Genomic DNA, 57,671 nt, shown 5'->3' on the forward strand with positions numbered 1-57,671 from the left:
TGAAATGATATCGTTACCAGACCGCCAGCCTGATTCCACGCAATCGCACTATTAACCACCTTTTGTCTTTGATCTGCTAATTGACTTTCGGATTGATCCATAATGGCACCGAATTCATAACCATGAAGACCCGGATATTTACCAGTCCAGCCTTTGACTTGATTCGTCCATTCATCTGGGCTTTCTAGGTAATCATGCTGCCCGCTAATGATGCTTACACCCGAAATGGCATACAATTGCTGCAGTACTGCCTTGGCCTCGACCGTTGCCTGTGAATTGATAGGAACAATTGACGCATTCGTTACGCTTGGGTGAAGCAAAAAATTCGGTGCTAGCAAAGAGAGTAGAAATAATAAAGAAACCACCTTCTTACGCACACCCGCCTTTCCAAAAAATTCGATCATCATCTTTCCTCCAGTATGGTAGATTGACACAATGAACCCTGATTTACGCTCCTTATACGCGTGTTCATTCTGCTTAATCTACCATACAGGGCATATATTAGATTTGTATAAGCATTATATTAATGTTTTGAAAGTTTTTCCAATTTCAGTTATGCTTTCAAACAAGGAATCGCCTTCCATTCGCTTTAAGTCGAATAGAAGGCGGTTCGTTGTTTCAAAACAAATCTTAAATAAATTGGTGAAGGGGGATATCCTTCCATGCCATACATATACGAACCGTGTCTTCTTCAACTAATTCGGATCCGCTTTGTACCTCTATAAATTCAACATCCGTTATAGCTCGAATGCTGTGACGGGTTCCATCTGGAATTCGAACGACATCACCTGGCTTCACTTGATAGAGCTTGTCATTAATGACAATATCCGCAACGCCGCTTACGATCGTCCACACTTCACTGCGTTTATAATGCAGCTGATAGCTTATATTTTTACCTGCATGGACGAGAATCCGTTTGGTAAGCACCTCATTATCTTCTGCATATTTGACGTAGTCAATCACGCGATAACGTCCCCACCTGCGCTCCTCATACATCGGACGATGTTCAATTTTATTCATGACTTCCTTAATGCGAGGACTTTCCGACTTGCTCGTAACAAGAATCCCGTCAGGGCTGACAGCAATCACAGCGTCCTTAATCCCAATCACCGTAACCGGAATGTCTAGCTCATTAATCAAATGGGTATTCTCGGAATCTTCGGTCACGATGCCCGTTCCGATTTGGGATCGACTCATTTCCTCTGTCAGTGTATTCCAAGTGCCAAGGTCTTTCCAATAGCCGTCGTAAGGAACGACAACACAGCTAGCTTCCTTCTCTACAACTTCGTAGTCAAAGCTAATTTTCGTTAATCTATGATAGTTTTTAAGCATTTCTTCATACTGAATCGGGATGCCCTTCTCCACCATGACTTCAATGAGATAGCCTAGTCGGAAAGCGAAGACACCGCAGTTCCAAAGCGCCTTCTGTTCAATCAAGGCTGCTGCCTGTTCACGATTCGGCTTTTCAGCAAAATGGTTAACGTGAAGTGCTTCTGACCCTTCTCTGCGTTTGTCAGAGGGAACGATATACCCGTATTTCTCAGACGGAACCGTTGGAACAACGCCCATTAGTGCCAAATTCGCATCCGTTTCGTGCAGAACATACTCTAGTTGCTTGATTTTTTGAAAGAACGCCTCATCGACATACGGATCTACCGGTAATACCGTAATCACTGTGTTCAGGGGTAAACTTTCGACATCATACATATAGGCAGCAGCAAGCGCGATTGCAGGGAAAGTATCTCTTCTCTCAGGCTCAACAATAAGCGGGGCATCGCCACCCAATTGACTTATGATCATTTCGACCTGGGAGCGGTTCGTCGCTAAGTAAGCATCATCACCGAGGCCTGTATTCTGCAGTTGTCTCCATACACGTTGAACCATGGATTCGCTTCTGCCTTCAGCATCTTCAAGTACCCTTAAAAATTGCTTGGATCTGGAATCATTGGACAATGGCCACAGTCGTTTACCCGACCCGCCGGAAAGAAGAACCAATTTCATGAATACCACGCTCCACTCGATTTATTTGTCTATTATCTAGCCAACGCTTTTGGACGGGACGCCCCAATCAAATCTGGTCTTCCTACGGAATAATATTTGAGCCCAGTTCCCTGAACCTGCTCTTTGCTAAACACATTACGACCATCGATAAGAATCGGCTGCTCCATGACGAAAATGAGCTGTGACAACGGGACCGTTTTGAATTCTTCCCAATCCGTAAGTAAACAAATGGCGTCTGACCCCGTGGCTGCTTCCAGGGCATTCTCACACCACTGAATCGCCGGATGATCGATACGTTCCCTGAATTTCTCCATCGCAATGGGATCGTACAGCTTCAGCCGAGCTCCCGCACGAAGCAGGGTTTCAACGATTTCGATGGAAGGCGCGTAACGAATGTCATCCGTGTTCGGTTTGAAAGACAATCCCCAGATGCCAACGGATTTGCCGCTAAGCGGACCGAGCGACGCCTCCAGCTTGGAAATCACCTTATAACGCTGCGATTTATTCACCTCGACAACCGACTTTAACAATTGAAACTCATAGTCGACGTTACCAGCAATTTGAATCAACGCGTCTGTATCCTTGGGAAAGCATGAACCCCCGTATCCGATACCCGCACTCAGGAAGGAAGAGCCAATTCGCTTATCTTGCCCCATTCCTTTAGCAACCTCGGTGACATCAGCGCCAACTTTCTCGCAAATGTTGGATATTTCATTAATAAAGGAGATTTTAGTCGCCAGAAAGGCATTCGAAGCGTATTTGATCATCTCCGCGCTGCGAATACTTGTAACGAAGATTTGATCGGTAAATGCACGGTGCAGCTCCGTGAGAGGTGCGGCTAAGCTTGGATTTTCAATCCCGAGAACAATCCGATCCGGATGAAGGGTATCGTCGATCGCCGAACCTTCCCGCAGAAACTCTGGAATCGATACGACGTCGAATGACTGCATCGTATTCATGGCAATAATCATTTGAATATGCTCGTTCGTACCCACAGGAACGGTGCTTTTCGTTGCAATGATTTTATAGCTATTCATCGCCTTCCCGATTTCCATAGCCGCCTGCTCGATATATGCCAGATTAGCCTCACCATTTGGTAAGGAAGGTGTGCCCACCGCAATGATAATGAGTTCGGATTGGCTGATGGCTTGTGCCAAATCAGAGGTAAAGGCCAACCGACCGGCATTCATATTCTTCTCCATCAGTTGTTCAATACCAGGTTCATAGATCGGAGATATCAGGTTTTGCAGCTTTTCAATTTTCTGTTCATCATAATCCACACAGATTACGTTATTGCCCACTTCAGCGAAGCATACCCCAGAAACTAATCCCACATACCCCGTCCCGATTACTGCAATATCCATACGATTAATGCCCCTCTCTGAATTGTTGGTAGGCCTTACCCATGTAGTCTTTTAGTTTATCCATAAATGTTTTCTCATCAAACTTCTGCGCATGCTGCACGATTTGCCTTACATCCCATGCATGGTTTTCTACTTCCTGAATCGCAAGCAGCAGATCCTCTACCTCTTGCCGTTTGAAGAACACACCATTCACATGAGGCACAATCGTGTCTAATGCACCTCCTGCCTGATAGGCAACAACGGGTCTTCCGGCAGCATTCGCTTCCAGCGGTGTAATGCCGAAATCCTCCTCACCAGGAAAGATTAACGCTCGGCACTGCGCCATCATTTGAGTGACCGAACCGTCATCCAGTCTTCCCAGGAAACGGATATTCCCTTTGGCCATTGCCTTAAGCCTCACCATGTCGGGTCCTTCTCCAACGATGTATAAAGGCAATCCATTTCGATTAAATGCTTCAACCGCCAGATCAATTCGCTTATACGAAACAAGTCTCGATACAATCAAATAATAATCATCAATGGAAGATGAGCTATGGAATCGCGATGTATTAATCGGCGGAAAAATAACATCGGAATCGCGTTGGTAATAATTACGAATGCGATTTTTGACCACGGAGGAATTAGCGATAAATTGATTCACGTTGGCCGACGTTTTTTGATCCCATTGCTTAAGCCTATCGATATAAATTTTCAAAAGCCGCTTCATCACACTTGAATTGGATTGCCGCTCCATATAAGTGTCATAATCCCAAGCGAATCGCATCGGTGTATGGCAGTAACAGAGGTGAAACGTTTCCTTCGGAACTTGAATACTTTTCATAAAAGCGCTGCTTGAGCTAAGCACGATATCGAATTCTCGGAAATCAAAATCCTTAATCGCAAACGGGTACAGGGGGAGCATTTCTTTAAAATGGCTTTTCCCTCCAGGCATTTTTTGCATCCAGGAGGCCCGAATATCCGCATCTCTTAGCTCATCTAGCAGCCGATTATTGCTAAACATGGTCGTATAGATGGGAGCACTCGGGTACATTTGATGAAAGACCTCAACCACTCTTTCGGCCCCGCCCATTTGAACCAAATAATCATGCGCGATTGCTATTTTCATTTGATCCATCCTTTATTTACTAGCGGATAATTACGAGTTAGCAATTAAACCTGCATAGTAATGAGTGATTTGGGTAACGGTTCGTTCGATGACAAAGTGTTGTTCCACGCGTTTTATGCCATTCTCACTCATTCTGCGCCGCTCCTCTGGATGCTCCAGCAGGTAGCGTATGGAATCGGCAAGCAAAGCGGGGTCACCGGGCGTAATGAGAAGTCCCGTCTCGCCATCAACAACCGTTTCTGTCGGACCGCCTTCATTAGAAGCAATTACGGGTAATCCAGCCGCCATACCTTCTACGATGACCTGACCAAATGGCTCAGGAGTTATGGAAGTATGCACTAGAAGATCCGCTTGCTGCATTAATGTTTGTATATCATCCACATGCCCCAATAAGGTGACATTGTACAGCTTGTTGTCTGCCATTTGCTGAATCAGCTGCTGCTTATACGCGTCTTCCCCGAACAAGGCATCTCCGGCTAACCAGAACTGAACCTGCTGATCGGGTAGAAACGACTTGGCAGCTTCAAGTAAAATATGTTGGCCTTTCCACTCCGCTAGCCTGCCAACTAGCAAAACAACGTAGGGCTTCATCCATTTTTTCTCTACAGCAATCCCTGAATTCTTCGTTTTTGCGAAAGCCGAGTAAACAACTAACGTTTTTTTCGATTTCGGCAAATGCAGAGCATTCAAGGTTGAATTCGAATTCGCTATGACGCCGTTGGGCAGCAAGCGGGACATCCATCGTATCGCCTGAGCGACGATCGGTTTCAAGTAAGGAACTCCGATATGATCCCGAATATGCCAGATGAGAGGAATACCGGCCAATTTAGCAGCTACAGCTCCATAAAAAGCAGATTTCAACGAATTCGTATGTACACAGACGACTTGTTCTGCTTTCAATAATTTGGAGAGCCTCTTCCCATAGGTGAGAAGCTCAAAAGCGGCCGATACAGCTTGCAAATTCACTGCATTCCGGTTGCGATTGCGTACCTTATCACTTAAAGGCAAGACGCGAACGTCGATACCTTTGTCTCTTAAACGATTAACGAGATCACCCTCCTCGGCTACGATAACTAGTGGGTCAACTTCGTTTCCGAGATGGGTAATAATGTTATAAAGTGCGACTTCTCCCCCGCTCCATCTAGCGGTATGATCCAAATAAGCTACCCTCATCCTGTTCACGTCCTCCATTCTTTCCAGCGGTTACCTGACGATTGCCGCCGTAAGCAATCATATGCTGATCGATTACGCGATTAAATACACTATCTACCTGTTTGGATACACGATCCCAGGTGTAATTCTCCAATACATGGCTTCTGCATTGCTCTGCAGTAGGCCACATTTCATTGTGCCGCAATAGGCGAATTAGACCAGAAGCCATATCGTGGCTGCTTTTACCTGCAAACAGCATATCTGGCCGGTATTTTTGAAGAATTTCGCGGTTGCCTCCAATCGGTGTCGCCATGACTGGCACCCCGGCGGCCATTGCTTCTACGGTAATTAATCCGAAGCCTTCCAACGCTTGGGACGGTACAACGAACAGATCAGCAGCCTGATAATAGTCAGCAAGCTCATTATCAGGAATATAGCCAAGCATTCGGACGCGGGACTGGAGTCCATATTCAGCAATTCGGCTCTCCAACTCTCCTTGCAGCGGCCCTTTGCCTCCAATGAACAGCACAACATCCGGAATCGTTCTCGCAACCTCTTTCCAAGCTTCCAGTAATTGAAGAAGACCCATTCGGTTGACTAATCTTCTTAAGGTCAACACCGCTGTCGTCCCTTCCTCCAGCTGCAATTTCTTTCTTATCGCTGTGCGATCCGCAGCCGGCTTGAACCGGGCAACATCAGCACCGCCTGGTATGATGTGAATCTTTGAAAGCGGGACACCGTACTGGTGATGAAGAATATCACGGAACGTTTCACTTAATACAATGAATGCATCCGCCAGCCGATAAGCCTTCATTTCCCAGCTCTTAGCAATCATGGTTTTGATTCGATGTTTTAATCCCTTGCCTTCGAGCCTGATTTCCTCGCTCCAAGGACCATGAAACGTCATCACCACCGGAATTTTTCGCGCTTTGGCCTCAATGGCAACTCCTATACTATAGGGAGCAAAATGGGAATACACGACATCAATATCCTGCCCATTCATCAGTTCAGCAGCGCGCTTCCGAAAGGCATCTCGTCTTTTACTTAACTTCAAATCAGTGACGGCTACGTTCGTGACACGGAGGTCGTCTTGAACGACCGGCTTGTTCGCGCTGCAAACCAGCGCCTCCAGCTCATGACGGGTAGCTAAGCTTTCGCAAATATGTTTGAAATAAGTGTTTAGTCCTCCAGGCTGTGCAGATGGCCAACCCATTCCGGTACACAGGATCCGCAAACTATTGCAGTGTAGCATAAGCTTTCCCCTCCTTAATTGGCTCTTCCTGGGAATGTTTCACTCTTTTCCGAGCAAGCCCCAGTTCATACTGTTTCATACACACGAGGAATTCATATATTCCCCAGAACAGGGACACCGCAAGTCCAGGAATCCCTTTTTTATACAAACCATGAACGATATACTTCTGGACAAATCGCAAGGGAGGACGAACGATCATTCGCAGCAGGCTAAATCGTTTCCCCGCAGCAACAGCGCCTTCGGCTTCCAAGTCGGTATACTTATTAAACCGCTGAATGTGATCATGAATGCTGCGGAAACCATAATGCCACAGAACACCTGGCACATACACAATATTCTCACTTGCGACATCCGGCGTTTCATGCACAAGACTTTCCCGGTACTGAATTTCGGTGCGGTTATATAGCCGGACAAGCTTCTCGCCCTTTCCCATCCAACGTCCCAGAAAGTCACCAATACGCAAGACAGCATAAGCTTTGCTCGGATCAGACAAGTTACTTTTCAACTTCTGAATCGAAGCTGCAAGAGGTTCACTAACAACCTCATCGGTATCAATAACGAAAATCCAATCATACGCAGCTTGATCACTGCCATAAATACGCTGCTTTGCATAACCAGGCCAAGCGTTCACATATACCTTGCATCCCAACTGCTCAGATACACGGACTGTTCCGTCTTTACTCCCGCCATCAATGACAACAATTTCGTCTGCAAAAGGCTTGCAGGAGGCAATCGCACCTGCTATTCTCGTTTCATCGTCTTGTGCAATGATGACAACAGAAATCCGATTTTCTCCCACAGCGTCACTATAGTGACTCATTTCGTTCGCCCCTCCCCCAGTTTCAAACAAATTATTTGGCTTTATATGCTGATATTGCTGAAAGTAACCAACGTACATCATCTTTATTAATCAATAATTTAGGAAGTTTCGTCTTCAAGGTGAATTTGACATTAAGTAGAATAAAGACGAATCTCAGTAAACCTGATGATAATATGGCCATTCCCGCACCGAACAATCCGAACTTCGGAATCAGAACCGTTAGTAACGGGATGACGATTAGCAGCCCTATCCCTTGCAGAATCGTAACAATCTTGGGCTTGCCTAAAGCCATGAACGCTTGAGCCAAAACCATGGTTCCACCGGATATGGAAACTTCGAGCAGCAGCATTCGAAAAACACTGATCGCTTCCTTAAAATCAGGGCCATATAGTAGTGGCATTACGAAAGGTGCAACTAGCATAATCATCATGGAACAAAGTAAAGCGACACAAGTGCTGATCCTGTATACACGGAAGGTCATCTCAACGACTTTCTCCTTAGGTAAACCCGATGCTTTCGGGAACAACACCACAATAATGGAAGTGGAGAAAATATTGACTACACGGGAGAGGCTTACTGCCACCGCATATAGTCCAAGCTCCGTTGGATTTAGGAGACCGATAATAACAATTTGATCGATATAATAGGAGACATTGCCCATTAAATCGTTACCGTATGATCCAATACCGTATCGGATTAATGTCTGGAAGGACTGATAAGCATCCTTTATCACGAATTTGTACTGCTTAAGTAAGCGCACTGTCGTCCATATGTAAAAGGGAACCGCCGGAGCGAGATAGGCTACGGCTGACGTGTAAGGATTCATTGTTCTTGTTAGGATGAGCAGCCCTAAACCGATGAGCGTACTAAGCGGAACAAGAAAGCGCAGTCGGTTGAACAGCTTATATTCGCCTCTCACCTGCATCATCGCATTATTAATCTGAGACAATACGATGAGAGGTACGAGCACCATGGACCATTGGGAGAAAAGGACCACGCTGTCTGAATACGTGCGGAGCCAATAGGGTAACACCAGTATCCCCAGGCTCATTGCAAGCATGCCTGCTGTCAAACCCATGAGAACAGCGGTCGAATAAAGCTTGGCGGAATCCTTCATGTTCTTTTTCACGTTGTAAATAATGGCGGAAGGCAAACCGAAAGTAAAACTAAAGGCTAAGAACTGTGACCATAAGACCATAGCCGCTTGCTCTCCTCGGCCGGAGGGTCCTAGAAAACGTGCTGTTAAAATACCTGTAAGCATATTAATCACTAAGATTAGAACACTGAAAAACATCGTTCTAATGGAAGCTGAGATATGACTCTTGCTTGAAAAGAATGCTTTAATGAAGCCGAATAGAGGCTTTATGCGGACTATTTTCAAGTTGACTGGTTGCTGCATCCGGAATTTGCCTCCTTTCTTGAACGATCGTTTGATGCGCCATGATTCCAATTCCTACAACCATCCATAGTAGAAAGCCTTTCAAACCCGTATAACCATTTTCAAACACGAGACAAACGATACTTCCTTGTAAAGCTGAGAGCCCCAGTTTCCCGTAGGCTGTTATTCCGCCTGGTTGTTTTTTTTGGGATAGTAGATATCGGGTGACAAGCCATAGGGCCCATAGAAACAGTAAGCCTCCGAGAATACCAAAGGTAAGGAAAATGGCAACGAATCCATTATCGAAAATGCCATATTCACCAAGTGCTCCTCCGTTACTTAGCTTCGTACCAACACCAATACTGCCAAGACCTAACCCTTGCGGTTTAGCAAACAACATCGGGAAAACGGTATGGAAGAAGTCCAATCTTTCATTGTAGGAATGATCGTCCTGAATGGCTGTCATTGTATCCAATCGGGCGATCAGCCCCTGTGCACCGGGCAGCTTTGGAATAATCAGATACATAGCTGCAATAACCGCTGTTAATTGAGCAATCAATTTCCATTTCTGTCTACCCGCTGATACAGCCGTATAAATGGCGATATCAATGAATAACATTACCCAAGCCGAACGGACTAATGTGATGAGAAGTCCCACCGTTACCAGAATAATACCGATCCAGCCGAGCGGTCCCCGCCACCTTTTTTCCAGAATCATCGGTGCAAGCGCAGTTCCCATATACATCCCTGCCGGTCCTGGGGAATTCAACGTAGAGAATACTCGGATCTCCAAGGGAAGCGGGTGACCAATTGAGGTCATCTCCACGTGGTTCATCCAGAATGCATCCCAGGGAGGTACCATCACATATTGGATAATGCCATAAACAGCAACCAAGATAGCGGTGTTAGAGAATGCGACAACTAAGCGATCCAGCGCTTTATTATCGAAATGAGATAAGGCAGCATAAGGGATTAATAATAATGGAATCACATAGTTAGCCAAGTCATAGAAGGCTCCGCTTCCATTCTTAGCTGCTCCAATCAGACTTCCATACAGCAGCACAATACCTACATAAATGAGCAGTTTGTATATTCGGGATTCCATCTGATGAAACTTGGCAAGGATTGGAATGATAAGAACCGCACTCGTTAATAGTGGCGCAATGCTCAATAAGGAGACAGAATGGTACGTACCTTCCATCCAATCCTGAATTCTCCGGATCTCCGGGCAAATGACCCAAACGAGCAGGATATAAGGTATCAATCGACGCGAATCCAGCAAGGCCATCACAAAAGCAGGAAACAGCAGCATCGAAAGGATCGTGATTTGGATACTAAGTTCAGGACTCAGAGTCGCACTAGAATAACCAATGAGTAAAGAGACGAGCAAAGCCATTCCAACCAACAGGATTGTCATCCGGCTAGCCTGCGTCATGATAAAAGGGGGCTTAATCAATTTGCTTATTTCATCCACTGTTGATTCCCGTCCCCTCCCGTTTCATCTTGAATTGCTTAATAATTTCCCGCCATAGCAGGACCACAAACATTGCATCGTGAACCAAGTAACGCTTCCACAACCTTCTCGGTTCTTGGGCAAGACGCCAAAACCATTCGAATCCTGTTTTCTGCATAATGTTCGGAGCTCTCTTCACCGTGCCCGAAATGAAATCGAACGTTGCGCCAACGCCAATAGAAATCGGGACTTTATATTGAAGGTAGTTCTGGTAAATCCACTTCTCCTGCTTTGGAGCGCCAACGCCGACAAACACAATGTCAGGCTGCGTATCAATTAGCATCTGAACAATTTGTTCATTCTCCTCTTTTTTCTTCTCGAATCCATAGGAGGGGGAATAACAGCCAACGATATTCAGATTTGGAAATATGAGCTTCAGATTCTTTACCGCTTGCTCCGGAATACCGACTGCTGATCCTAAGAAGAAAAGCTTGTATTGCCTGCTTGCGAAAGCTTCTCCTAACTTTGTGAACAAATCAGATCCGGATACTTTCTGCTTAAGCGGTTTACGGAGCATCCGCGATGCCCATATGATCGGCATACCATCCGCAACAATGGCGCCTGCACCTGAATACACCTTCTGAAACTCAGCATCCTTTCTGAGCTTGATTAAATGATCGACATTACAGGTCAAAATGTAAGAATGATTTTTCTGACGTATGACCTCATCCATATAGGCAAGCAAGTCCAGAAAATCATAATTATCAAAATTAACATCGAACATAGTCACTCTACTCATCAGATCACTTCTTCTTTTTTCGAATTTGTCGTTGACAGAATATACAAGCAATTCAAATACCAGCAAAAAGGAATGATGAATTGAACAGTCGATAAGGTGTTATCCGACAAGGAATATAGAAAGAATGCCAGGATGAACGCCACGTAGTAAATCTTAATTCTCTGTGGGATTACTCGATAGATCATTCCAAATAAGACTAGTAAAGATAGAAACAACAGACTGCATCCGATATAACCAGCATCGTAATAAAAGCGGATATACTCGTTATGAGGAACCACAAAACCTTCGTATAAACTTCCGTCATTCGCAACGGTAACCGCACCTAGCCCTCTGCCTGTCAGGGGGGAATCTTTCACCCCTTTCAAGAAATAGCTCCAAGCTTCGGTTCTTCCTGACAAGTCAATACCCGTACCTGTCTGGCGTTCGAACGAACGCTTTGTCATATTGTCCCACTGTACATAGACAGCCCCGCCGATCAAGGCCAAGGAACAAAGCAGCGGGATAATTAAGATCAGCTTCCCTTTGATATACTGCTTAACCATATCGAAGAAATAGTAAGCAGCCATGGCCAGCATGGCGAGGATAGGCCCTCTAGTTCCCGTAGCGATCAGAATCGCAAAGTTAGCAGCCAATGTACAATAGTAAAACTTGGCTTGCAGCGGATTGCGTTTGGTCTCTATTAAGGCAACGGTAATGCCTAGAAAAGCTAGCATCGCCAAGTGGGGTGCGATATTCGCCCCTTGTACCCGAATCGCTCCCGTGAACTCCACATTGAGAAACGAATACAGATGAGCCAATTGAAGCATCACCCCAGTTCCAACACTTACCAATGGCAGCAGACAAATAATCCGGATGTGCCTTTGAGCTGTCCCTTTTTTCCATTTAATCATGAGAAAAAAGAAGGGAAGCGTCAGTCCGATAAATGCTTTCAAGGTGAGTGATAGCGTCAGCCTTGGATGCCAATCTGAGAAGAAGATGGTAAGGAATAACATGCTGGCGATAGCTGCTATGGGATAGATGAACTTCCATCGAAGTCCGTTTTGCAGCATGCTGGGAACTAACAGAATCAAAATCCCAAGTTTATAAAGAGAAATAATCTCTAGCCCAGGCATATTCGCTTCGACAATGTAGTTAATCGATATGGCGGTTGAGAGCAGGACTAGATAACTCATTTTCTTCGGCTGGTAGATGGCATAAACGAATGTGAAAAGCACACCTAGCCCCAAGATACTGAACATAGGCTGATAAGCAGCCGCTACGCCCACCATGACAGCAAGGAGTACGTAGATCGCACCATAATACATTGGCTTTTTATGAATTGGAAGATCCGGCGTCATCAGTATCCTCACCCTATTAAGCGCATTTTTCCACGTCTACTGAGCGTGTCTAGCGTGCCTCTTATGCTTTGCATTCGGCATGTAATCAACAGCTTTCTTCCTTCGGTTCGCGCGAACAAGGCATCTACGGCAATGTAGAGCACCTTGCTGGCAACCTTACCGAGAAGAACAAGCTTGCTGATACGACTCTTATGCATCGAGCCATTCGTAACACCTTGATAATAATAGCGCTGCTTGATCCAATCCTTCGTCAACCGGCTATCCGGGATGAAGTGATCAACCACCATGGAAGGCTGATAAAGAATAGCCTTCCCTTCTTTCTTCATCTGATCAAATATCCAGGATTCCTCTCCAGACAATAGCAGTGTCCCCTTCCTACCTAGGTCGGTTGGGAACAAGTATTTATCATGAAAGGATTTGCGAATCGCCATATTTGCGCCAAATGGATGTCTGTTCATCGGATACTCATCCACAGTTGCACCCATATCTACAATCGTATAGGGCAGTTCTAGCGCCTCGATCAACCATTTCGGCCGTTCACTTTCGAAACGAGGTCGAATCACACCTCCCATTGCATACACATCTTGCCGAGTATCCAAGGTGTCTATGATGGTGCGTATCCATTCCATGCAAGGAACTGCATCATCATCGAGAAAGGCGACAATATCACCCTTAGCTTCTTGAATACCTCTATTTCGCGCAGCCGAAAGCCCTTGGGTTTGTTCAAATAGATAATGAACGTCCGTGATCCCTGCTTGACGCTGAATAAACGAGTGTGAGATCTCACGCGTATGATCTGTGGAATTGTTATCTACGATGAGAATCTCAGCTTTGTCTATAGCTTTTAAAGCAGGTAATGAGTTCAAGGTGATTTGAAGCAAATCCGCACGATTATAGGTACAGATGACAATAGATACCCTTGGTTTTGGCTGAATAAGCACGATGGTGTAACTCCTTTCCCTTCTGTTCTCTAAAACGCGTCTTTGGAGCCAAGAAGGACCGAAACTGTTTTCAAGATAATTTTCAAATCATAGAAAATGCTTCGTTCTCTGATATAAGTCAAATCGAGTTCAACCATTTGCTCGAAGCTTAAATTACTTCGCCCGCTTACTTGCCATAGCCCCGTGCAACCAGGAGTAACGGCTAAGCGCTTCTTCTCGTATGGTGTATACTCACTAACTTCACTAGGCAAAGCTGGTCTTGGTCCGACCAAGCTCATATCACCTACAAGTACGTTCCATAATTGTGGTAACTCATCTATACTTGTTTTGCGCAGTAATCGCCCGACGCGTGTAACGCGAGGATCATTCTTCATTTTAAACATCGCGCCTTCAACTTCATTCTGACTCATCAACTGCTGCTTCAACTCTTCCGCATTGGACACCATCGAGCGAAACTTATACATAGGAAAAAGTATTTCGTCTTTACCGACTCGATTTTGTTTGAAGAAAACAGAGCCTTTAGGATCTTCCACCTTAATCCAGATAGCAATGATGATAAATAACGGTGTCAGGAAGAGAAGGCCCATGATGGATAGCATAATATCGAGCATCCGTTTTACAAATAAATAGGAAGCAGCGCTTTTCCCTTCTTGCGGTCTAGGGGTAGCAGCCGTGTAGTAGCTCTTCTGGGGAATTTTCTGAGGTCCCAGGTACTCATAATCCTCCTGCAGTTCGCGCAAGCTCATGGTCTCCACCTCCCAGATGCTCTAGAATTGGTGCATATTGCTCCTTGATTAGGATGGCAGCCATCGCCTCAAGAACATCTAGCCGAAGATCTTTACTCTCCAAGGCGAACGCCATTGTCGTGAGAATGTAACCGAGACGTTCACCCACATCATAACGGATACCGTCAAAATGATACGCTAGCACTCGTTCTATTTGATTAAGCTTCTGAATCGCATCTGTCAGTTGAATTTCACCGCCAGCGCCTTTCTCCTGAAGCTCCAAAAATTCAAAAATTTTAGGGGAGAACACATATCTACCCATAATGGCAAGATTGGAAGGGGCTGTGCCTAATTTTGGTTTTTCAACCAAGTCTTTCACTTGATAAAGGCGGTTATTTTGCTCACCTGGATCAATGACGCCGTAACGATTGGTAAGCTCTGGCGGTACGGTTTGTACTCCGATAACTGAATTTTCTGATAATTCATATTGTTGAATGAGCTGTTTTAGGCAGGGAACCTTCCCTGTGACAATATCATCGCCTAGCAGCACTGCGAATGGTTCATTCCCGATGAACCTTCTTGCACACCAGACCGCATGTCCAAGACCTTTGGGTTCCTTTTGACGAATGTAATGAATCTCTACCTTGGATGAACGCTGTACTTCCTTGAGAAGCTCCAGCTTCCCTGTTTCCAACAGCTTGTTTTCTAACTCGAAAGCATTATCGAAGTGATCTTCGATTGCCCTCTTCCCTTTGCCGGTAACAATAATGATATCTTCGATTCCGGATTCGATGGCTTCTTCCACGATGTATTGAATAGTCGGCTTGTTGATGATCGGGAGCATCTCTTTGGGCATCGCTTTCGTAGCAGGCAGGAATCTCGTTCCTAATCCTGCGGCCGGAATAATTGCTTTCTTCACCTTTTTCATCTCTCTCATCCTCCTCAGAGTTTTGCTTTAGCAAAACTGGCTTCGTAAGCATCCGCTATCGATTATGGAAAGTCTATCCGCTAATGGTTTCAATTATTGGTTGAAAACAATGCCAAGCATTCTGGCTCCAGACTGCTCTAACTGTGTTCTCGCTTGCTTCGCCCATTCTCGCTTCGTCTTGCCATTTTTGGCAACTAGCATCACGCCGTCACTATACTCAGTGAGTAAACAAGCATCTGTATAGTCAAGTGTTGATGGCGAATCGATGAGAATGACTTCATACCGCTGCTTGAGCTCGTTCATCAAGGCATCCATTTGGGCGGAGCCTAACAGCTCGGATGGATTCAGCGGTTGACCACCGCTGGCGATGAGATCAAGCCCGACAATTCCTGTCGGTGTAATGACTTCTTGGGCGGTTAGCCCCTTATTTAAAAAGTGAATCAGGCCTTTCGAATTCTTAGCACCAAACATCTCATGCAGGGCTGGTTGCCGTAAATTACAATCAAGGACCACGACAGACTTACCTTCCTGTGCATAGGTGATAGCCAAATTAGCAAGGGTCGTCGTTTTGCCTTCTTGCGCCTTAGGAGATGCAACCATGAGCACCATTCCTTGACCTGCTGGTACAACCTTTTTATAGCGTACCGCTGTACGCAAGGAACGATATGCTTCGGAGACCGGCGAAATCGGATCCAATTCAGCCACAAGAACATTACTTAGCTGTGACATATGCCTTTTCCCCTACCTCTCTGCTTCTTGCACGCGATGGTTTAGCTGCTTTACCCTTTTTAATCGTTCCGATGGAAGAGAGTACTGGTAAACCAACGATATGCTCAGCTTCTTTTTCAGAACGAATCGTGTCATTGATATTTTCAAAGAAGAAGAAAACACCAATGGCTGCCATCGCCGATAAAATGAAGCTCAAAGCAAGATTGATGATTACGCTGGAATTGACTGGCAATGGCTTCACAGCAGCATCAGAATTAGAAAGAATCTTGACATTATTCATATTCATCAAGCTTGGCACTTCACTAATGAACGTATCAGCAAGTGTCTTGGTAATCACAACTGCTTTTTCATAGCTAGGATCCTCAAGCTCAATTTTGATAATTTGTGTTTTATCCGTGGAGCTCACTTTCAGATTCTTAAGCAGCTCTTTCTGTGTCATTCCGAATTCGGGGTGACTCTGCAGCATCAATTGAATGATATGATCTGACTTCATGATTTCCTTGTAGCTCTCAATTAAATTCAAGTTCATCGACACATCGCTAAGATCTATCGCTTCTTCACTCTTGAACGTGCTGCTAACCAGCACTTGTGTGTTCGCCTTGTAAACAGGCTCAACGAATGTCTTACTGACATAGAACGTTGTCAGACACGAAAGAAGAACGAAAAGTGCAATCATCCACAGCTTTTTGCGAATGAGTACAAAGTAATCCAAGATCGATTTCTCCATGGTACCCTCCCGAAAAAAAATAGTTTGAAACTCGATGAATTCAGTATTGCTTTTCTAAAAAAATTGAGCTATGATATTTGCAATGAAAGCGTTTTATTTGCCTGAACCCCCACTATCGAACCGACATTCAATCACTCCTTTAGCCAGAGCATTCAACAATCTCTTTTCGACAGAGTTAGCTAGTTAGTAGCTTAGGTGAAGCACTCTACGATCAAAAGGAATGAAGAATGCCGCTTTTTGTCAGTTAGTTGGTTATACACAAATACTATATGAATTCCCAGAATTATGATATTACCCGATATTATAATTTTTAGGGTCTATTTTGTGTATCTACCAATGGCTATATGTAATAAAGCGATGGTATACTTTCGGACCATGAATGCTTAAATGGCTTACTGAAAACTGCTGACTAGTCCTTTGGATTGCGCTAACAAAGCCGCTTGCGTACGATCGTTGACACATAGCTTGTTTAGAATTTGGCTAACATGCTTCTTGACAGTGAACTCGGTAACCATCAGTTTCTTGGCCATTCCTTGATTGGATAAACCCTCTCCAAGACCAATTAACACTTCCCGCTCCTTCGGCGTAAGCTTACTGAAGCTGTCTTCTTCCTCTTTCTTGAACAACATTTCCATCAAACCTGGATCGTAATACTTTTTACCTTTGAAAATCAATTTAATGGCAAGCAGCAATTCTTCTGGCAGCGCTTCTTTGAGTACATAACCATCCGCTCCCACAGCCTCTGCCCTTCTTACATCCTGCTCCATAGTCGATGAAGTCAGAATGATACTTCGGCATGGCGAATCTTTAATCATCTCAACCACTTCGAGTCCAGAACGATTCCCCAGCTTAAGATCCACGATAGCCAGATCCGGTTTCGTTTCCTTGATTAACTGGAGTGCGTGCTCCACCGTTTCCGATTCGCCAGAAATTTCGATGTTAGCTTCAAGCTTTAGCACAGCTGACAATCCTTTTCGCACCAACGGATGATCATCTACGATAACAACTTTCAAAGTACCACCAGCTTTCGTTAGAATGGGAATAGCCTCATAACCTTGTTTTAGCCCATCATTTGAAGTTCATTTAGTTCCTTTTTATCCTGATGCCCGGAAGGGAGTGTCACTTGAATATGTGTACCTTTTCCTTTCGTGCTCTGAATGTTAATCGTTCCGCCAAAAGACTGAACAAGCAGCTCCATGTTATTCACACCAAGTCCGGATACCTTAGGGTCAGATAGCCGTTCTGTAACACTGAATCCACTCCCGTTATCCAAGACAGAGAGCTTTACCTCATCTGACTTCATACTTAGATCTACCTGAATGTGGCTGCTTCGGCCATGACGAATGGCGTTTCCAGTTGCTTCCGATATGATCCTGAACAAAGCCTTTTGATAATTGACCTGCAGACCATGATCATCACCAGTCACATTTAAGGTTACTTTCACAGCGTGCAGCTTGGACAAGCTGTCTAGATGAGATTTAACGGTTGTGATCCAAAAAGCACCGCCATTTTTCCTAGAACTAAGACTATAAATGGTTGAACGAAGTTCTTGAGATGCCGCTACAGATGACTCTTGGATAATTTGCAGCTGCTCCTTGATCTGATCTGTTGAAATGTCTTTCCATTTGCGACTGAGCGAATGTACGGCATACACAATTCCGAAAATGTACTGCGAAACGCTGTCGTGCATCTCGTCGGCAATCCGATTCTGCTCCTCGATAATCATCAACTGGTTCTCAATACGCTCGAGCTGATGCCTCTCCAAAATGACGGCGCACAGCTCAGATAGAAAATATAGCTGTTTGACAAACCAATGTCTGCCTTCCTCATAGCTGGAGCGCTCGATCTTAACTCCCATCACTCCCCAGAATCGGGTCGACGACTTGATGGGAATCACAAGAAAATCACCATGCTCAGGAAGACTCATCACCATACAGCTATCTAGCTGTCTGAGTTCGGCCGCATGATTTTCAATAGCAGTAGACAGGGAAGCTTCTACACCAACAGGCGTGATACCCTGAGTAATCAGATGATCGTGCCCGCCATTTCCGCTCCCATTGACATCCCAGAAGAAGGACATTTTGAGCTTGGTCAGCTTTAGAGCGAATTCAGCAAAAATAATTTTCAAATTCTCCGATTCACTATGCGTAGCTGCTTCCACGATTTGATACAGCGACTTCATATGCTCCATCGTCTCCGTTGTTCGAGCGTTCGCAATTTCAAGCCTACTTTTGACACCAGCTAATAGTTGAATAGAGAGGGTCATGAATAATAGCATCAGGTAAAAGCGATTTTCATTTAATAACATAGTGGCTAGCGTCTGCGTCTGGTCATTGGCAAAAAAGTAGGAAAATGCGGTGACGAATAAGAAGTAACTCAGCATCATAAACCAGCAGTAGATAGAGGAGAGGTAGCTGGCAGCCATCCATGCGGGATTGAATACGCACCAAAGGAACGGACTGTCCATACCGCCGCTTAGAAGATGCAGGATCATCATCCCAGTCATTTCCAAGCCTACGGTTATTTTAATTGTGCGAGAGGCTTGGCCACTTTGGGTATACATGTCCGTAATCCACTTGGCAAAGATGAATAGCACCAAAATGATACCAATTTTGAAACGTAATGGGGGGCCACGATCCTCGATGGCATACACTAACGAAGTTCCTGCGAGCGAAATATACCGGTACAAGTAAAAGACTTTACTTTCACCAGAGAACATCTTCCTCATCTGTGTAATCATCCTTTAACCGATATTTGTATTTGGTTCCTTAAACAATACCCAAGTTTACCATTATCATAACAGTTAAATTTTTACAGTCAAAAGGGCTTTATATGACTATATACTTCGTATTATTTGTAGTTTTGTGTCTCATTAAATGGAAATTAACGATTTTCAGGAGTAAAGGTCTAGACGTTTTGATTACATAGACCTAACCTTTTGGCGAATAAAAAACTGAAAGGGATTTCAATGCTATAAAAAAATTCATCCTTTTGTACCATAAATTTCCTGAAAAAAATTCTACTTTAGTGCACATAAACTCGATTTAGCTCACTTTGAGAAGCTTCCAAACAGGGATTGACATAATTCCTGCTTTAGTACGGATTTCATTTAGATTAGGCTCGGATTGCGAGGCTAACTCGGGTAATGCAAGACTTAAGCTCGGTTTTCGAGCTTATTACCAATACTCATCTCTCTTTATTGCTGTAAGCCCGGAAAACAGCTTCTCAGCCTGCATACTCCCGCCTCTTATCTCGGTCAAACCCGAAGCAACACGTCTCCTACCGTCCTCCTAAAAGAACAAATAAGCGCGATAATTGTGAGCAGAAGCTCGTCGACAGAGTCTGAGAAGCCGAATATCGACTTCTCAGCAGACCATCCTGCGCGTCCATGCACAGATAAAAAAAGAACCCGCAAAATTGCGAAGTTCTTGTCAGTCCTATGAGTTACAGATGATTTTCTGATAATTCACTGATGATTCACCGTTGATTTTCTGATAATTCACTGATGATTCGCCGTTGCTTACCGATACTTTCCTGATGTATTATTGATATTTCTTAATAAACGCAATCGCATTGGCAATATCTACTTCAGGCTTCTCCCCAACTTCACGCTCAATGGTCAAATAGCCCGTGTAACCAATGTCACGAAGCGCTTGAAAGTATCGACCGAAATCGACATGACCTTCACCTAGTGCGAGCTCTCGATAATAGGGTCCTGATGTCGCTGCCTCGGCGATAAGCTCGTGACTCATCGGTTGATAACCCAGTGAACCGTAGACTTCACGAGGGTCAGCCTGACGCAGTCGGACACCGTCCTTCACATGCGTGTGGACAATATAATCTTTCAACGTGATAACCCCTTGAACAGGATCATCACCAGTCACCATCACCATATTCGCTGGATCAAAGTTAACGGAAACACCTTTAGTGGACAACGAATCTAGAAAGCTTTTCAAGTGTGCAGCTGTTTCTGGACCGGTTTCTACGGCAAAGTAAGCGCCTAAGCTGCTTGCATACACGCCTAATTCCTCACACGCATGCAGCATCGTTTCATAGATAGGGCCATTGGCCTGATCAGGTACGACACCGATGTGAGTGGTTACGACTTTGGTTCCCAGCTCAACCGCAAGGTCGAGAATACGCTTTGATTTCTCTATTTTGTCGGCATTCACGGACTGATCTTGGAAGCCATGACCGCCCAAATCCCCACACAAAGCAGAGATGCTAAGCCCCAATGACTCGATGTATGCTTTCAGTTCTTTGCGCGCTTGAGGTGATAAGTTCGCCGGGTCCATCTCGCCTGAGACTGCATATATTTGTACCCCGTCTGCGCCGAGCTCTTTGGCTTTCTTCAAACCATCACGCAAGCCTAGTCGCAGACTGTCAACCATAATGCCAATCGGATTCCCCATATTGCATTAACACACCTTTCGTATCGCTGAATTTTATTACCTATTCCACATCTTCCCATAGCCTTCTAATATTTTGCAACCCAATCATCGTACCCATTTTGCATTCCTCCATGCCTTCAAATTCCAAGGAAATGAATCCGTCATAGCCGGAGCTTTTAATAACGCGCAGTACTTCTTTCATATCAATATCACCATGGCCCACAATAGCGCCGCGCAAATGATTGCCTTGTAAGGTCTGGAACCAACCCTTGCCTGGATTTTGGTACGAAGGACGAAGGTAAAAATCTTTCACATGGACCATCGATGCGAAGGGCAGATTATTTTTTACCGCTGCAACGGAATCTTCATCTACGCACATAAAATTGCCCACATCAAGCGTTGTGCGGAAATTGGGACGATCGACGGCTTGAATTAACGTTTGAACGCGGTCACTATGCTGCACAAAGTATCCGTGATTCTCGACGCTCGTTATGATGCCATATTGCGAAGCATAATCAGCAATTTGCCGACAGGCCTCCGCCATACGCTCAAGTTCTTTGTTAAAGTTCGCAATAGAACGATCCTCACTTGATGCGACATCATGGCGCATTCTTTGTACACCAAGCCTTGCAGCGAGATCAACTTCCCCTTTGACCCGTTTAATTTCCTGTTCATAGGCCTCTTGAGAATCCGTTAGAAAGTTTGCTCCAATCGCATAATTAGATATTTCGATGCCACGCGACTGTGCTTTAAGGCGAATCTCATCTGCAAGCTCCAAATTCCCAGGTAAATCAAAGCCAAGGGGTACAATCTCAACATGTTCGCCACCCTGGTCAGCAATCCAATCAATAGCACCAAAAATGTCCATTTCTCCAGCCTTCAGAGCTTGAAATAAACTATACGTACTAACGCCAAGTTTCATATCCGTTCCTCCTTTTCTGATCCTAGATAGTTATAATCTGATTTCCTGACCTTTGGCAGCTGATTCATAAATACCACAAAGAATCTTCATCATGGTAAGTCCATCTTCAACTGGACTAATCGGTGAATTCCCAGTTCTACAACAGGATAAGAAGTGACTGATCTCCTGATTAAAAGCTTCTGTTATGTTAATCGATTTGCTATCTGTCTGTGGCGCTACATTCAAAATGGTATCCAGCATTTCCGTGACGAGGACAAGTTCAGGCTCCAATTCCACTCCGCCTTTATCTCCGTACAGCTTGACCGCGATCTCATCCTTTTTGGCATGAAGGGTAAAGCTAACATCAACCATAAGGGAAGCCCCATTTTCGAACCGAATTAAGGCATTGGCCATATCTTCAACGGTATTCAAATCAACATTATAATCAGCGGCTTTGTAAAAGGAAAGATTGCGCACATTCGCCCGATTTCCCAGCTTGTTATACGTATGACCACTGACCGATACAGGTTTCGGTCTCCCCATTAAGTACCAGCATAAGTCAATTACATGAACACCAATATCGATTAAAGGTCCTCCGCCGGATCGTTCCGAGTCAGCAAACCAGCCTCCTGGATTACCTAATCGACGAAGACACGAAGCTTTGGCATAGTACAATTCTCCCAAATCGCCATTATCGATAAAGCGCTTAACGAGCTGAGCATTGGTATCATATCTCCGTACAAAACCAACCTGCAAAATTTTCCCTGTTTCACGAACAGCGTCTTGAATACGCTCAGCCTCTTCTACGGTTTTACAAAGCGGTTTCTCTACTAAAACATGCTTGCCAGCACGCAAAGCTGCAATACTAATCTCGGCATGTGTATTATTCCATGTACAAATACTTACAGCATCCACTTCTGGATTGGCCAGGAGTTCCCGATAATCCGTGTAAATATGCTCCACATTATATTTGGCGGCTTTATCCTCCGCTCTTTGACGATTCAAATCACATACGGCGACCAATTCTGCGTCTGCTTGCTTCACATAGGACTCAAAGTGCATATCGGATATCGATCCTGCACCGATTACACCAATTTTCATTTTGTTTAGGCTCATTGTAAATACTTGCCTCCTTCGTGTCATATGCAATCAGGATAGCATGATTTTTGCTGAGGTAGAATGCATAGGATGAGCATATCCATGGATTATATGGTCAAAAAAAGGCTTTCATTTAGAATGAGATCTCAGTTCTATGAGCATAAAGCAAATATTAGCAAGTCCAACAATGAAGAAGCTGAACCAAGGAAGAGCGCCCCAACCGAGCATGCTCCCCAAGTCGTACAAATAACCCCCGCCAACATTCCCAATCATAGCGCCGATGGATAAAGCAAAACTGTTAAAACCAAAATAACTGGCTATACTTCCTGTCCCAGCGAATTCAGACACCATTGTATTCATCATTGGCTGCCAAAACACTTGCCCGAGCATTAATGAAATGACCCCCGCATAAATCCCCAACATCGAGCCCGACATCCCAATTGTAAACAGCCCCGCCGAAATAAGTAACGTACCTAGTGACAGCACGCCAAAGGGCTGCATCTTAGTCTGACTTAATTTAGAAAAAGGAACCTGCAATAGTACCATCACAATGGCTCCGCAGCTATAAATGAACCCGATATTGGCTCCTGCAGCAATCTGATTCACTCGAAATGGAACGGCAATGTATAGCTGTGCTACAAGCGACCAGGATATCATAGTAAACACCATGAATCGTATAAAACTGCGGTTCTGCAGCACTTTTTTCATCTGTGGCAAAATACCTACGTATTTGGCTTTTGTTTGTTCAGATTTAATCTGCGGTAAAAAGAAAAGACTTAACATGAACGAAAATACAAAAATCAGCGTGGCCGTTATACTCACATATTGAAAACGAAAACCCATAAAAAACGCGCCTAGTATCGGCCCCACCACAAATCCCAAATTACTTAACATTTCACGTATCGAGTATACCGTAATCCGGTTTTCCGGTGTAGAAAGCGCTGCGTAATAGGCATAACTAGCTGGTTGAAATAATGCTGCGCCTAAACCCGAGAAGAAGCATGCTATGATTAAACCCGGAATATGATCAACGAATCCGAATAATCCGAAACCGAACGTACGAATAAACAAACCTATCAAAATCGTACGCTTATACCCAAGCCTGTCGGCCAATGTGCCGCAGAAAACAGACAACCCTTGTTGACTGAAGCTGCGGATAGCTGATATGACCCCAACCATCGTGACGGTTAGCAGTAGATCATTCAGTAAATACGAAGCAAGCAGAGGAATCATCATATAAAATCCGACCGCCATGCTGAATGTATTCATAAACATGACCCAAAAAGGAAGTTTAATAGCGGTTAGCCTATTCATAGCTGTTAACAAGAGCATTTCCTCATTTCCTTGTACGATGCGATGTGTCAATTTTTACAAGATACATGATCTAACAAGGATTGTATATGGGCTTTCTTTATGTAGGCTTGGGTATATTATTGCTGTTCATATTCAGGGTTTAAATTAACCCAAAAAGGCGGCAGAATACGTTAGATACCGTATTCTGCCGCCTATTCCCTGTTAAGGGATTAACAAGATTTTACCTGTGCTTTTCCTGCTCTCTAAGAGTCTGTGAGCTTCCGCGCCCTCCCTCAAAGGAAAGCATGTAAGGCTCTCTATTTGAATAGTCCCTCGCCGCAGCGCATCAAAAAGTTCGTTTGAACGCTCGATTCTATTCTGCAAGGTGGTCACATGGTTCCACAGGTCTCCTCCCGTCAGCGTTTTTGAGGTGTCCATGAGCATTCTTGGGTCAATAGAAGGTGGATCGCCTCCAGCCATGCCATAGAAAATGACTGCTCCCTTCGTTTTGGCAGCAGCGAAACTATCCATTAACGTGGATCCTACTGAATCGTAAACGGCATTTACGCCGTGACTGTCACTGGACCAAATCTTGACCCCATTTACCCAATCGCTGTCGTAACTTAGAACTTCATCTGCACCGGCTTTTAAGGCTATTTCCCTTTTGGCTTCCGAAGAGGTCAAACCGATGACTCGTGCCCCTTTACTTTTACACAGCTGTGTCAAAATCTGTCCAACGCCACCTGCTGCAGCATGTACGACGATTTCGTCGCCGGATTGAACGCGATAGCTGTCATTCACCAAATAATGCGCCGTCATTCCCTGAAGCAATATACCCGCGGCGTGTTCGAACGTGATAGCCACAGGCAAAGGTATAGCACGATCTATTGGCACAGCAACCAATTCGGCATTGGCAAAAGGAACATCCACGAAGGCAACTCGGTCTCCGACCTTGATTTGGTCCACATTCGAAGCTACTCGTTCGACAATGCCGGCGCCCTCATACCCTAGAATGAAAGGTGGTTGCCCAGCCAAATGATAGTTGCCTCGTCTCCTATATATGTCGGCGAAATTTAAGCCGATGGCTTCCGTTCTCACTAGGATATGGCCTAGTTCTAAGCTGGGCTCAGGAATGTTTACATATTGCAGAACCTCTGGCCCACCAAACTGCTCAAAAATTAGTGCTTTCATTGACTACCTCCAACAGGCTAATCTTGCTAAAAAATTGTATCATATTCCTCTTTTAAAGCAAAAAAGATCAACATCACCAGCGCGTACACTGGACGTTGACCTCTCATCTCTTTGTAGCAACCACCTCTTTGGGTAATGAGGCAAGTTGGGCTGGCTTGTTGATATAATAACCTTGTACTCCCCAACAATTCATTTCCTTTAACATCCTATATTGTTCATATGTCTCGATGCCTTCTGCGATTACTTGCAGGTTCAGTGCATGGGCCATAGCTAAAATGGCTGAAATCAGAGAGACATTCATTTCGCAAATGAAAGACCTGTCAATCTTCAACTTATCTATCGGCAGCAAGGTTAACATGCTTAACGAGGAATAGCCGGTTCCAAAATCATCTAAGGCAATAGTAAAGCCTTCAGCACGCAATTTTCGCAACGTTTGTTGGACATCTTCCATCGAATGAATCGTTTGGCTTTCTGTTATTTCCAACTCTATCCTACGCGGGTCCACATGCTCTTCTTTCAATATTTGAAGCATTTGATCAACGAAAAGATGTTCGTTTAATTGAATCCTCGAAATGTTGACCGAAATTTTAAATTGAGGACCGTATACCGCTTTTAAAAGATGCCAATCCTTACAAGCTTGCCGGATAACCCAGTATCCAATCGGAATAATCAAACCAGTTTCTTCAGCGACCGGAATAAAGTCATTCGGCTGAATCATTCCCATTTCGGCAGAGTTCCATCTTAGCAGAGCCTCAGCTCCAATGAATTCCTCCCGAACCGGATTGTAAATAAGCTGATAAAGCAAATGCAATTCTTCTTTCTCAACCGCGCTTGAGAGAGCAATCTCATGAATGAAATTCTCAACGTGGTCGTATTTAGATGAAGCTTCGTAAATATGATATCTTTTTCTACCCGCCCCTTTGGCCTTATACAAGGCAATGTCCGCTTGTTTTAACAGGGTTTGGACGGTTTCATTATTCACACTTTGAGCCACACCAATACTTACACTTAACTTCAATGGATGATCATTTACTGTAAAGGGAGCCGCAAAAAGTTGATTAATTTGGTCGGCAGTCTCCTCTGCTGATCCAGATTCCCCCATTGCTACAACGACAAATTCATCCCCGCCTAATCGTACAAGTGTATACTCCGTACCAAATTTCTCAACAAGACGATTAGCGACCTCCACGAGTACGGTATCACCTACATCATGTCCGAAAATATCATTAATGTTTTTGAAATAGTCCAGATCAAGTAGATAAATGATTGCTGGATTATGCACATGCTCAAGCAGGAATCTTCGATTATATAGCTTGCTAAGATCGTCATGATAGGCGTAATGATAAAGCAAATTTTCGTGTTGTTTGCGCTCGGTAATATCACGAGTGACAGTAACGATGAACTCCATGTCACCGCTTTTATTAAAAATAGGTGTAAGTATACTTTCTCCGCTTAACATACCATTGGGCAGCACAACGCCATCCTCGTACTTAATGGTTCGTCTTTCTGTAACCACTCTCGTATATTTCTTATGTAAGTAATTCGCCATCTGGCTCGAGTTTGCATCAAAAAATGTTAGTCCAACAGCATCCATTGTAATTCCGCTAAAGTTCGTAGCAGCGCGATTTACATAATAGTATTTTATATCCGATCCATCAACACTCATGATGTAAACCGAGTCTTCCATATTATCCATCATGCTTAGGAGTGTCTTAACATCAAGTAATTTATTCGCAGGATTTATCATACAAACGACTCCTCTATACTCACAACAACCTTATAACTGTCTCTAAGTTGACTGGAATATAGCATTCGACAGAAAACTTCATTTTCCTTCCATACTTTCTTTTAAAGACTATCTTCACCTATTAATTTTAATCTGATTTCCGATTCACTTTTCTCAAAAATTGCAAGGTCCGTTCATTCGTTGAAGCATCAAAAATGTCGGCTGGTGTTCCTCTTTCCACAATCGCGCCTTGGTCCATAAAGACAACTTGGTCCGCTACTTCTTTGGCAAAGCCCATCTCATGTGTCACAATGACCATCGTCATGCCTTCAAAAGCTAGGTCCTTCATCACCTTTAGCACTTCGCCTACCAATTCCGGGTCAAGCGCGGACGTTGGTTCATCGAATAATAGTACCTCAGGATTCATCGCCATGGCCCGAGCAATCCCTACCCGTTGTTGTTGTCCGCCAGACAATTGATGAGGATAATGATCGGCACGATCACTAAGTCCAACCTTAGCTAAGATGGATAAAGCCTTATCCTTAGCAGTTTTCGAGGATTCTTTAAGGACAATAACAGGGCCTTCCATAATATTTTGCAAGACGGTTAGATGGGGAAATAAGTTATAGTTCTGGAACACCATACCCGTGTGTTTACGGATGGAACGGATGTCCGTCTTATTCAATTTGACTTCACCTGAGAATGTCATCGTCGCTTTGGCTATCGAGAGGGTCCCCTGATCTGGAAAGTCCAATAATTTCAGACATCTTAATAGGGTCGTTTTGCCGGAACCAGAAGGTCCGATGACAACGGTCGTGCTCCCTTTTTCAACATCCAAATCAATATGGTTCAAGACGTGGAGGTCATGAAAATGTTTATGTATACCTTCCATTCGAATCATGCTGGCCCCCCCTTTACTTGGCAATGTTTCGTTCATAGTGGATTTCAAGCTTGGATTGGAAATAGGAAAGAACGGTACTGAAAACTAAATAAACGAAGGCTACCTCGATATAAAGCCATAATGGCTCATAAGTAACAGCTGCAATCTGCTGCCCTTTCTGAAACATTTCCGTAACCGTAATCGTGGCGGCTAAAGAAGTGTCTTTGATTAAACTTATGAAAGAATTTCCTAATGGAGGAATAGCGACTCGCACAGCCTGGGGTAAAATGATGCGCCTCATCGCCTGCCATTTCGTCATATTGATCGAATAAGCGGCCTCACTTTGGCCTTTGGGAATCGACAATATCGCGGCGCGAATAATTTCGGAGCTGTAGGCTCCTTTATTTAACGTGAATCCGATAATAGCTGTCGGAAAAGGATCCAGCGTTATTCCCAAACTCGGAAAACCATAAAATAAAATAAACAACTGGACAAGCAATGGCGTGCCGCGGAAAACCCAAACATAGAATCTCGCTATCGTACGTAGAATGGCAAAATCCGATAATCGAGCAAGCGCCGTGATGAAAGCTAAGCTAAGTCCAAGTGCAAATGTGATTAAAGTAAGCGGAACTGTGTACGTAAGCCCCGCCTTTATAATAGGAAAGAAGGAATCGGACAGGATCCCTATAATTCGCTCTAGACGTTCATTTGTCATTAGGTTAGGTCCTTACTTCGTTACGTCTGCATTGAACCATTTTTGCGAAATTTGAACCAATGTACCGTCCGATTTCATGTCTGCCAAAGCTTTATTAACTTTACTGACTAAATCTGTGCTTCCTTTGCGGAATAAAAAGGCGTTACTGGTCGCGGATGGCTCCTCATACACCGTTTTGATCGGCAGCTCGGGACGCTGCTTTTTCAAATCCAAATAGGACAAACTATCGTTAAGCGTCGCATCGATCCTGCCCGAAGTCAGAAGATCGATCGCTTGATTAAAACCCTCCACAACTGTATTTACCGCACCGTGTTCTTCCGCTATTTTCCGATAATTACTATCGAGGGATTGTCCAACCTTCTTGCCTTTAAGGTCATCCAACGTCTTGATATTCGTATTATTGGCATGCACCACAAGAACAGCGCGAGAAACAATATAAGGCGTAGACATGTCGTACTTCTCCAAACGATCAGGGCGAACAGCTACTTCGTTGGCTACCATGTCATACCGCTTCGCATCGAGTCCTGCAATCATGCCATCCCACTTGGTTTCAACAAAACGCGGCGTCATGCCAATCCGTTTACATACCTCTTCTGCTGTCTCAACATCAAAACCTGTAAGCTTGCCAGCCTTATCATGAAAAGTGAAAGGTGCATAAGTACCTTCTGTGCCGATCGTAATTTCGGCTTTACTCGGTGAAGATGCAGACGGTGTTGCGTTTGGTTTAGTCGTACTACAGCCTATTGAAGTCAGGAGAACTGCCGTAACTGCTGTTGTTGCGAGTAATTTTTTCATCCTAATAACCCCCTGTGAAATAACCCTTTTTGAGATAAAGGTATTATTCCCCATGTGAAGGAATTTTAAGTAAAAAAATTGTTTTTGGGGGGGAAAAAGTAAACCAGTGAAAAGTGTAAGCCGAATCAGAATTAGTACGGATTCGTAGATTAACAAGCTACGAGCTGAAGCCCATCAGTAGAATCTGAAGGCCGGAACTCTGCTTCTCAGCCCCCCAAAATCTTCCCAACTCGAAAGAACGTGCTGTGCTACTCTATAGCATCGAACACGAGCATGGCCTTTCCCTGCTGGTTCAAGGAGTGATTTCTGATACATCCCTTTAAGAGTTTCTTGTGCTTTTCTTTGTCGGAACTGAAATTGTTTTTGAACATCGGCAGGTTTGATTGCTCTTCCTAATGCATGGGCAAAACGGATGATTTCTTTTTCCTAAATAATTCTGCTCTATTTCATGGTTAAATACATCTCCAAAGTGTCTGCCAATACATTGCTGGATTAATTGTTCACACATGCGAGGTCGGTTTTTTACGTCATCCTAAGAGAACCGAAAAATCTTCCAACCATCTATAATGAGGTGGTTTTGTCTGATTAATTGGTCGGAGAATTGAGAGCGACTAATATCAGTGAAATGGGGACCAAAGCCATCAATTTCAATCGCTAGTCTGAGAGAGTGGCGAAGGAAGGCGAAATCCAAAAAACGCGTACCGTCGCGAAAATCTTTGATTTCATATTCTGGATGCAAGTCTTGAAAATGTCCAAACGCGCCCACCAAATCTGCTCAAGAAAAAACTTCTCCGCATGTCCATGACCCTCTTTAAGTCGCTATTATTAAATACCACCTCCAGAAAATAAATAATCCGCTCCTCCAGACAGCTTACGCTGTACAGAAAAGCGGTGTGTGCTTCACAACCGTTTGATAATAATTTTATTCAATGATAGCATATCACACAAAATTTAACAATTACGCATTGAGGGGCTATTTTACTTTTCGTTCGTCTCGTTCGGCTAAAACCGTAGGCGCACCGGACTGACTGCTGAGAAGTCGATTTTCGGCTTCTCAGGCTCTGACGGCAAGCTTCGGCTCGCGTAACTCTCGCTGAAAGCGCGGTTTCCGCGCCTATTTGTTCGAGGGCGCCCTCATTTTCCCACAGTAAATGCAAAATAAGCCCCTCCGCCTAGTTCGAGCGGATCAGCGGCCAGATTACTCAGACGATGGAATAGTTAACCCACTCCCCTTGAACCCCACCCATTTTGTCAAAGAACTGTTGAGCTCGTATATTATCAGGAGCCGTTATCCAAGACATATACGCATATCCTTGATCCTTTGAATAACCTTGACATTCTAAAAACAGTTCTGATTCCACTTCTGTTCCTCTATATGGCTCAATGACATAAAGGTCGTTCATGATGGTAATTTTGTCTGCTTTCATCGTACTAAATGCGAAGTATAAGGTAGCAAAGCCGATTAACTTTCCATCTTGTTCTGCGACAAACTGTATTCCTACTTGTTTCTCTAAAAGGGTTTGAATCAACTTATGTATTTTCCCATCGGCTGGCCTAGGTTTCTGATAAAATCCAACGATGTATTCATACATTAATTCGGTCAAGTTTATTTCATCATCAGGTTCTGCGTCTCTTACGATAAGTGGCATTCATAATTCCCTCCATTCGATAATGAATAATTATACATAAATATGCATGTATATTCAATGTAATTATTGTACGTTATTCGAAATAAAAAAGAGAAGCCGCCACTATTGCGCGCTTCTCCACCAAAACTTTGATTGATTTAGGATGTACCTGTTAGCGGGACGTCCTTTTACATTTGGAATACTACCGTTGGGTTTGTTGTTATGTTATTTACAATTTCTTTGTACGTTCCCCCAAAGGTCATTCCGAAGGTATAAGAACCAGGCAATAACTCCTTGCTGATCTCCCCAGCCGATGTGTTGCCAATCGTCCGCCAGCCTCCCGCATAGTATTTCACGCTTCCGCTGTCCATCAGATTTCCTTGGCTGTCTTTCAATTGTACTTTGACCTTTATCGTTTGAAATACGACCACTGCGTCTGTTCCTATATCCTGTACTTTCTCCTTATACGCTCCCTCGTTAGTCATGCCGAAGGTATAAGAACCAGGCAATAGCTCCTTGCTGATCTCTCCGCCAGTCGTACTACCAAATATCAGCCAGCCTCCCGCATAGTACTTCACACTGCCGCTGTCCATCAGATTTCCTTGGCTGTCTTTCAATTGTACTTTGACCTTGACTGTCTGGAATATGACTATTGGATCAGTTCCGATATTCTGTACCTTTTCCTTATACGCTCCCTCGTTGGTCATGCCGAAGGTATAAGAACCAGTCAATAGCTCCTTGCTGATCTCTCCGCCAGTCGTACTACCAAACGTCAGCCAGCCTCCCGCATAGTATTTCACGCTGCCGCTGTCCATTAGATTTCCTTGACTGTCTTTCAGTTGCACCTTGACTTTTACCGTCTGGAATACAACAACCGCATCAGTTCCGGTATTTTGCACCTTCTCCTTATAGGTTCCCTCGTACGTAATGCCGAAGGTGTAGCTTTTGTCTGCTATGGATTTACTTACTCTGCCGCTAGCGTCTGTCACACCAAAATCCTTCCATCCTCCATCGTAGTATTTCACTATTCCGCCGCTGAGCGGATTGCCATTACTGTCTTTTAACTCCACCTTTACTGCAGTTGCGGCAAGCGAAAAACTAAGATTATGCGCAGACTCAACATTCCCCGCTTGATCCGTTGACTTATAGATCAAGGTATATTGACCTTTCTTATCCAACGTAACAGGTGATGTATATAGCTGAAATGTAGTCCCATTATCCAGACTGTATTCTGTTTTCATCACACTTGAATCAACATCCACTGCACTTAAACTTACTGTAACCGGCCCCGTATAAGCACCATTTGGTCCGTCCGGTTGTGCCGGGCTCAAACTGGCTGTTGTACTCGGAGCTATTTTATCAATGTTATTCACTGTGTAGCTGGTAACATTCGACGCATGGCCTACCGCATCTGTTCCTCTTGCAAAGATCATGCCATTTTCGGAAACGACTACTGGCGATGTGTACGCTGTCCATATGCCGCTAGCACCTACTTTGTATTCTCTCACCGCTGCATCAGCCGGATAGCTAATCGTTACAGTGACATCAGTGTTGGTCGGTGCCGTGATATCTGCAGAAATGATTGCATCTGCTGGTGGTTGCGCAACTTGACTTGATCTGTACGTCAGCGGGATCCTAAATGATGCACCGCTTGCAATATCATAGATAAATCCTTTGTTGAAATCATTCGAATCTTTATAGGACCGGACAAGCGTAATATCCCCAATGTCGAGCTTCAAGCGAGATCCTTCCATGACGGATACATTTTTGATGCGGTAAGACGCATAACGGACACCGTCGTTTTGAATGGTGATGCTCTTTCCGATCAAATCGGCAGGGGTGCCGAAAAGCCCGGACGCTTCGATAATAATCTCGTTATTAGGTGACAAATCCTTCGTAAAGTCAACGACTGTCCCGGTAACAGCTCCAACTCGATCCTGCCGGACTTCACTGTTCTTTCCGATATACGAGCCGTCGTGCAAATAGGTGCTCGCACTTCCATCCTCCTGCACCGAATATACGCCGAAAAAGCCTTTAAACTCCAAAGAGTATGCGGTATCAGGCAGTTCAACCGTGTAAGCTTTGCTTGTATCCAAGCTGCTAACCACATAATCGGTTCTGCCGTTTTTCAATTTTACACTTACTGCTCGAACCCCGCTGTCATCCACGGTCTGTCCGTTCAGCTTAACGATCAATGGCGTGATGGAGCTAATAAAGCGTTCTCCCTTATACGGCTCAATGATCGAAGTAAATAAACTATCGATGCTAGTGCCGCTGCGGTGAGCGACCAAATACCGGAGATCTTTCGGATTGCCAATCTTATTCTGCGGCGGCACTCCGTCGGCCAACGCTACATCATTAACACTGCCTAACATCGTCAATCTTAGGTGAACGTCTGTTGCTGCCCCGCTGCCTTGACCGTACATATTCCAAGTATCTTTCACATTCCAGTCGACACTGAATTTGTCCGCAGGAGACCCATCACGTTCCACATTTTTCAAATAGTGAAACCCGCTGCCCATATAGCCGACCCCTGCGATATCATCGACTCTTTGCCCGTAAGGTACGTCCGCTCCCGCATACGTCCCCGTTGCTTGCGGAACCAAGTTCAACCCTTCCGTCGCAACCGTCCCTTCTGCTCCATGGAAGCTAAAATAATGATCATTACCTCTCTTTACCCGAAACAGATCTATCGTATAGGAGTTCTTATCATCTGCCTTGATCATGGCCGTAGTCCGCTTATACAACGTCGTCTGCGGATATACCTTAGGGGCTTCCACATCAATGAGCTTCACCAAGTCCGTATCGTCAAAATGCTTAGCTTCCGCAGCCCATAGATTCGTGTTCTGTTTTCGCTTATCCACAATTACTGTGTTATGGCTGATTGTATTAACGACCCACTGCGCTCGATGCATATCGACGCTGTCAGCAAATTCGGGGTAGCCCAAATCTGGCGACAAATCGAGACCAAACGCGTGAAATCCAACGTTTAACGTGTCCGCATGACCGTGGCTTACGTTGCGTCCATAGAACATCCATTCATCCCGAAGCGTGTTATTCGCGTCCAAGCGGGCATCCCGCTGAGCACGCGCCTGTGCATTTAGAAGATTCAAAACTCGGACGTCCAGATTAAAGGCGCTGGATGACGGGTGCTTCCCGATACCCTCGAAGGAAATGGTATGCAGTCCTTGCGTAAGGTTCATCTGGCTGATGATCTCGTATGCATTCGTATCCGTCCCGTAAAAATCCAACTCTTTAACGGGTTGCCCATCGATGGAAATTCGATAAATGCCATTAGACTGCGCTTTTACGGGGAGTACATCCAACTCATATTCGTCTGTAGCTGGAACATTAAATTCAAAAGTTGCCGTCTCCCCGCTCTGGGCTGCCGCAAGCTGGATGGAACTGGAAGCATCAACAAACTTCGTCGGTACACTTTGTGCAGACACGTTCATGCCGCTAAAGCCAATCCTCGTTCCATAATCAACTTTCGGGTTATCACCGTCCCGCAGCGCAGCAAATCCATATCCACTCGAATTTACACTTTCCATATTCAGTGGACCTTTGACGTTAATTACCTCTTGAATTTGACTTGCGATCGCATTAGGATTGGTGGAAAATACGTCCTTATGAATCCCATCGGTCGTATTGTTATTCAGAAAATAGGTTAGCTGCGCATAAATCGGATCGCCGAACTTTTCAAACGCTTTGACGGAATCCGTCATTCGCTCAATGATAAATGGATTTCCGGTTCGACCCGTATCCCCGATATTTGCTGTAAATTTTTCACTCAAAATGAGCGTACTCATAGCGGAAAACATTTTTCTAAACTTCACGTTATTGTACAGATCGGCCTGCGGGTACAAATCGTAGCCCTCCAAAATATCGGCCGTCAACCGATGATTTACCAGCCACAAAGCATTGTAACCGGGTGAGCTTTCATTCCCATTCCCATCTCGGTCGACGTCCGAAACAAGTGAATTTAGAATATTTCCACCTGTTAAGCGAGTCGGATTGGCAAGAACTCCTCCTGTCTGAAAAATGAAATCCAGCCACTCTTTCGTTTCAGGCATCGTATCGTAGATAACAGCAGCCATGGCCAGAGCACTTTGATGCATGCCGTCATTGCCAAGTATTTGTGTCTTTTTTACTGCCGGAAATACTTGCTTAATGATACCGTCTTCGATATTCCGCCGAATGTTTGCTCCGGAATTTTTCGTATTTACCATTCGAAATTGCGTCGACTTCGCACTCAGAAATTGAACGGTTTCCGGGTCGTCGAGTGCCGGGAATAAAGCATCATAGGCACTAATAAACGACTTCACTAATTCAGTTTCCCAAATGCCGCCTAATACTTTACCATTGCCGACAGATTTGCCCGATGAATTTAGAAACACCGCTCTGTCAAACTTGCTTATATCCATTTCCGGATAAACATCCGCCACCCGATCTAGTAATATCGAACCGGCACGGCCATACTTGATGTCCCCCGTATATAAATAAGCATCGCGGAATGCATTCAGCGAACGCTGAATCAGAGAATCTCCCCCATACCATGACCAGTGGACATAGTAAGCGATGAATGTATAGCGTATTCCTTGCTCATTTACCCAGCCAAAGCCATCATCAACTCCCCAAGTGGGTCCCTTTTCAGGATAGAGCGTGTTTACAAGCAGACTTCGGTCCGCAAGCTCCGGTTGGAAGAGGCCATGTTCATCCAAACCGCTGCGGTAATAAGCTCCGAAGTCGTTCGTTGGAAACTTGTACCCGCTTGAAGGATCCACAATTTTCCATGGGTCGTTTAATGGATCGATACGATAAGGATAATTCCCGTATTTATCGATTTCCTTCCCGGTTATCGGACTTCCTAACGACTGATTAACGGCATAGCTGCGAGGAAGCTTTTGACTGGGAACCGCATTCCATAAGAAGTCCAATCCTTTAACCAGATATTTATCCGCGTTTGTAACCGCCGCATCCTTCAAGTTCTTCGCCCATTGCAGCTGCTGTATATTTTGTCGGGCGGCCGCGACCTTTTCCTGGCTGTATAGCGTCGTCCTCGTTTTACGATTCATCAATTCACCTGACCTAATGAATGTCGCGTTATCGAAATAAACGATTCCTCCTGCTGGCGGCGAGGTACCTAATCGCAGGCTAATATAGGCGGTCTCAGCCGGGAAAACACTCTTAAGCGTAATGGGCATCCAAGTGTTACTAGTCGAACCTGACTGGGACACCGATGAAAGGAAGACCTTGTCCGCATCCCATAATTCGACCTTCAGCTCAGCGGTCCCGGAGTTCGTGAATGCAAACACATTTGCCGTATATTCAACGCCGGGTGAAACGGGAATGAGATGACTTCGCAGTCCTGCCGACTGATCCACGGTATTGGTTATTTTAATGCTGCGGACTCCGTCGTAGGCCTTCTCGCTGGATACATCCACAGTGCCGTCGACCCCACGCCAATCACTTGGCTTGCCATTATCCAACAGCTCGAATCTGCCGTTATTCAAATAGGGACTTGGGTCTGGAGGGGCTTCACCGAATTTGGCATCGTCAAAATAAGTCGTACCGATGTTAGTAGCCCCCAGATACAATCTTATCGTGGCGTAAGCTGCTCCAACAGGCGCAGCACCGACCGCACGAATCGGCTTCCATTCATTCTGGGAAGTGCTACCCGCAATCACGTTCGTTAAATTTGTGTTATTGGCATCCCAAAACTCCAGAAAAATGGTAGATGAACCCGATTCATCATAGGCAAATACCTCCGCTTCGTACTTCCCTCCTACTGAAACTGGCATTTTCTGACTTCGGACTCCGATGCCAGCGGTTGCGCTCGTATCCACCATTTTTACACTGCGATCTCCCGAACGCTTCCGCTCCAGAGAAGACGTAATATTACCGCCGAAGATAGAATCCCAGTAGCGGGGCATTCCATCCATCGTACTCTCCATTCCGCCGTTCCTGAGTGGCGTGTTCGGATCCTTCACCAACTCCTGGAAATCTGCATCGTCAAAATAGGAGGTTCCGATGTTCGCTTGACCTGAATAGACTCTCAGGCTTGCATATACAGCTCCTGTCGGCGCCGTTTGACTGATACCGAGCTGCTTCCACTGATTTAAAGTATTATTCGTGGCCGTCGGAAAAAGGATGAGCGTGTTACTCGCATCCCAGAACTCCAAATAAAGAGACGAACTGCCCTGTACATTATATGAATACACGGAAGCCTCATAATCTTTGCCAGGCGTAACCGAGATCTTCTGACTGCGCAGACCCACAGATGCCGTGCTGCTATTGTCCGTTAACTGCACGCTGTATACTGCGCTATGTACGGTGTACGTTGAAGATGTCACTGTCCCGCTCATAACGGACCAGTTAAGAGGTTTTCCACCGGAAACCTGCTCGAATCCACTGTTAGGAAGAATCTGCAGCGAGTCCGCTTTTACCTTTCCAGGAAATACCGTAAATACCGAAATCACCATTAAAAAAGACAGGAAAACAGATAGAAACTGCGAACCTCTAATTCGACTCATTAATAATCCTTCCTTTCCAATCAAATTGGGTCAACCGCCCATAAATAAAGCGTTTTCATTTGGTGCTATCCTAAATTATAAAGTCCAGTGTGGCCTTAAAGATATACATTCAATTCAACAAAGTGTCTACAAATTCCAGAAAACAAAAGGGGTTATTTCCCAAGTCTGAGAAGACCTTGAAAACAACCCTTTTTATCAAGTTTTCATGCTATTATAAATCTGAAAGGGCAGGTCAACTGTTCATTTGACCTGCCCTTTCATTATCCAATTCTCATTCTCCGATTTCCTGAACAACAAACTGTTCCAAACCTGTTTCTGCAGAACGGTATACAGCCTCCAGTGCAGCTATGACGCCTCGCGCATACGCTGGAGAGCAGCTAGTTTCTGAATGGTCTCGTATGGCCGTGAGCAAGTCGGAATACTGCAATTCGAATGGAGCAGCCGTGTTTAATATTTCCAACTTCTCATACTGACCGCCCCTACTTATCCATAAGCTTTCACCGGTTACTAGTTTCAGCATACCACCCGTAAAAATGATCTCCGTTTCATTGCGGGATGCCCCTAAATAACCCGATTGAACAATCATCGCAGGAATCCCTGACGTAAGTTCCAGATAAATCATGCCGCTACCTTCTACATTGCCCCTGCTTCCATGATAACTCACAGATGATCTTAATTTACAAACCGTACGATCTGTCAGCCACTGAATTTTATCGATAGAGTGCGTACCCAAATTGGCGAGAATGCCACCGCCTGATTTCTCTTTTTCGAGAAACCACTGTGGACGCGAGTCTTGGAAGTAATTCGTATGTCTGACATCATGAATCATGACGAGCTTTCCTAATTCTTCACTTTGGATGATCCTTTTGGCCTCTATATTCTCAGCAATATAGTGCTGAGTATGTCCGACCAAAATGCGAATATCCGCTTTACGTCCAGCTTGGATGATCTCATCGCATTCCGATACGGACAAAGCCATAGGTTTCTCTAGCATCAAATGACATCCGTGTTCCGCTGCAAACACAGCTGTCTCTTTATGCAAATAGTGAGGCAATGCGATGACCACCACGTCCGGTCTTTCCTGTTTGATCATTTCCCGGTAATCGCCATAAGCCTTTATTTCAAAGAGCTGGGCGATTTCATTCGCTTTATCGAGATTGATATCTACAACCGCGCAAGCTGCAAATCCTGTCGTTGCTCGGATAGCATTAAAATGTTCTTTGGCTATAATACCCGCACCAAGCACCGCTACGCTTAATTCTGCTTTTTGCATGGCCGTTTCATCCTTTCCCGATTCTACAAATATACCTCTAAACCAGATTCACGACTTTCATTTGCCGCTTCCAAGAATCGCATGATCTGCACTGTCTCTTCCATCTCGATATCAGGTGTTCCTGTTATAAACATGCTCATAATTTTCTCCATTAAGCTGGCATAATACGGTTTTGGATGTCGATACACATCGATAAACTGTGTTTTGGTTTCCCTATGCAGAAGTGCGCCAAATTCTGAGTTGCCTTTGCGATTACCGCGAATTGTACCGATAATACCATTTTCCCAGACGCCGGTAATGAGATCATGCTCATCAGTTTTAACAGCCGAAACCTTCACACAACCTTTACCCAGCGTTTTAAAAAGCATCTCAACCGTATGCACGCCATACCAGTATAGCCCCGGCTGTGTAGGCTGCATAGCTAGCGGACCATAACAATCCATGCCGATAATGCTGCCGCTTTCAGATTTCAGTAACGCTTCCGTCAATTCCTCGGCATAACGAAGCGAAGAACAGCTCATCATTGGTATGCCATGCAACTGCGCCAATTCCACAATTGCTTTCGCATCGGAAGATGAAAGAGCCATTGGCTTATCGATGAAAACCGGTTTGCGATAAGCCGCGATGCGACGAAAAAGCTCGAGATGAACCCGCCCATCGACCGACACCATCAGAATAGCATCGCAACCATCAGCTACTTCCTCAGGCGTCTCGACGATTTTCACGCCATACTTGTCACGAACCTGCTCCGTAAACCCTGCAACTCGCGAATAACTCATTTCGAAGTCGGCTGAACCTCCTGGAAAAGCAACCGTCACTTCCCCGCCAGGCACATGATAAGCATGGTTCTTATCATTTAGTAATTGCGTAAAAACGGGAGCATGCGATGAATCGAGACCAATAATACCAATTCGAATCGGTTTCCCAGGCATCATCTGTAAATCCTCCCCTCCATAATCAATCTGCTAACCATTCGGATAAATGCTTCTTAACAAATTCATCGTCGTTCAAATTCGGATAATCCCGATAGACACGGTCAATTTCCTCCATTTGTCCGTTAGACAGCTCTTCTTCCGGATTTAAACACCAACGTCCTTCCAGAAGACCTTGTCTCCTAAGCACCTCATGAATCCCGGCTATACAGCCTGCAAACCCATTCGCTGTATCAAAAAATGCCGCATTGGAGTCCGTAACTTCTATATTGCGCGTTAACCAGTGGGAATTTAGACTTTCATCGTTTCTCACAAGTTTAATAGCCTCCAAAAGTTCAACAGCCTTTCGTGTCCAAACGGACCAATGACCCAACAAACCGCCGACAATTTTTTTCTCAACCTTGTTTCCTTTAACGACAAAATGGTAATTGGTCAGCAAATCATTCACAATATTATCATCATTGCCTGTATACAAAGCGATTTCATCTCTCCGCTCAGAATTACATACGGCACGCACCACATCGATCGTTTGATAACGGTTAAACGGCGCCATTTTGATACCAGCCACACCAGAGATATTCGCAAACTCTTTCCAGAAATCGTAGCTTAATACTCTTCCACCGACAGAAGGCTGCAGATAAAAGCCGAAAACTGGAATGATCTCCGCGATTCTTGCAATTCGCTTTAGTAAGTCCTTCTCTGTCCAACTCTGAAGTCCTCCCATGCTGACTAAACCGAGATCATATCCGAGACCCGCTGCTGTTTCCGCTTCGTAAACGGCTTGTTCTGTTGGACCGCAGATACCAGCTATTTGAAGGAAGGGCTTGGTTAGCTTTGCATTCATTACTTCTTCGGATGCTAATCTTAACACCTTTTCGAAAAAATTATGCTCCTTATCCCTGATCTCAAACTGTGTCGTATGCACAGCAACTGCGATGCCGCCCGCACCCGAAGCCATGTAATAACGTGTCAGCGCTCTTTGCCTGCGTTCATCCAGCTCTCTTGCAGCGTTTAAAGCCAGCGGATGTGCGGGAATGACCAATCCCTCATGCAGCGCCTTGTTTTTTTCCGCACTAAGTGGTTTTATAAGGCTCATTTTTAATATTTCCCCTCCCTCTCTTGAAAATGGGTTGGTTTATTCCAAGTATGACCATCGGCCAAACACCACTCAGCGGTCCATTCAATCATTTGCTGCATAGAAACCTGAGGATAACCGAACAGTTGGTGAGCTTTTGCGGAATTGCTCAATAAAGCCGTTGGTGATTCTTCTCCAAAAAAGATAGGTTCCACACCAAATCTTTGGCCAAACATATTTGCCGCCCAACGCATCGATAAAGTTTCAGGACCGGATACATTCAAGAATGTAGGTGGGGAACTGGCTATATTCAAGGAACGAATAGCCATTTCATTCGCATCCCCTTGCCAGATACAGTTCACATTTCCCATGGTGATGTTGATTGGTTTTCCTGCTTTAACCGATTTAGCTATTTCCAAAAGCACGCCATAGCGCAAATCCACCGCATAATTCAGTCTGAAAATGGTCAATGGCGTATTATACTTACGGGAAAAATGCTCAAAAATCCGCTCACGGCCCAAACAAGATTGGCCATATTCACCGATCGGACCTGTCGCCGTTTCTTCTGTAGCTCCTCCATGAGCTACTGGTGTGAATGGGTACACATTCCCTGTGGAAAAGGCGACAATACGAGAGTTTTTATATTTTTCCGCAACACGTCCAGGAAGGTATGCATTCATTGCCCAAGTAAAATGTTCATTCCCCATCGTGCCAAATTTATTTCCTGCCATATAAATCACATTCTTCACATCAGGCAGCTGCTGAAGCTGTTGATCGTTCAATAAGTCAACGGAAATCGTTTCAACACCGTCTGCTTCCAGCTCCTGTATTAAACCTTCAGAAGAGAACCGCGAAGCGCCAATCACCTTTTTATTTACACCGGCTTCTTTGATAGCGTTCATGGCTAACCTAGCCAAACTAGGTCCCATCTTTCCGCCGATACCAAGTAACAGAATATCCCCATCGAGCGCAGCAATATCATTGATTAAAGCGGACGAAGGCTGAGCTAGCTTTGTTTCTAAGTCATGGATTGTTTTCATGTCGTTCTCCTCTCGATTTTCAAGTCTACATCCCTATTTTAAAGAGCCGACACATTAAAAGACAAGTCTTTAAAATGTCTATATATAAGCAAAGGGATAGGACGAATCCCTTCCTTCTCACCTTAGCTCTTCATACTTTCATCCAGGAACGCAAACTCGAAAATTTGCCGTGGGCGGCCTTTTGGCATTTTCTCCATACCGCTTGTCCGGACTAAACCTGTATCCGACCATTCCAACAGCAGTCGATGGGTACTTCTAACGGTAATATTGAGCAGCAAAGCTAGTTCTTGAACGTTATACTCTTTCTTGCCAGTACGGGCATAGGTTACAAGTAGCCTGCTTAAGTAGGAAGAGGTCATATTGGCGTTCTCTGCTTTTTTAATGAAGTCAGGATTCACCAATTCCATATCTTTCACCTGGGCATCCACCATCTCCAAAGGTCCCACTATGCCTCTATCCTCCCTAACAATAAAGCAAGAGTTGCCGCTTGCCTCCTTGGATTTCCGCAAAGCCGATCTCGCATTCGAACCCGCTTCATTGGCCGTTCTGCCAAATCCAACACCGATACTTAACGTTAACTGATAGGATTTATAGATTTCTGATGCCAGAGGAACTCTTTTGTATCCAGCCGTTTCTTGTTCAAATATCCCCCTAGTTGTAAAAAATAAATATTCATCTCCTCCCAGATGCGTAAGATGACCTCGTAAAGAATCCACATAATCCAGCAAAATTCGGTGAATATTGAGCTTCAGCTTTTGAATTTCATGCTCCGAATTATGGCGATCGACGATTTTACCAAAACCATCCACATTAATCAGACCCACAACGATCTGGGATTCCTTACTTTTCCTCGCATCCGTCGATAGAAGCGCTCTCTCCAGAGCAACAACGATGTCCTGTGTGGTTGGGACCATCCATTCATTGGGGATACCTCTATCATTTAATTCAGCTGATATTGAATTGATTCCAGTGAGCGCTCCCGAGGCTAAACCTTTGTTAAAACAATCTTGATGGAACTCCAATAGTTGTTCTCTTGTCGGGTTGCTGGCCTCATCATAGCAAATGATTTTCAAATCTTGTTCATCGATTTCTTCCAAAAATCGTTTTACCATGATCGGAGTTACCGTATCTACACTTATTGCTTTTCCAACCCTATGCGAATTAACATTTTCTTTCGCAAGCTTTTTTTGGATGTTGTAAAAAGCCTTATATAATCCTGTTTCGTTATATCGCACATAATGAACAGGTACGACTGATTTCACTTTTTCCAGAACTTTTCGGTAGGGAACAGGACCGCATAATAACAGGACTTCTACTTCATTCTTTAGTTCATCTGATAAATTTGGAGTTTCCAATTCATTCTTTGAATACCTGACTACGGGTTCAAACGTAGGAAAGTTTTTAATGACTTTGACGATCCTAGACACCATATCCTTGGGTCCGACAATGCCAATCTTAACCCCAGCATTCGCACTGTTGTGACCTATTATTTTTCCTAAAGTATCAATGGAAATCCCTCGCTTTATTTTCAATTGTTTCAACATATTTTAAAGTCCAACTCCCGATTTAACCCAAAACGACCTTGCGCGAAAGCTCTGAGCGCAAGGCCGAAGGATGATCTGAATCGGATTGCCAAGGCAAGAGCGGATCCACATCACAGTAATTTATCAGAATACTGCGCAAACTCAACTTAAATATAACGCAGATAGGCCTCTGCCTACAAGCAAGGTAACGTTGCCGTATGAGCTAGGCAGATTACATGTCTTTTCCGAATACTTTCACTACGTAAAAGCTGGGTAACCCTTTGGATACATCGGTCACAACAATGCGTAAGTACCTGATCCCTGTTTCATGAAATTCATCCATGCCCATTTCTTGTCCCGTTTGTCTTTGAGAAGCTACCGCTTTCCAATGGCTATCATCGGATGAAACTTCGACTTGATATTCATACTCTGTATTATCACTTTCCCAATAGATCTTACAGCCATCCAACTCGTAGAACCCTTCAAGATCTACCTTCCACCATACCGGCAGGTCATTATTTCCAGCACTCCAACGCTCGCTCCACCGATCAGCGATGATATTGCTTGTTGCTTGACCAGCGCTGCATCCAGGCAGCTCTGAGCTTGCTATCGCTGGTTTGTTGATCGCAACATCTGTCCAATGTTCCCAATATCTAGATGACGGTGGCGAGAAGAAGGTAATCTGATCTACCTCATATTCCGGTTTTCGATCAGGTGGTATTTGAAATTTCCCTGGTACTAATGGCTTAGAGATGGGCTGCGATATGATTTCTACAGTCGCCGATTTTAATCCATCTGACTCCGCATGTAGTGTTATTAGGCCTGGTTCCTTCGTCGCGCGAATTAACACCCCGATGGCACCCGCTTCTGCTTCTACGGGGTTTGACCCCACTCTACCGTCTCCATCACCGACAATTTCTGCCGGCCCCGTCAACTGGAATGCTATCTTATTGTATGCATCCGGAACAACGGTTCCATTGGCATCTCTTACATAAACATGGACCATGATTAAATCAGAACCATCCGCTTTAAGTTCGATACCGCAGTCATCCACTGATAATGTTAAATAATCCGGAGTCCCCGGCGTCATGACGGCATGCGTTGCTACGATAACATCGTCAACAATAGCTTCAGCCATTAATTTTCCCGGCTCCCATTCAACCCCTTCGAATATGAAAGGTGCATGCGGCATACTGCCATAGCTTGCATCTGGTTTCTTAACACCGAGAAGCCTTCCGTTCAGATAGAGCCTGATTCGTTCACAGTTGCAATAAATCGTAATATCCCTCGTTGAAGCTGATGTCCAATCATTAGCAATGAATACCATTGGCGTTGTACGAATTCCCGATATTTGTAAATCAGGGTCACTTTGGCTTTGAAATAAATAATAGCTATATTTGGGTAAACGATATAAATCCAGTGCACCACAAGCAGCTATATTATCGTAATATCCCCTGTTCGTATCAATACCGGTCCACAGTGCTCCGCCGCTAAGTCCTTTTGTAGCTAGGATGTTATTTAATATGTCGGTACGCTCTTTCGAAGACTGCAGCATGCCAGACTCGCCGCCTGGGTAGAAATCTCTTGTCCCTCTTGAACATCTGAGATGCGTATGCCTTGGACCCGCCTGCTCCAGATAATGGTCTCCCCACTCCCTGATGAAAGATCCCTGATGATCACGAAGTGCTGCTCCGTAAACGACATCATAGTCAATCGCAGCAATTCTATAATTGTCACAGGCCGCATAGCATTGATCACCTGGATATTCGGCATGTGTGACCTCTAGAGCTGTCCGTGTATATTGCTCACTATAATCGGTTTCATTCAAGATAGGCTCCCACAATACGACACTAGGGCGATTCCTATGATAACGAATCATCTCACGTATATCTTGATAGGATCTTTCTTTAAACGTATCGTTATCCCTGAACCACTGCCATCCAGGAGTCGGAATAATATACATCAGGCCTAATTCGTCACAGGCGTCCATGAAAGCCGGAGATTGCGGATAGTGTCCTGTACGAATGATCGTAAATCCGCCTTCTCTTAGTTTGATCGCATCTCTTCTATGCAAAGAATCAGATAGAGCATCTCCCACATATACATATTCCTGATGTCGATTGGCGCCAATTAATTTCATTAAAGTCCCGTTGATATGAAAGCCTTCACCATCAAATTTGATGTACCGAATCCCTATTTTTGTTTCATAGGCATCTACAACTACATCGCTATCATAAACAACAGTGTATACAGTATATAGGTGGGGATGTTCCGGGTGCCAAAGCTTGGGCTCTGATACTGTAACGCTCTGTGTAAATGTATGATCCTTCTGTTGATCAATGTTGTGTAAACTGGATGATACCTTACTAACAACTTCATTATTGTTATCTACAATATAATGTGAAACCGAGCAAGCCTTAGGGATATCATATTCATTACTAATATGTGTTTGTATATTTACTTGGGCTTTAAGTGAACTTACATCCGAGTAAGTGATGAACAGCCCCCCACCTGCTTGCTGATTCGCATAAATAGCATCTGTGATATGCAATTTATCCGTCGTATGCAGCCATACATTCCGATAGAGTCCGCCATAATAGCAAAAATCCAATTCACCCTGAGGTTTACCTGGTGGAACATCCGGCATATCAGAGTTGTCCAGCTTCACCACAATAACATGATCCGTTTCTCCATCTGCCGTAACATAATCCGTAATATCTATTGTAAATGGCAGGTAACCGCCGTAATGTGTCAAAAGATGTTTCCCGTTCAACCATACATCAGCTGAGTGCTTCGCACCTTCGAATTCTACAAATACTTTTTGACCGTTATAAGCCTTATCCACATAAAAGTGTCTCCGATACCAGGAGATACCCAGATAGTTCAAGCCTCCACTGCAGTGGGCCGGTTCTACCCTCACAGTGTGAGGAAGGTGCACAATCTCCCAAGCTGAGTCATCAAAATTAGCCGCTTCTGAACCTTGTGTATCCCCCCGAAAAAAACGCCAATCCTGATTAAAACTTAATTTATTGCGATGAACACCTTTTTTTAGTACTTGGATGATACCCAATTCATCTATTGTATTCATGCCATACTCCTCTCAGCTTACCTGTCTATAAGCTTATATTAATTGAGCAGCGACATTAAAGACAAGTCTTTAAAAAGTCCTTATATGAGTTGAGGTAAAATACGAATCCATGACAAATAAGCGCGGAAAACGCGCTTATTCCAACGCCACCGAGTAAATAGGCGCGATACCGCGCTTTCAGCGAGAGATTGCCGAGCCGAAGCTCGTTGGTAGAGCCTCAGAAGGCGGAAATCGACTTCTCAGTAGATGGTTTTGCTCGTCTGTGCGGAATAAGTGCGGAAAACGCGCTTATTCCGACGCCACCGAGTAAATAGGCGCGAAAAACGCGCTTTCAGCAGAGCTCGGCGAGCCGAAGCTCGTTGGTAAACTTTGAAGGCAGAAATCGACTTCTCAGTAGATTTTTTGCGCCAAGAGGGCCATCCTTTAAGATCTATTGACCTTATGAGACAGCCCCTCGTAACCCTTACACTTGTTTATTTTTATATTGCGTAGGCGTAAATCCTGTGTGGCTCTTGAACAATTTACAGAAATACCGGTAGTCGGAGATACCGACAGCTCCGGATACCTCGTAAATTTTCATCGTCGTCCGTTCCAACAGTTCGCTTGCCTTTTCCATACGAACTCGGTTCAAATAATCCGAGAAGTTCTCGCCGACCTCCTGTTTGAACATCTGACCTGCGTAAGAGGGGTGCAATTGAACAAGCTTAGCAAGCTCTGTCACCTGCACATCTTCTTTGTAGTGCTCGCGAATATAGCGAATCATCAGTTGAACTTCCTTGCGCACCGATGCTGACGGATGAATGCGACTGTTCATCCATTCGTTTACGGCGTGAACCATTTTTTCCCACCATGTGCAGTAATCCGCCCACGTTTCCAATCGATCGACTCCATTTAATCGTTCCACGACCGAGGCTGGAAGCTTTACGAACCCGGGGTGAAACATTTGTCGTGTCATCCGCAGCAGATCCTCTGGATGAACCGGTGGATTATAAAGCTTTGTTATGACAGACACGCTTTCCTGGAACGCTTCGGCATCCTCCCGCAGCATCGCTTTTACCACAGCAGCAATCCACTCACGGATCTGCTCTTCATCGAATCGCCGGAATGTTGTCGCATATTTGCTTACAATAGACGAATCCGACTTATAGAAATACGCTGCTAGTCCATCTAATCCTTCGCGTAACCCGTCGGCAATCTGCTTTACTGTCAAAGGTTGCTTGCCTAGTTCCCGTACCGGGCCGACATGAATAAAGCTCTTAACCGGGGCGAAATCTCTTAAAGCTTCCAGTGCGGCCAAAGCCAGCTGGTTCATCTTGAAGCTTTCCAGAAGCTGTCTGGATCCGATCAACAGGCACAACCGGCTTTGCCGTATCGGCAGCGTCACCATCTGGTTGCATTCACCGAGTATGCGCTGGTCCAATCTCTGCTCCAATACTTCACCTACTTGTCTTTGGAGCTGAACAAGCACTTCCTCCGTTAGATCAGCTTGCTCGGATCCCGCAGGGACGCTCCAGCCAATGGTCAATCCCGCCAAATAGCTGGCTTGGGCAACCCCTTTGAACCACTCTTCAGGAATTGTTCGGCCATGGATACTTCCATCATCGTCCACCAACCGCCCTGTCCATTGGCGCTTCTTCGTCCATTCCTTTTCCCATTCCAACTTACGGCGCATCTCCAGCTTTTGATCCACATCCATTTCCTGCTCAATCTCTTCAGCCACCTTGCGGCAAGCATCGAGAATTTGCTCAGGCGTCTGCGCCAGCTTGATCAAATAGTTATCCACACCCAGCTCGATCGCTTGGCGTGCGTATTCGAACTCGCCATAAGCCGTCAGGATCACAATTCGGATTCGCGGCCACCTCTTGCGTACATATGCGGCTAGCTCTAATCCGCTCATATTCGGCATCGTAATATCCGTTAACAGCAGATGCGGCATATCCCGTTCTATCATTCGGATCGCTTCTTCCGCTCCCGATGCAGCTCCCATAAACGTAAACCCTGCATCCGACCAAGGAATCCGTTCGGAAAAGCGTTCACGTACCCATTGTTCGTCATCCACCATCAGCAGCTTCAGCATGGCACTTTCCCCTTCCGCTACATTTATTTCTCTCGAAGTTCTCCTAGCGGGAGACGTATCGTCACCGTTAGCCCCTCATCCGGTTCATTATGAAATTGCAGACCATACGGATAACCGAATGTCATACTAAGCCGTTCTTGCACATTGCGCAGCCCCAGATTGTTCAAACCTTTATAAGGATTTGGCGTCCCCGTCTCTTCCGTCAGCAAGGCAAGCTTCTCAGGATCAATCCCTGGTCCCGTATCCGAAACCTCAAGCCATACACTATCCGTCTCCGTACTTTTCCACGAGACAATAATATGATTAACCTCTTTTTTAGTGAGCCCATAGAAAATACTGTTCTCTACCAATGTAATCAACGTTAGCTTCGGGATTGCCGTGTTAAAGTAGATCTCCGGGACGGCAATGTCCATCTCGAATACATCCCCATACCTAAGGTTCATAATCTGAACATAGTTTTCCAATTGCCGAAGTTCATCCTCAACGGTCACAATATCTCCGACCTTGTCTGTTGAATATTGCAGTAGCCCCATCAGCGAGCGAATCATTTCACACATTTCATCCGTTTGCCCGGTTTCTCCCAAGCAATAAATGGCATTAAGTGTATTGTTAAGAAAATGGGGGTGAATTTGCGATTGCAGCACCTTCAGTTCATGATGCCGCTTCTTTTCCTCCGCTACCCGCAAGTCATCAAACAAAGACTTAATATTACCCATCATACTGTTGAAACCGTCGGCAATATGCGTGAACTCGTCGTTGCGCTTCAGTTTGATACGAACTTCCAATTCGCCGCGCGCAGCCGCCTTGAATTGTCGGGTTATCGCTGTTACAGGCTTGCGGATGTAGTTCGTAATCCATACGGAAACAATAACTGCAAGAATAATCGCGATTAGCAGCACTACAACCAGCTGTTTCTTAAGCGAATCCAACAAAGGAAACGCCTGCGATTCCTCGATCACGGAGAAAACAAACCAGTCCCAGCGATTTTGATTACTGCTAAGCACCGTATAGCTTCCAAAAGAGGTGTGAACGGTGTTGTAAGCCGTCCCGCTCTTCTGGGTTAATGCTTGCAAGGCATCCTTCATTTGCAAATGATCCTGAAATGTCTTCGGATAGGCGAGATACGTGTTTGTCGACAAATAATCGCCTTGGCCTGTAAACAAATAAATTCGCCGCTGCTCACCTTGAATGATCTGCGGACCAGTTAGCGCATTCAAATTCAAATCTAGCGCAACGACGCGGTTATTGTCGATTTGCTTGGAAACTGTAATAACGGAGCGTTCATTGATTGAATGAGGTGGACTCCACCAAAAGCCTGTTTTGCTAGTCTGAGTCTTAATTTCCTCGATCCGCTCCGGAGTGATATAAAATCGATACCCGTAGGGAGAGCTAATCTTCACTTTGTCATATTCGATCAGATAAATACTATGTATCTGTTCTTGGTGGTAAGTCATGATATTATCGATTAGCTCCATATAGTCGGCTTCATCCATTTTATTGTATAAAACCGGATTGGAAAGAAAGATCAGTTGACTTTGTATAGAATTCATTAATGTTTTGATATAATTTTCAACCTGTACGACGGAGCCTTGCAGCACTTCTTCATTGTTCTGCCTGATCGGCTCGAAAAGCCGCTGGTATCCGAAAATGCCGATCACCAGGAAAAGTACGATTACGGACAAAAAAGTAAGGATAAACAGCTTGGTGCTGACACTGGAAGTGAAGCTTTTTCCTGTAATCCGACGAATCATGCAAGATCGCTCCCCTATCCTATGAGGATACAGCAAAGCCCCCGATATCGAGGGCTTGTGACTTTTTAAATATTATAGCATGGTCAATACTTCTTTGTACCTAAATCTTTCCTGTTTACTCATGTGCGCTCACCATTACCCCTTTACGGAGCCTAACAATGCACCTTTGACAAAATATTTTTGCAGGAACGGATAGATGATCAGGAGCGGTAATGTCGCTACAACAACTACAGCCATCTTGATCGTTTCCGGAGGCAGCGCGTCTAAAGCCAATGAATTAATCGACAGTTCAGAGCTGACATTCGGCGCTTGAATCATGCTTCTCAGCACGACCTGCATGGGCATAAGCGTTTTGTCGGAAATATAAAAGATACCTTTGAAATATTCGTTCCAATGCGTAACTCCGTAGAACAAACCAATCGTAGCCATAATGGGCGCCGACAATGGAAGGACAATGCGAAATAGTGTCTGTATATCTCCGCAACCGTCCACCTTGGCTGCCTCCTCTACTTCAGCTGGGAGGTTTTCAAAGTACGTTTTGACAATCAATAAGTTAAACGTGGAGACCATTCCTGGAATAACGAGCGCCCAGACCGAATCGTACAATCCAAGACTGCGAACCATAATGTAAAGTGGAATGATTCCTCCGCTAAAAATCATCGTGAAAACGAGCGCCATCAGGATAAAATTACGGCCTGGAACTGACTTCTTAGATAGCGGGTACGCCAACAGCGTAGTGACTACAAGATTCAAAGTCGTGCCTACAACTGTGATGAATACGGTAATTTTCAACGCTTGGGGAATACGCGCGCTTCCGAATATTTCTTTATAAGCTTGAAAAGTTAAATGCTCGGGCCAAATTACGAAACCGCCATTCTTCATGACTTCTATATAAGGAGTCAACGAAACGACAACGACATAGTAAAGCGGAAACAAGGTGACGAGGGCAAACAAGGCCAGAACGGTATTTATAGCCGCATCAGCAACCTTATCCCCTTTTGACTTTTGGAGTACGAATGACATCGTAAACCCCCTCCTTTTCCAAAATGCAATCTACCATATGCCGGAACCTCCGACTTTCTTGGCCAGTTTGTTTGCACCTATAACCAAAATGAGCCCTACCAAGGATTTGAACACACCCATAGCTGCTGCAACGCCAAACTCCAGACGCTCAAAGCCGTATCGATAAACCCATGTATCCACAATATCCCCGACATCATACACCCGGGCATTCAAGAAGATGAAAACCTGATCGAAGCCTGCATCCAGTATGCCGCCGATTCTAATAATCAACATGAGCACGAATACATCACGGATACCAGGCAGCGTTATATGCCAGAGCTGACGCCAACGTCCTGCACCATCCACGACGGCAGCTTCATAAAGTTCCTGGTTGATGGATGCCAAAGCCGCCAAATAGATGATGGCTCCGAATCCGGTATTTTTCCAAATTTCTGATAGTACCAGCATTGGTCTAAAGAAATCCTTGTTCGTCAATAAATCAATTTGTCCCCAACCCATATCGCGTACAAACGTACTAATCAATCCGGAGCCCGGAGCAAGGAAAGAGAAAGCTAATCCATATACGATGACCCAAGATAGAAAATAAGGTCCGTAAGTAATGGTTTGTACCGCTCTCTTAAACCAAAGCACCCTGACTTCATTCAGCATAAGAGCAAGGATAACATCAGGCACCATGTTGCCCACAATTTTGTAAACACTGATTAACAGCGTGTTTCTCATAATTTGATAAAATTCAGGATTATCGAAAATGACTCGAAAATTATCGAAGCCTACCCAAGGACTTCCCCAGATGCCCTTCATTAAGTTATAGTTCTGAAAAGCAATTAAGGTTCCCATCATAGGAGCATAATGAAACAGAATATAATAGACCAGTCCGGGTATCATCATGAGGTAGAACCATCTGCTGTGGTATATTCTTCGTAGTTTACCTTGCCTCACAGGGCGTGCAGCTGTAGGTTTCTCATTCAATGCAGTTGTGGTTTCCGCCATCGCCATATCCTCCTAGCCGTATCTCTGTTGGAAGGCAGAAGGAACCCATGAACAACCCAGGGTTCCCCTCGATGCCTCGACACGTTTATTTAAAATCGTTTAGTTTCTTATCCTTCATAACGGAGTTCAATTGTTTGGTATACTCGGCGAAAATTTCTCTTCCTTTGAACTTGGTCATCAGTTCTTCACGGTATTGCGGCCAATTTTTACCGCTCTTGTCTTCAAGAACTGCTTTGGCATGGAATTTGCTCATTTCTTTGCGGAAATCCCCGATGTTGATACCTGCAGGAGGAACTAAGCTTACTGGCGGCAATGCATTATGTTTCGGGAAGCCTTCAACCGTTTTCAGAATTGCACGGTCATGCTCGGAAATACGGGAATCAATCAGTTCAAATCCGAGTACATTAGGATCTTCCGGTGTAAATGCAGCATACACATTCAACCAGTTGCCTGCTTTGGCGACATCAGCTTCGAAAGCTGCAACATTTAAAGTAATCTTGTTGCCAGATTTCGTGTAGTGCTTACCTTCTTGCCCGAAGTGGGTCAGCAAGAAGCCTTCTTCACCTTCAAGCCAGTTGACGATTTCCAAGGAACGCTTCACTTTGTCCGGACTCTTATCGGCTGTAGCTTTGCTTATCAAGAACGTGTCAGTAGGTACGTTGTATTTCCACATGATCGGTTTGTCGAGCGGATAGATCGGCTGCCAATTGGCTTTTGGATCAAGAGCTTTCGTACGATTTTGTACGCTTGTAGCCACACTGTCCAGAGCCACTGTTTTGTCGCCAGCCGTGAAGAACATTCCGACTCTGCCTTGAGCAGCTTTATCAAAATGAGCTGGCGGCTTGTTCAGGAACCAGTCCGGATCTACGATTCCAGCTTTGTTCCATTCCACCACTTGATCGATAACCCCTTGTACTTTAAGATCCGTACGATTATCAACATAGCTGTTGTCGACGATCATAAAGTCAGCTACAAATCCGTTGTTCAACCATTGCGGGAAGTCGAAAGGAAGATTTTGCCCGCTGCCTGCTGCCGTAAAGCCATAAGTATCTTGCTTGCCGTTGCCGTCAGGATCAGCTTTCGTGAACTGGGTTAATACGTTGGTCAGATCCTCGTAATTTTTGGGAGACTTCAACCCTAGCTTATCGAGCCAGTCTTGGCGAATATACCAGGAAGCATAGGTGTTACGTGAGTATGGCACCATGCCGCGAGTGAACTCACCCTGCTTGAGTTGGAAAGCATCTACTTCTTCTTTCGTTACCCACTTGAAATAATTAGGCATCGTTTCTTTCGTAACGAATGTGCTCAGGTTAGCGGAAATTCCATCATTAATGTATTTCTGGGACTCGGCACCACCGGCGATGAATAGATCAGGAGCGCTTCCGCCTGCCAAAGTAGCATTCAACTTGTCATGATATTCTTTACCAGTCACCATATAATCGATTTTCAAGTCCACGTTAAATTTCTCTTCAATCGCTTTTTTGACGAAATCTTTGTCTGCGGAAGGCAGTGTCACATTCCCCAGATTTCCATTCATGACGGACCAGTTAAGCGACAGCTTGGCTGGCTTAGCGTTTCCAGTTGCTTTTGGAGTTTCTGTTGTTGTTGTTGCTTTGTTGTCCGAGCATGCTGTAAGCGCAAACATTGTAGCAAGTCCTAGCACTACCAATTTTTTCATTTGATATACACCCTCCTGTTTATATACTGGCCGTAAACATTTACCCCCTGTAAAAGCTAAATGATGACGTTTACTTGACTTCATTATAGGTCCGCCGAACTAGCGAAACTAGCAGACGATTTCAAGAAATAGTGGTCATAATACAGAAATGACGCTTTAATTTACACAAAAAAAATGCAGCCCTATGGACCGCACTCTGATTAACGTTCCTGATAAATTGTAATATGCTTTGTCATTTCTTGCCATCATTCGTTTCCGTTTTCCGAGATATGACTCCAACATTTCGATTTCAGAGCCCTTCAGTAGCCTTTTGAAGGTAGCTTTTGCTGTAGTAGCTACTAATGTTGTAATTTCTACAACAATTCACATGCTCAATGGCTATCTTGCAAGTTGAAGTTGCATAATAAAAGTTCGATTTTTCCATGTGTGGATTCGGGAGAAATGCAGTTGAATAAGAGTCTTTAGAGACTGCTATCTTTTCATTTCCAGCGTATTTTGTAAAAATAGGAGTCCCTAGAGACTCTTAACGTTCAAATGAAGTGTGGATTCGGGAGAAAAATCGTCGGATAAGACTTTAAGGAGCTAATTTCACAATTAAGCCCTATTTTCCCACAAGGTGCCTTAAACATCGTACAAGCTATTGTCATTCAGGCCAATTGATGAACATTATGCAACTTCCAGGAAGATAGTGGAATAGTAGGATATAGGCAGCAATTGTTGCACTTTCTAGACTGTCGATTGATTCATTATGTCTCTCACAACTGGTATTCAAAACTCCAAAATCCAATTTTAGAGTCATTCACCTTTCGTGAAGGCAAATGGGCTTAGTGGTTACCAATGTTGTATTTCATACAACAATTCACACGCCCAAAGGCTATTTTGCAACTTGAAGTTGCAGTTTGTACAACATTTTTAGCCCATTTGTTGCGAAATGGCCTGTATAGGAGCAAATTGTTGTACATGATGCAACAATGTACGGAAAAAGCGCGATAACGGCAGCAATTGTTGCACTTTCTACAACATCATTCAACCGCACACATGGATTCATTCATCTAGCAACCTCAATTGAGCATAGGTGAAGATTGAACCCGATCTAAGACACCTCCATTGCAGAGCAAGATTAGATGAATGAATCGACGGTCTCCTTTCTACAACATCACTCAACTGAGAATATGGATTCATTCATTCGGCGACCTAAAATGATCATTTCAATGATAGCTTACTTACCTACTCCTTTATTCATTACTGAAAATGCGATCAACTCATTCTTATCTGGGTCGATAAGAACAAAGCCGACATAATGATAGTTACAGAAGATTAAGTCAAAACAAGTCTTCCGAGATACATCGATACGATCTATGAAAAGAGGACGTTTAAACAAAACCGTATACCTATCCACATTTTTTCCAGGAGTTATCGCTTTTTCTAGAAATATAGTTCTAGATCCTTGAGCTTCATTTAATTCATTTTTGCTAGGATCTCCTGGCAGAGAAGCCGATTGAGATCTATTAAATCCTAGTATTTTAATTGGCGCATTATGCACATAAGGTTCAATCATTAGCTTAATTCTTAAATTGGGGATTTGATGGTTAATTTCTACTAGTGCGAAGATGATAGTTGATAGGAGAAATACAATACCTATACCTTTTTCAAGTGTTATACTTTTGGCAAATAGGAAGATATGCAAGCATGACAGCAGTATATAAGCTATAGTTACCGCGTAAAACTCCAGGGCTGTCATGCTATATTGATAGGGCGCGACAACGATATAACTCAAAATGAGCACGATAATAAGGCTGATGATTTTAAAACTTTTTCTCAAGGAATAACCTCCGATTTGTCAATTCCATATTCTCCCTTTAAATTCCATTTGATACAGAATACCATTACTGCACAAAAAAAAGCTAGCCTGTTAAGGTTAGCTTTTTGACTGCTACTCGTTACGAATATCCAATTCCCATCGGACCTTCTTGTCCATTTTACTGCACAGTGACGAGCGCTTCCGCTTGCTGGCCGAAGCGTCTTCCCTCCACAGTCAATTCTACAGCTACCCTTGCGCGACGAACAGGAGGCCCGGACGGAGTGACACAGAATTCAATAGTCTCCGTCGCTTTTGCTGCTAACTGAAGTGATGCTTGTTCCGGGTCGGCCCGCCAGCCTGGTGGCACAACCAATCGCACTTCAGCAAGTGCTTCACGTGCGAATGGATTCTTCACTTCAACCTGCATCGTAAATTTCTCACCAACTTGAGTGTGTGTCTGGTAAGGCGAAAGTCGCCCGCCGATCCCTTCTGCCCCAAAGTCAACTTCATTTAGTGGGAGCAGTTCTCTATGAAGTCTCTCCAAAGCATTACCACGCGCTGCCAGTTCGGCGAAGTAACCAGGCTGTACCCATAACGGCTCCCAGTGGCCGGTCAGGATTACATCGGGATGCAAAGCTTCGTACAAAGCTGCGCTGTCCACATAATCTTGTATGCGAAAGCGGTTTTGATACACGTAATTCCAGAGCAGCCCTTCTCCTCCCTGATATTGATCCCCAGAGACAAGCACGTGCTTATCATCGACCATAAGCGAGATAGCCACCGCATATAACGTATGTCCGGGCAGTGGGTGGAGCGTGAATTCGTACTCCTCCCATTGGATCGAGGCACCGATTGACAGCTCACGGTCAACAGGGATAGCATCGAACCAAAGACAAGGCAAATCATAGTAAGAAGGCTGGCGAAGAACGTCTGCGAACGTTTCAGAAGCCCAAACTTTGGTCCCCTCGTTGTCCCGCAGCAAGTTAATGCCGGCCACATGATCGTCATGGTAGTGTGTCGGCACGACCGCATCCACCTGCGTAATCCCATACTGCTTCTTTAATGTCGCCAGCGTATACAGCCATGGTCTGCGGGATGCCCGGTCCGATCCGACCGGAATACCCGTCAGGAAATCGTAGCCAAAATCAAAGAAGAGCGCCTTACCGCTTTTCGATAGAAGCACATAATAATTCGACATACTCATTCGGCTGCGCAGCAGATGGGGAGTTACTTCCTCGAAAGGCTGTTCGCGCAATAGAAGCAGCCGCGGGTTTTGCTGACGGTATTGCATCAACTCCTGCAGCCGGGTGATAAGTATGCCGATTGCCTCGGATGGCCGCTCCATTCGTTCACCGTGCGACGGCAGCAGCCAATCCGGTGCACGTTCCTGAAGATCGAGCAAGGAAGCGACGGTGGCTGGGAGCCCTTCCCCACCGTTGTATGACCATTGTGTCGCCGCGAGCGACCACATCTTTCCGGGGCCTGCGATCAAATCACCGGTGAAGGCAACGTGCCGACCGTCAATCCAGGCAAGAAAGCTAACGGAACCGATTGTATG

General features: G+C 44.7%; 42 protein-coding genes (2 of these 42 cut by a window edge). All 42 read right to left on the reverse strand.

The features are described 5' to 3' along the window. Positions 1-407, reverse strand: partial view of a glycosyl hydrolase gene (locus ASG85_RS30810; protein WP_060648797.1) — the beginning only. 1,090 nt of this gene lie to the left of the window's left edge; 407 of the gene's 1,497 nt are visible here — the first part of the coding sequence; it begins with the start codon at positions 405-407; the stop codon falls past the left edge of the window. Positions 408-630: 223 nt separating this feature from the next. Next, on the reverse strand, positions 631-2,001 hold the full coding sequence (locus ASG85_RS30815; protein ID WP_057306545.1) for a sugar phosphate nucleotidyltransferase: 1,371 nt from the start codon (positions 1,999-2,001) through the stop codon (positions 631-633). A 32-nt stretch (positions 2,002-2,033) separates the two neighbouring features. Beyond that, on the reverse strand, positions 2,034-3,365 hold the full coding sequence (locus tag ASG85_RS30820) for a UDP-glucose dehydrogenase family protein (protein ID WP_060648798.1): 1,332 nt from the start codon (positions 3,363-3,365) through the stop codon (positions 2,034-2,036). A gap of 4 nt (positions 3,366-3,369) precedes the next feature. Continuing rightward, positions 3,370-4,470: a glycosyltransferase gene (locus ASG85_RS30825; protein WP_057306547.1), complete on the reverse strand. Its 1,101-nt coding sequence runs from the start codon at positions 4,468-4,470 to the stop codon at positions 3,370-3,372. Between the two features lie 30 nt (positions 4,471-4,500). Continuing rightward, entirely contained in the window at positions 4,501-5,643 is a 1,143-nt protein-coding gene (locus tag ASG85_RS30830; protein WP_057306548.1) for a glycosyltransferase family 4 protein, read from the reverse strand. Further along, positions 5,612-6,874, reverse strand: coding sequence for a glycosyltransferase family 4 protein (locus tag ASG85_RS30835; RefSeq protein WP_063860438.1), 1,263 nt, complete (start codon positions 6,872-6,874; stop codon positions 5,612-5,614). The genes ASG85_RS30830 and ASG85_RS30835 overlap by 32 nt, the downstream gene beginning before the upstream one ends. After that, positions 6,858-7,694, reverse strand: a complete 837-nt coding sequence (locus tag ASG85_RS30840; protein ID WP_057306549.1) for a glycosyltransferase family 2 protein — start codon at positions 7,692-7,694, stop codon at positions 6,858-6,860. The genes ASG85_RS30835 and ASG85_RS30840 overlap by 17 nt, the downstream gene beginning before the upstream one ends. A gap of 31 nt (positions 7,695-7,725) precedes the next feature. After that, positions 7,726-9,093 carry a lipopolysaccharide biosynthesis protein gene (locus ASG85_RS30845; protein WP_057306550.1) on the reverse strand — a complete coding sequence of 456 codons (1,368 nt, stop codon included), beginning with the start codon at positions 9,091-9,093 and terminating at the stop codon, positions 7,726-7,728. Continuing rightward, positions 9,035-10,546, reverse strand: a complete 1,512-nt coding sequence (locus ASG85_RS30850) for an O-antigen ligase family protein (RefSeq protein WP_235549427.1) — start codon at positions 10,544-10,546, stop codon at positions 9,035-9,037. Before ASG85_RS30850 ends, ASG85_RS30845 begins: the two co-directional genes overlap by 59 nt. Then, positions 10,539-11,324: a WecB/TagA/CpsF family glycosyltransferase gene (locus ASG85_RS30855; protein WP_057306551.1), complete on the reverse strand. Its 786-nt coding sequence runs from the start codon at positions 11,322-11,324 to the stop codon at positions 10,539-10,541. The genes ASG85_RS30850 and ASG85_RS30855 overlap by 8 nt, the downstream gene beginning before the upstream one ends. Beyond that, positions 11,324-12,661: an O-antigen ligase family protein gene (locus tag ASG85_RS30860; protein WP_057306552.1), complete on the reverse strand. Its 1,338-nt coding sequence runs from the start codon at positions 12,659-12,661 to the stop codon at positions 11,324-11,326. Before ASG85_RS30860 ends, ASG85_RS30855 begins: the two co-directional genes overlap by 1 nt. 8 nt (positions 12,662-12,669) lie before the next feature. Beyond that, entirely contained in the window at positions 12,670-13,602 is a 933-nt protein-coding gene (locus ASG85_RS30865) for a glycosyltransferase (protein WP_235549428.1), read from the reverse strand. A 29-nt stretch (positions 13,603-13,631) separates the two neighbouring features. Beyond that, positions 13,632-14,348: a sugar transferase gene (locus tag ASG85_RS30870; RefSeq protein ID WP_057306554.1), complete on the reverse strand. Its 717-nt coding sequence runs from the start codon at positions 14,346-14,348 to the stop codon at positions 13,632-13,634. Next, a complete protein-coding gene (gene galU / locus ASG85_RS30875) occupies positions 14,317-15,255 on the reverse strand; it encodes a UTP--glucose-1-phosphate uridylyltransferase GalU (RefSeq protein ID WP_057306555.1) in 939 nt (312 codons plus the stop codon). The genes ASG85_RS30870 and galU overlap by 32 nt, the downstream gene beginning before the upstream one ends. Positions 15,256-15,348: 93 nt before the next feature. Beyond that, complete coding sequence (locus tag ASG85_RS30880; RefSeq protein WP_057306556.1) at positions 15,349-15,984, reverse strand: CpsD/CapB family tyrosine-protein kinase; 636 nt, start codon at positions 15,982-15,984, stop codon at positions 15,349-15,351. Then, positions 15,968-16,711, reverse strand: a complete 744-nt coding sequence (locus ASG85_RS30885) for a YveK family protein (protein ID WP_057306557.1) — start codon at positions 16,709-16,711, stop codon at positions 15,968-15,970. The genes ASG85_RS30880 and ASG85_RS30885 overlap by 17 nt, the downstream gene beginning before the upstream one ends. 392 nt (positions 16,712-17,103) lie before the next feature. Continuing rightward, on the reverse strand, positions 17,104-17,724 hold the full coding sequence (locus ASG85_RS30890) for a response regulator (RefSeq protein WP_057306558.1): 621 nt from the start codon (positions 17,722-17,724) through the stop codon (positions 17,104-17,106). Positions 17,725-17,771: 47 nt separating this feature from the next. Next, entirely contained in the window at positions 17,772-19,439 is a 1,668-nt protein-coding gene (locus ASG85_RS30895; RefSeq protein WP_057306559.1) for an ATP-binding protein, read from the reverse strand. 814 nt (positions 19,440-20,253) lie between these two features. Then, positions 20,254-21,123 carry a sugar phosphate isomerase/epimerase family protein gene (locus ASG85_RS30900; RefSeq protein WP_057306560.1) on the reverse strand — a complete coding sequence of 290 codons (870 nt, stop codon included), beginning with the start codon at positions 21,121-21,123 and terminating at the stop codon, positions 20,254-20,256. A 40-nt stretch (positions 21,124-21,163) separates the two neighbouring features. Continuing rightward, the gene (locus ASG85_RS30905) at positions 21,164-22,024 is read right to left on the reverse strand and encodes a sugar phosphate isomerase/epimerase family protein (protein WP_057306561.1); all 861 of its coding nucleotides are present in this window, start codon (positions 22,022-22,024) and stop codon (positions 21,164-21,166) included. Positions 22,025-22,054: 30 nt separating this feature from the next. Then, complete coding sequence (locus ASG85_RS30910; protein WP_057306562.1) at positions 22,055-23,119, reverse strand: Gfo/Idh/MocA family protein; 1,065 nt, start codon at positions 23,117-23,119, stop codon at positions 22,055-22,057. 111 nt (positions 23,120-23,230) lie between these two features. After that, positions 23,231-24,433 carry an MDR family MFS transporter gene (locus ASG85_RS30915; RefSeq protein ID WP_057306563.1) on the reverse strand — a complete coding sequence of 401 codons (1,203 nt, stop codon included), beginning with the start codon at positions 24,431-24,433 and terminating at the stop codon, positions 23,231-23,233. A gap of 183 nt (positions 24,434-24,616) precedes the next feature. Continuing rightward, positions 24,617-25,585 carry a quinone oxidoreductase family protein gene (locus tag ASG85_RS30920; RefSeq protein WP_057306564.1) on the reverse strand — a complete coding sequence of 323 codons (969 nt, stop codon included), beginning with the start codon at positions 25,583-25,585 and terminating at the stop codon, positions 24,617-24,619. Positions 25,586-25,688: 103 nt separating this feature from the next. Further along, positions 25,689-27,332 (reverse strand): putative bifunctional diguanylate cyclase/phosphodiesterase, encoded by a 1,644-nt coding sequence (locus tag ASG85_RS30925; protein ID WP_057306565.1) that lies wholly within the window; start codon positions 27,330-27,332, stop codon positions 25,689-25,691. A 127-nt stretch (positions 27,333-27,459) separates the two neighbouring features. Further along, complete coding sequence (locus ASG85_RS30930; RefSeq protein ID WP_057306566.1) at positions 27,460-28,212, reverse strand: amino acid ABC transporter ATP-binding protein; 753 nt, start codon at positions 28,210-28,212, stop codon at positions 27,460-27,462. Positions 28,213-28,225: 13 nt separating this feature from the next. Beyond that, on the reverse strand, positions 28,226-28,906 hold the full coding sequence (locus tag ASG85_RS30935) for an amino acid ABC transporter permease (RefSeq protein ID WP_057306567.1): 681 nt from the start codon (positions 28,904-28,906) through the stop codon (positions 28,226-28,228). Between the two features lie 12 nt (positions 28,907-28,918). Next, positions 28,919-29,701, reverse strand: coding sequence for an amino acid ABC transporter substrate-binding protein (locus tag ASG85_RS30940; RefSeq protein ID WP_057306568.1), 783 nt, complete (start codon positions 29,699-29,701; stop codon positions 28,919-28,921). A gap of 1,202 nt (positions 29,702-30,903) precedes the next feature. Next, positions 30,904-31,350 carry a GNAT family N-acetyltransferase gene (locus ASG85_RS30945; protein WP_057306569.1) on the reverse strand — a complete coding sequence of 149 codons (447 nt, stop codon included), beginning with the start codon at positions 31,348-31,350 and terminating at the stop codon, positions 30,904-30,906. Positions 31,351-31,517: 167 nt separating this feature from the next. Then, entirely contained in the window at positions 31,518-37,862 is a 6,345-nt protein-coding gene (locus tag ASG85_RS30950; RefSeq protein ID WP_060648799.1) for an OmpL47-type beta-barrel domain-containing protein, read from the reverse strand. A gap of 271 nt (positions 37,863-38,133) precedes the next feature. Then, positions 38,134-39,135: a Gfo/Idh/MocA family protein gene (locus ASG85_RS30955; protein WP_057306571.1), complete on the reverse strand. Its 1,002-nt coding sequence runs from the start codon at positions 39,133-39,135 to the stop codon at positions 38,134-38,136. Between the two features lie 23 nt (positions 39,136-39,158). Beyond that, positions 39,159-40,070, reverse strand: coding sequence for a Gfo/Idh/MocA family protein (locus ASG85_RS30960; protein ID WP_321166617.1), 912 nt, complete (start codon positions 40,068-40,070; stop codon positions 39,159-39,161). 22 nt (positions 40,071-40,092) lie between these two features. Then, positions 40,093-41,163: a dihydrodipicolinate synthase family protein gene (locus ASG85_RS30965; RefSeq protein ID WP_060648800.1), complete on the reverse strand. Its 1,071-nt coding sequence runs from the start codon at positions 41,161-41,163 to the stop codon at positions 40,093-40,095. A gap of 2 nt (positions 41,164-41,165) precedes the next feature. Then, a complete protein-coding gene (locus ASG85_RS30970) occupies positions 41,166-42,182 on the reverse strand; it encodes an NAD-dependent epimerase/dehydratase family protein (RefSeq protein ID WP_060648801.1) in 1,017 nt (338 codons plus the stop codon). A gap of 122 nt (positions 42,183-42,304) precedes the next feature. After that, positions 42,305-43,726: a GTP cyclohydrolase IIa gene (locus ASG85_RS30975; protein ID WP_156396933.1), complete on the reverse strand. Its 1,422-nt coding sequence runs from the start codon at positions 43,724-43,726 to the stop codon at positions 42,305-42,307. A gap of 211 nt (positions 43,727-43,937) precedes the next feature. After that, complete coding sequence (locus tag ASG85_RS30980) at positions 43,938-46,793, reverse strand: sugar-binding domain-containing protein (protein WP_060648802.1); 2,856 nt, start codon at positions 46,791-46,793, stop codon at positions 43,938-43,940. A 463-nt stretch (positions 46,794-47,256) separates the two neighbouring features. Continuing rightward, positions 47,257-48,870, reverse strand: a complete 1,614-nt coding sequence (locus ASG85_RS30985) for a response regulator transcription factor (RefSeq protein ID WP_057306577.1) — start codon at positions 48,868-48,870, stop codon at positions 47,257-47,259. Positions 48,871-48,893: 23 nt separating this feature from the next. Continuing rightward, positions 48,894-50,621, reverse strand: a complete 1,728-nt coding sequence (locus ASG85_RS30990) for a sensor histidine kinase (RefSeq protein ID WP_057306578.1) — start codon at positions 50,619-50,621, stop codon at positions 48,894-48,896. 135 nt (positions 50,622-50,756) lie between these two features. Next, positions 50,757-51,644 (reverse strand): carbohydrate ABC transporter permease, encoded by an 888-nt coding sequence (locus tag ASG85_RS30995; protein WP_057306579.1) that lies wholly within the window; start codon positions 51,642-51,644, stop codon positions 50,757-50,759. Positions 51,645-51,674: 30 nt separating this feature from the next. Then, positions 51,675-52,634, reverse strand: coding sequence for an ABC transporter permease (locus ASG85_RS31000; protein WP_082562522.1), 960 nt, complete (start codon positions 52,632-52,634; stop codon positions 51,675-51,677). An 85-nt stretch (positions 52,635-52,719) separates the two neighbouring features. After that, positions 52,720-54,312: a hypothetical protein gene (locus tag ASG85_RS31005; RefSeq protein WP_060648803.1), complete on the reverse strand. Its 1,593-nt coding sequence runs from the start codon at positions 54,310-54,312 to the stop codon at positions 52,720-52,722. Positions 54,313-55,531: 1,219 nt separating this feature from the next. After that, positions 55,532-56,134 (reverse strand): hypothetical protein, encoded by a 603-nt coding sequence (locus ASG85_RS31010; RefSeq protein WP_057306582.1) that lies wholly within the window; start codon positions 56,132-56,134, stop codon positions 55,532-55,534. Positions 56,135-56,291: 157 nt separating this feature from the next. After that, positions 56,292-57,671 carry the 3' portion of an MBL fold metallo-hydrolase gene (locus ASG85_RS31015; protein ID WP_060648804.1) on the reverse strand. It continues 417 nt past the right edge of the window, so the window shows 1,380 of its 1,797 coding nt (coding positions 418-1,797); the start codon falls outside the window, past its right edge — the gene reads right to left on this strand; the stop codon is at positions 56,292-56,294.

Source organism: Paenibacillus sp. Soil724D2 (assembly GCF_001427935.1).
GTDB lineage: Bacteria > Bacillota > Bacilli > Paenibacillales > NBRC-103111 > Paenibacillus_E.

Bases quoted from the DNA above. Each gene is read 5' to 3' on its own strand.
- ASG85_RS30985 (WP_057306577.1), bottom strand. From the start codon at position 48,870: ATGCTGAAGCTGCTGATGGTGGATGACGAACAATGGGTACGTGAACGC.
- ASG85_RS30895 (WP_057306559.1), bottom strand. From the start codon at position 19,439: ATGAGGAAGATGTTCTCTGGTGAAAGTAAAGTCTTTTACTTGTACCGG.
- ASG85_RS30860 (WP_057306552.1), bottom strand. From the start codon at position 12,661: ATGACGCCGGATCTTCCAATTCATAAAAAGCCAATGTATTATGGTGCG.
- ASG85_RS30915 (WP_057306563.1), bottom strand. From the start codon at position 24,433: ATGCTCTTGTTAACAGCTATGAATAGGCTAACCGCTATTAAACTTCCT.
- ASG85_RS30980 (WP_060648802.1), bottom strand. From the start codon at position 46,793: ATGAATACAATAGATGAATTGGGTATCATCCAAGTACTAAAAAAAGGT.
- ASG85_RS30990 (WP_057306578.1), bottom strand. From the start codon at position 50,621: ATGATTCGTCGGATTACAGGAAAAAGCTTCACTTCCAGTGTCAGCACC.
- ASG85_RS30955 (WP_057306571.1), bottom strand. From the start codon at position 39,135: ATGCAAAAAGCAGAATTAAGCGTAGCGGTGCTTGGTGCGGGTATTATA.
- ASG85_RS30905 (WP_057306561.1), bottom strand. From the start codon at position 22,024: ATGAAACTTGGCGTTAGTACGTATAGTTTATTTCAAGCTCTGAAGGCT.
- ASG85_RS30820 (WP_060648798.1), bottom strand. From the start codon at position 3,365: ATGGATATTGCAGTAATCGGGACGGGGTATGTGGGATTAGTTTCTGGG.
- ASG85_RS30995 (WP_057306579.1), bottom strand. From the start codon at position 51,644: ATGTCATTCGTACTCCAAAAGTCAAAAGGGGATAAGGTTGCTGATGCG.
- ASG85_RS30815 (WP_057306545.1), bottom strand. From the start codon at position 2,001: ATGAAATTGGTTCTTCTTTCCGGCGGGTCGGGTAAACGACTGTGGCCA.
- ASG85_RS30855 (WP_057306551.1), bottom strand. From the start codon at position 11,324: ATGAGTAGAGTGACTATGTTCGATGTTAATTTTGATAATTATGATTTT.
- ASG85_RS30835 (WP_063860438.1), bottom strand. From the start codon at position 6,874: ATGCTACACTGCAATAGTTTGCGGATCCTGTGTACCGGAATGGGTTGG.
- ASG85_RS30910 (WP_057306562.1), bottom strand. From the start codon at position 23,119: ATGAGCCTAAACAAAATGAAAATTGGTGTAATCGGTGCAGGATCGATA.
- ASG85_RS30950 (WP_060648799.1), bottom strand. From the start codon at position 37,862: ATGAGTCGAATTAGAGGTTCGCAGTTTCTATCTGTTTTCCTGTCTTTT.
- ASG85_RS30965 (WP_060648800.1), bottom strand. From the start codon at position 41,163: ATGAGCCTTATAAAACCACTTAGTGCGGAAAAAAACAAGGCGCTGCAT.
- ASG85_RS30960 (WP_321166617.1), bottom strand. From the start codon at position 40,070: ATGATGCCTGGGAAACCGATTCGAATTGGTATTATTGGTCTCGATTCA.
- ASG85_RS30845 (WP_057306550.1), bottom strand. From the start codon at position 9,093: ATGCAGCAACCAGTCAACTTGAAAATAGTCCGCATAAAGCCTCTATTC.
- ASG85_RS30975 (WP_156396933.1), bottom strand. From the start codon at position 43,726: ATGTTGAAACAATTGAAAATAAAGCGAGGGATTTCCATTGATACTTTA.
- ASG85_RS30945 (WP_057306569.1), bottom strand. From the start codon at position 31,350: ATGCCACTTATCGTAAGAGACGCAGAACCTGATGATGAAATAAACTTG.
- ASG85_RS30885 (WP_057306557.1), bottom strand. From the start codon at position 16,711: ATGGAGAAATCGATCTTGGATTACTTTGTACTCATTCGCAAAAAGCTG.
- ASG85_RS30825 (WP_057306547.1), bottom strand. From the start codon at position 4,470: ATGAAAATAGCAATCGCGCATGATTATTTGGTTCAAATGGGCGGGGCC.
- ASG85_RS30880 (WP_057306556.1), bottom strand. From the start codon at position 15,984: ATGTCACAGCTAAGTAATGTTCTTGTGGCTGAATTGGATCCGATTTCG.
- galU (WP_057306555.1), bottom strand. From the start codon at position 15,255: ATGAAAAAGGTGAAGAAAGCAATTATTCCGGCCGCAGGATTAGGAACG.
- ASG85_RS30830 (WP_057306548.1), bottom strand. From the start codon at position 5,643: ATGAGGGTAGCTTATTTGGATCATACCGCTAGATGGAGCGGGGGAGAA.
- ASG85_RS30900 (WP_057306560.1), bottom strand. From the start codon at position 21,123: ATGGGGAATCCGATTGGCATTATGGTTGACAGTCTGCGACTAGGCTTG.
- ASG85_RS30970 (WP_060648801.1), bottom strand. From the start codon at position 42,182: ATGAAAACAATCCATGACTTAGAAACAAAGCTAGCTCAGCCTTCGTCC.
- ASG85_RS30930 (WP_057306566.1), bottom strand. From the start codon at position 28,212: ATGATTCGAATGGAAGGTATACATAAACATTTTCATGACCTCCACGTC.
- ASG85_RS31005 (WP_060648803.1), bottom strand. From the start codon at position 54,312: ATGAAAAAATTGGTAGTGCTAGGACTTGCTACAATGTTTGCGCTTACA.
- ASG85_RS30870 (WP_057306554.1), bottom strand. From the start codon at position 14,348: ATGAGCTTGCGCGAACTGCAGGAGGATTATGAGTACCTGGGACCTCAG.
- ASG85_RS31000 (WP_082562522.1), bottom strand. From the start codon at position 52,634: ATGGCGGAAACCACAACTGCATTGAATGAGAAACCTACAGCTGCACGC.
- ASG85_RS30940 (WP_057306568.1), bottom strand. From the start codon at position 29,701: ATGAAAAAATTACTCGCAACAACAGCAGTTACGGCAGTTCTCCTGACT.
- ASG85_RS30840 (WP_057306549.1), bottom strand. From the start codon at position 7,694: ATGAGTCACTATAGTGACGCTGTGGGAGAAAATCGGATTTCTGTTGTC.
- ASG85_RS30920 (WP_057306564.1), bottom strand. From the start codon at position 25,585: ATGAAAGCACTAATTTTTGAGCAGTTTGGTGGGCCAGAGGTTCTGCAA.
- ASG85_RS30925 (WP_057306565.1), bottom strand. From the start codon at position 27,332: ATGATAAATCCTGCGAATAAATTACTTGATGTTAAGACACTCCTAAGC.
- ASG85_RS30935 (WP_057306567.1), bottom strand. From the start codon at position 28,906: ATGACAAATGAACGTCTAGAGCGAATTATAGGGATCCTGTCCGATTCC.